The sequence below is a fragment of the Noviluteimonas lactosilytica genome (assembly GCF_020866925.1).
Classification (GTDB): domain Bacteria; phylum Pseudomonadota; class Gammaproteobacteria; order Xanthomonadales; family Xanthomonadaceae; genus Noviluteimonas; species Noviluteimonas lactosilytica.
The window spans coordinates 169585-226594 of record NZ_JAJGAK010000002.1 but is presented as its reverse complement, the minus strand read 5'-3'; the positions used below and the strand labels follow the sequence as shown (position 1 = coordinate 226594).

The 57010-nt window shown below is 67.7% G+C and carries 51 protein-coding genes and 1 pseudogene (2 of these 52 running past the window's edge); 23 read left to right on the top strand and 29 right to left on the bottom strand.

Annotated features, from left to right (window positions below; genetic code table 11):
- On the bottom strand, positions 1-105 hold the start of the coding sequence (locus LK996_RS10260; protein WP_230527084.1) for a 3-hydroxybutyrate dehydrogenase. The gene continues 660 nt to the left of window position 1, outside the view; the window shows 105 of its 765 coding nt (coding positions 1-105); the start codon lies at positions 103-105; its stop codon lies beyond the left edge, outside the window.
- Between the two features lie 109 nt (positions 106-214).
- Between LK996_RS10260 and LK996_RS10255 the strand changes: the two genes are divergently transcribed.
- The 8 genes from LK996_RS10255 (at position 215) to LK996_RS10220 (ending at position 8329) form a co-directional block, all read left to right on the top strand.
- Positions 215-1939 (top strand): D-(-)-3-hydroxybutyrate oligomer hydrolase, encoded by a 1725-nt coding sequence (locus LK996_RS10255; protein WP_230527083.1) that lies wholly within the window; start codon positions 215-217, stop codon positions 1937-1939.
- A gap of 100 nt (positions 1940-2039) precedes the next feature.
- Positions 2040-2660, top strand: a complete 621-nt coding sequence (locus LK996_RS10250; RefSeq protein ID WP_230527082.1) for a CDP-alcohol phosphatidyltransferase family protein — start codon at positions 2040-2042, stop codon at positions 2658-2660.
- A gap of 94 nt (positions 2661-2754) precedes the next feature.
- Complete coding sequence (phaE, locus tag LK996_RS10245; RefSeq protein ID WP_230527081.1) at positions 2755-3801, top strand: class III poly(R)-hydroxyalkanoic acid synthase subunit PhaE; 1047 nt, start codon at positions 2755-2757, stop codon at positions 3799-3801.
- Positions 3798-4874, top strand: a complete 1077-nt coding sequence (locus LK996_RS10240; RefSeq protein WP_230527080.1) for a class III poly(R)-hydroxyalkanoic acid synthase subunit PhaC — start codon at positions 3798-3800, stop codon at positions 4872-4874. Before phaE ends, LK996_RS10240 begins: the two co-directional genes overlap by 4 nt.
- A 3-nt stretch (positions 4875-4877) precedes the next feature.
- A complete protein-coding gene (locus LK996_RS10235) occupies positions 4878-5318 on the top strand; it encodes a hypothetical protein (protein WP_230527079.1) in 441 nt (146 codons plus the stop codon).
- Between the two features lie 249 nt (positions 5319-5567).
- The gene (locus LK996_RS10230; protein WP_230527078.1) at positions 5568-6002 is read left to right on the top strand and encodes a bleomycin resistance protein; all 435 of its coding nucleotides are present in this window, start codon (positions 5568-5570) and stop codon (positions 6000-6002) included.
- Positions 6003-6093: 91 nt separating this feature from the next.
- Entirely contained in the window at positions 6094-6270 is a 177-nt protein-coding gene (locus LK996_RS10225) for a hypothetical protein (RefSeq protein ID WP_230527077.1), read from the top strand.
- Between the two features lie 82 nt (positions 6271-6352).
- Entirely contained in the window at positions 6353-8329 is a 1977-nt protein-coding gene (locus tag LK996_RS10220; protein WP_230527076.1) for a tetratricopeptide repeat protein, read from the top strand.
- On the opposite strand, the gene LK996_RS10215 is transcribed toward LK996_RS10220, so the two are convergent.
- Both LK996_RS10215 and LK996_RS10210 read right to left on the bottom strand, forming a co-directional pair.
- Positions 8308-8628 (bottom strand): hypothetical protein, encoded by a 321-nt coding sequence (locus tag LK996_RS10215; protein ID WP_230527075.1) that lies wholly within the window; start codon positions 8626-8628, stop codon positions 8308-8310. The two genes, LK996_RS10220 and LK996_RS10215, sit on opposite strands and share 22 nt — an antisense overlap.
- Positions 8629-8634: 6 nt before the next feature.
- Positions 8635-9114, bottom strand: a complete 480-nt coding sequence (locus tag LK996_RS10210) for a peroxiredoxin (protein WP_230527074.1) — start codon at positions 9112-9114, stop codon at positions 8635-8637.
- A gap of 81 nt (positions 9115-9195) precedes the next feature.
- On the opposite strand from LK996_RS10210, the gene LK996_RS10205 reads away from it, so the two are divergent.
- Positions 9196-10098, top strand: coding sequence for a DnaJ C-terminal domain-containing protein (locus tag LK996_RS10205; RefSeq protein ID WP_230527073.1), 903 nt, complete (start codon positions 9196-9198; stop codon positions 10096-10098).
- A 21-nt stretch (positions 10099-10119) separates the two neighbouring features.
- Here the strand turns inward: LK996_RS10205 and LK996_RS10200 are convergent, their stop codons facing one another.
- The 13 genes from LK996_RS10200 to purB all read right to left on the bottom strand — a co-directional run bounded on the left by LK996_RS10200 (position 10120) and on the right by purB (position 23896).
- A complete protein-coding gene (locus tag LK996_RS10200) occupies positions 10120-10812 on the bottom strand; it encodes an ATPase (protein ID WP_230527072.1) in 693 nt (230 codons plus the stop codon).
- Positions 10812-11168 (bottom strand): type II toxin-antitoxin system Phd/YefM family antitoxin, encoded by a 357-nt coding sequence (locus LK996_RS10195; RefSeq protein WP_230527071.1) that lies wholly within the window; start codon positions 11166-11168, stop codon positions 10812-10814. The genes LK996_RS10200 and LK996_RS10195 overlap by 1 nt, the downstream gene beginning before the upstream one ends.
- A 135-nt stretch (positions 11169-11303) precedes the next feature.
- Entirely contained in the window at positions 11304-11702 is a 399-nt protein-coding gene (pilH, locus tag LK996_RS10190) for a twitching motility response regulator PilH (protein ID WP_230527070.1), read from the bottom strand.
- Positions 11703-11771: 69 nt separating this feature from the next.
- Positions 11772-12776 (bottom strand): YhdH/YhfP family quinone oxidoreductase, encoded by a 1005-nt coding sequence (locus tag LK996_RS10185; RefSeq protein ID WP_230527540.1) that lies wholly within the window; start codon positions 12774-12776, stop codon positions 11772-11774.
- Positions 12773-13366: an LOG family protein gene (locus LK996_RS10180; RefSeq protein WP_230527069.1), complete on the bottom strand. Its 594-nt coding sequence runs from the start codon at positions 13364-13366 to the stop codon at positions 12773-12775. Before LK996_RS10180 ends, LK996_RS10185 begins: the two co-directional genes overlap by 4 nt.
- Positions 13366-14223 carry a class I SAM-dependent methyltransferase gene (locus tag LK996_RS10175; protein WP_230527068.1) on the bottom strand — a complete coding sequence of 286 codons (858 nt, stop codon included), beginning with the start codon at positions 14221-14223 and terminating at the stop codon, positions 13366-13368. The genes LK996_RS10180 and LK996_RS10175 overlap by 1 nt, the downstream gene beginning before the upstream one ends.
- 71 nt (positions 14224-14294) lie before the next feature.
- The gene (gene lpdA, locus LK996_RS10170; protein WP_230527067.1) at positions 14295-15722 is read right to left on the bottom strand and encodes a dihydrolipoyl dehydrogenase; all 1428 of its coding nucleotides are present in this window, start codon (positions 15720-15722) and stop codon (positions 14295-14297) included.
- A 6-nt stretch (positions 15723-15728) separates the two neighbouring features.
- Positions 15729-16943, bottom strand: a complete 1215-nt coding sequence (gene sucB, locus LK996_RS10165; RefSeq protein WP_230527066.1) for a dihydrolipoyllysine-residue succinyltransferase — start codon at positions 16941-16943, stop codon at positions 15729-15731.
- 48 nt (positions 16944-16991) lie between these two features.
- Positions 16992-19844, bottom strand: coding sequence for a 2-oxoglutarate dehydrogenase E1 component (locus tag LK996_RS10160; protein WP_230527065.1), 2853 nt, complete (start codon positions 19842-19844; stop codon positions 16992-16994).
- Positions 19845-19970: 126 nt separating this feature from the next.
- Positions 19971-20900 carry a GNAT family N-acetyltransferase gene (locus tag LK996_RS10155; RefSeq protein ID WP_230527064.1) on the bottom strand — a complete coding sequence of 310 codons (930 nt, stop codon included), beginning with the start codon at positions 20898-20900 and terminating at the stop codon, positions 19971-19973.
- The gene (locus LK996_RS10150) at positions 20897-22114 is read right to left on the bottom strand and encodes a cupin domain-containing protein (protein ID WP_230527063.1); all 1218 of its coding nucleotides are present in this window, start codon (positions 22112-22114) and stop codon (positions 20897-20899) included. The genes LK996_RS10155 and LK996_RS10150 overlap by 4 nt, the downstream gene beginning before the upstream one ends.
- Positions 22111-22512, bottom strand: a complete 402-nt coding sequence (locus LK996_RS10145; RefSeq protein ID WP_230527062.1) for a VOC family protein — start codon at positions 22510-22512, stop codon at positions 22111-22113. Before LK996_RS10145 ends, LK996_RS10150 begins: the two co-directional genes overlap by 4 nt.
- 16 nt (positions 22513-22528) lie before the next feature.
- On the bottom strand, positions 22529-23896 hold the full coding sequence (purB, locus tag LK996_RS10140; RefSeq protein WP_230527061.1) for an adenylosuccinate lyase: 1368 nt from the start codon (positions 23894-23896) through the stop codon (positions 22529-22531).
- Between the two features lie 87 nt (positions 23897-23983).
- Between purB and LK996_RS10135 the strand changes: the two genes are divergently transcribed.
- The gene (locus LK996_RS10135) at positions 23984-25429 is read left to right on the top strand and encodes a class II fumarate hydratase (RefSeq protein ID WP_255656688.1); all 1446 of its coding nucleotides are present in this window, start codon (positions 23984-23986) and stop codon (positions 25427-25429) included.
- Positions 25430-25528: 99 nt separating this feature from the next.
- On the opposite strand, the gene LK996_RS10130 is transcribed toward LK996_RS10135, so the two are convergent.
- Genes LK996_RS10130 through LK996_RS10115 form a run of 4 tightly spaced genes read right to left on the bottom strand, consistent with a single transcriptional unit; the run spans position 25529 to position 28307 of the window.
- The gene (locus LK996_RS10130; protein WP_230527536.1) at positions 25529-26533 is read right to left on the bottom strand and encodes a hypothetical protein; all 1005 of its coding nucleotides are present in this window, start codon (positions 26531-26533) and stop codon (positions 25529-25531) included.
- A gap of 47 nt (positions 26534-26580) precedes the next feature.
- Positions 26581-27462: an ABC transporter ATP-binding protein gene (locus tag LK996_RS10125; protein WP_230527060.1), complete on the bottom strand. Its 882-nt coding sequence runs from the start codon at positions 27460-27462 to the stop codon at positions 26581-26583.
- Positions 27459-27839, bottom strand: a complete 381-nt coding sequence (locus LK996_RS10120; RefSeq protein WP_230527059.1) for a GntR family transcriptional regulator — start codon at positions 27837-27839, stop codon at positions 27459-27461. The genes LK996_RS10125 and LK996_RS10120 overlap by 4 nt, the downstream gene beginning before the upstream one ends.
- Before the next feature lie 3 nt (positions 27840-27842).
- Entirely contained in the window at positions 27843-28307 is a 465-nt protein-coding gene (locus LK996_RS10115) for a hypothetical protein (protein ID WP_230527058.1), read from the bottom strand.
- Positions 28308-28475: 168 nt separating this feature from the next.
- Between LK996_RS10115 and LK996_RS10110 the strand changes: the two genes are divergently transcribed.
- The 7 genes from LK996_RS10110 (at position 28476) to LK996_RS10080 (ending at position 35593) form a co-directional block, all read left to right on the top strand.
- Complete coding sequence (locus tag LK996_RS10110) at positions 28476-29045, top strand: glutathione peroxidase (protein ID WP_230527057.1); 570 nt, start codon at positions 28476-28478, stop codon at positions 29043-29045.
- A 122-nt stretch (positions 29046-29167) separates the two neighbouring features.
- Complete coding sequence (locus LK996_RS10105; RefSeq protein WP_230527056.1) at positions 29168-30088, top strand: FKBP-type peptidyl-prolyl cis-trans isomerase; 921 nt, start codon at positions 29168-29170, stop codon at positions 30086-30088.
- A gap of 52 nt (positions 30089-30140) precedes the next feature.
- Positions 30141-30920, top strand: coding sequence for an FKBP-type peptidyl-prolyl cis-trans isomerase (locus LK996_RS10100; RefSeq protein WP_230527055.1), 780 nt, complete (start codon positions 30141-30143; stop codon positions 30918-30920).
- Between the two features lie 120 nt (positions 30921-31040).
- The gene (locus tag LK996_RS10095; RefSeq protein ID WP_230527054.1) at positions 31041-32381 is read left to right on the top strand and encodes a UDP-glucose dehydrogenase family protein; all 1341 of its coding nucleotides are present in this window, start codon (positions 31041-31043) and stop codon (positions 32379-32381) included.
- A gap of 2 nt (positions 32382-32383) precedes the next feature.
- Positions 32384-32605, top strand: coding sequence for a SlyX family protein (locus LK996_RS10090; RefSeq protein ID WP_230527053.1), 222 nt, complete (start codon positions 32384-32386; stop codon positions 32603-32605).
- Positions 32606-32678: 73 nt separating this feature from the next.
- The gene (locus LK996_RS10085; RefSeq protein WP_230527052.1) at positions 32679-33308 is read left to right on the top strand and encodes a DUF2058 domain-containing protein; all 630 of its coding nucleotides are present in this window, start codon (positions 32679-32681) and stop codon (positions 33306-33308) included.
- A gap of 602 nt (positions 33309-33910) precedes the next feature.
- Positions 33911-35593: a hypothetical protein gene (locus tag LK996_RS10080; protein WP_230527051.1), complete on the top strand. Its 1683-nt coding sequence runs from the start codon at positions 33911-33913 to the stop codon at positions 35591-35593.
- A gap of 151 nt (positions 35594-35744) precedes the next feature.
- Here LK996_RS10080 and metH read toward each other — a convergent pair whose 3' ends face one another.
- The 3 genes and pseudogenes from metH to LK996_RS10065 all read right to left on the bottom strand — a co-directional run.
- On the bottom strand, positions 35745-38426 hold the full coding sequence (gene metH, locus LK996_RS10075; protein ID WP_230527050.1) for a methionine synthase: 2682 nt from the start codon (positions 38424-38426) through the stop codon (positions 35745-35747).
- Positions 38426-39535: a homocysteine S-methyltransferase family protein gene (locus LK996_RS10070; protein WP_230527049.1), complete on the bottom strand. Its 1110-nt coding sequence runs from the start codon at positions 39533-39535 to the stop codon at positions 38426-38428. The genes metH and LK996_RS10070 overlap by 1 nt, the downstream gene beginning before the upstream one ends.
- Positions 39535-40461, bottom strand: a pseudogene (locus LK996_RS10065) (ArsR/SmtB family transcription factor); the annotation flags it as partial. The pseudogene LK996_RS10065 and the gene LK996_RS10070, both read right to left, overlap by 1 nt.
- Positions 40462-40564: 103 nt before the next feature.
- Here LK996_RS10065 and LK996_RS10060 point away from each other — a divergent pair.
- The 5 genes from LK996_RS10060 (at position 40565) to LK996_RS10040 (ending at position 51006) form a co-directional block, all read left to right on the top strand.
- The gene (locus LK996_RS10060; protein WP_425493763.1) at positions 40565-41734 is read left to right on the top strand and encodes an acyl-CoA dehydrogenase family protein; all 1170 of its coding nucleotides are present in this window, start codon (positions 40565-40567) and stop codon (positions 41732-41734) included.
- A 30-nt stretch (positions 41735-41764) separates the two neighbouring features.
- On the top strand, positions 41765-46771 hold the full coding sequence (locus tag LK996_RS10055; RefSeq protein WP_230527047.1) for an NAD-glutamate dehydrogenase: 5007 nt from the start codon (positions 41765-41767) through the stop codon (positions 46769-46771).
- 99 nt (positions 46772-46870) lie between these two features.
- Entirely contained in the window at positions 46871-49129 is a 2259-nt protein-coding gene (locus tag LK996_RS10050; RefSeq protein ID WP_230527046.1) for an ATP-binding protein, read from the top strand.
- Positions 49130-49298: 169 nt separating this feature from the next.
- On the top strand, positions 49299-50084 hold the full coding sequence (locus LK996_RS10045; protein ID WP_230527535.1) for an NAD kinase: 786 nt from the start codon (positions 49299-49301) through the stop codon (positions 50082-50084).
- A gap of 1 nt (position 50085) precedes the next feature.
- Positions 50086-51006, top strand: coding sequence for a 5'-nucleotidase (locus tag LK996_RS10040; protein WP_230527045.1), 921 nt, complete (start codon positions 50086-50088; stop codon positions 51004-51006).
- A gap of 16 nt (positions 51007-51022) precedes the next feature.
- Here LK996_RS10040 and LK996_RS10035 read toward each other — a convergent pair whose 3' ends face one another.
- The 5 genes from LK996_RS10035 to LK996_RS10015 form a co-directional block, all read right to left on the bottom strand.
- Positions 51023-51529: a CHRD domain-containing protein gene (locus tag LK996_RS10035; protein ID WP_230527044.1), complete on the bottom strand. Its 507-nt coding sequence runs from the start codon at positions 51527-51529 to the stop codon at positions 51023-51025.
- Positions 51530-51629: 100 nt separating this feature from the next.
- Positions 51630-52211, bottom strand: a complete 582-nt coding sequence (locus tag LK996_RS10030; protein WP_230527043.1) for a DUF2939 domain-containing protein — start codon at positions 52209-52211, stop codon at positions 51630-51632.
- Positions 52212-52262: 51 nt separating this feature from the next.
- On the bottom strand, positions 52263-52949 hold the full coding sequence (locus tag LK996_RS10025) for a DUF2461 domain-containing protein (protein ID WP_230527042.1): 687 nt from the start codon (positions 52947-52949) through the stop codon (positions 52263-52265).
- Positions 52946-54388, bottom strand: coding sequence for an exodeoxyribonuclease I (gene sbcB / locus LK996_RS10020; protein WP_230527041.1), 1443 nt, complete (start codon positions 54386-54388; stop codon positions 52946-52948). Before sbcB ends, LK996_RS10025 begins: the two co-directional genes overlap by 4 nt.
- A gap of 6 nt (positions 54389-54394) precedes the next feature.
- Positions 54395-55771, bottom strand: coding sequence for an FAD-dependent oxidoreductase (locus LK996_RS10015; RefSeq protein ID WP_230527040.1), 1377 nt, complete (start codon positions 55769-55771; stop codon positions 54395-54397).
- 142 nt (positions 55772-55913) lie between these two features.
- On the opposite strand from LK996_RS10015, the gene LK996_RS10010 reads away from it, so the two are divergent.
- Positions 55914-56318, top strand: a complete 405-nt coding sequence (locus LK996_RS10010; protein ID WP_230527039.1) for a hypothetical protein — start codon at positions 55914-55916, stop codon at positions 56316-56318.
- Between the two features lie 8 nt (positions 56319-56326).
- On the opposite strand, the gene kynU is transcribed toward LK996_RS10010, so the two are convergent.
- Positions 56327-57010, bottom strand: partial view of a kynureninase gene (gene kynU / locus LK996_RS10005; protein ID WP_230527038.1) — the 3' portion only. The gene runs 612 nt beyond the window's last position; the window shows 684 of its 1296 coding nt (coding positions 613-1296); its start codon lies off the right edge, out of view; it ends in the stop codon at positions 56327-56329.

Here is a 57010-nt window from a genome sequence, read left to right as displayed (position 1 = left end):
GACATCGGTGACCACGACGTGGTGGCCCGCGGCCGCGAGTTCGGCGGCGACGCCGGCGCCGATGCCGCTGCCGGCGCCGGTGATCAGGATGCAGCGTGCGGTCATGCGTCGAGGCTCGGAAGGCGTGCTGCGGCCAGCCTAGCAGGCCCTCGCGCGCGCGCCTTCGGACGAAAGTACGATGCCGCGCGCGCGGCCGCTTGCTAGGGTGCGTCGCATGGAGATCATGCGCAGGCACGGGATGTGGGGCGCGGCGCTGTGCGTCGCGGTGGCGGGGCTGTCGGGGTGCGCGTCCGCGCCGCCTGCGGCGTCGGGCGCGAATGCGGAGGCGACGATGTTCAGTGCGACGCAGGCGACCGAGCATCGCGGCACCGACGATCTGCTCACCGCGGGCCTGGGCCTCAACGGCCTGCGCGCGATGGCCGCGCCCGCGTTCGCCGATCCCGCGCATCCGACCGATGCCGAGCGTCGTCGTCGCGCGCTCTGGAACAACTGGCGCGGCATCGCCGATCTCGGTCCGCTCGGAGGTTACGGCACGTTGTATGGCAGCACCGCGTCGGTGCCGGGTCGCGAATTCAGCGCGATGGCGCAGATCGCCGCCGCGAAGCAACCGCATCGCGTGCTCGTGCAGGTGCCCGATGCATTCGATGCGTCGAAGCGTTGCGTCGTGGTCACCGCGTCGTCCGGTTCGCGGGGCATCTACGGCTCGATCGCCGTCGCGGGCGCGTGGGGCCTGCCGAAGGGTTGCGCCGTCGCGTACACCGACAAGGGCGCGGGCACCGATTACGTCGACCACGGCGCCGACGGCGTCGAGGTGAAGCACGCGCACTCGCAGGACAACCCGGAAGCCGACTGGGGCCGCCACGTGAAGCAGGCGGCGGAGTTCGCGCTGCAGTCGCTGGCGACGGCGTTCCCGGACCAGGCGCCGTTCTCGTTCGACAACACGCGCGTCATCGTGGTCGGGATCTCCAACGGCGGCGGCGCGGTGTTGCGCGCGGCGGAACTCGACGGTGATTGGCTCGACGCGGTGGTCGCGGGTGAGCCGAATATCGATGTCGAAGGCGGGCGTGCGCCGTACGACTACATGACCGAAGCGGCGTTGCTGATGCCGTGTGCGTTGCTCGACTTCGAAGGCTTGCCGACGTCGCCGCTGTCGCCCGCGGGCCGCGCGCTCGGCACGTTGCGTTGCGCCTCGCTCGGCATCGATGCGAAGGCGGCGCGTGCGACGTTGCAGGCGGCCGGATGGACGGACGCCGCGATGCGCGCAGCCGCGTTGTCGGTCGACTTCGACCTGTACCGCGCAGTCGCGGTGACATATGCGTCGGCCTACGGGCGTTACGCGTTCGGCGCGCATCCGTGCGGCTTCCATTTCGCCGCGCAGAACAAGGATTTCACGCCGCGTGCAGCGACCGACGTCGAACAAGCCGCCTGGTGGTCCGATGCCAGCGGCATTCCGCCGGGTGCAGGTGTCGGCATCATCGATGCGAAGGTCGCGCCGCCGGACTTCATGCTCGCCGGGCTGCAATGCCTGCGCGCGTTGTGGGACGGGCAGGGCGCCGATGCCGATCGCGTGCGCAAGGGCATCGGCGAAGTGCGTGCATCGGCGCCGCGCGAAAGCTTGCCGATCGTCGTCGTGCACGGCCTCGACGACGGCCTGATCCCGCCCGCATTCTCGAGCGCGCCGTACGTTGCGATGGCGCAGGCCGCCGGCCGCGACGTGCGCTACTGGCAGGTGCGCAACGCGCAGCACTTCGATGGCTTCCTCGCGTTGCCGGATTACGGCGCGCGCTACGTGCCGTTGCTGCCGTACGTGTATGCGGCGCTCGATCGCGTGTCGGCGCACCTCGACGATGCATCGAACGCGCTGCCGGCCGATGCGGTGATCGAAACGACGCCGCGCGGCGCGCAGCCGCTGACCGCGGAGCACCTCGCGATCCCGTAGTCGCTTCGCGATCCCGTAGCCGGCTACGCGATCCGTAGCCCGGCAGTTGCGGCGTTCACACGCCCTTTGGCACCCTGCGTCCTTCACGCAGGAGAGCCCGATGCAGCGACCCCGCCACTTCTCGATGCTGCGCGACTTCCACCTGGCCGACTGGTTCACGCTGGCCAACGCGTTCTGCGGCACCGGCGCGATCTTCGCGGCGATGCGCTTCCTGCAGGAAGGCGTGGTGCGCGACCTGCTGGTCGGCATGGCGCTGATCCCGGCCGCCTTCATCTTCGACGCGCTCGACGGACGCGTCGCGCGCTGGCGTAAGTCCGCGTCCACGCTGGGGCGCGAACTGGATTCGCTGGCCGACGTCATTTCCTTCGGCGTGGCGCCCGCGGCCCTCGGTTATGCCTGCGGCCTGCAGGGCGGGTGGGATTGGGTGGTATTGTCCTACTTCGTCGGGTGCGGCGTGAGCCGCCTGGCGCGCTACAACGTCACCGCCGAGGCGTTGTCCGGGGAAGACGACAAGGTCAAGTACTTCGAAGGCACGCCGATTCCCACCAGCCTGCTGATCGTGGTGCTGCTGGCGGTGATGGCGATCCAGGGGCGCCTGGGCCCCGACATCTGGTTCGGCATGGTCCAGCTCGGCCCGTGGCAGTTGCATCCGCTGGTGCTGGTCTTCGCCCTCTCGGGCTCGCTGATGATCAGCAAGACGATCCGGATCCCGAAGCTCTGAGGGATCCGGAAAGCGCTGACACCGCCGGTCCGGGTCATGTCGCACTGCAACATTCCGGACGATAAGATGCCGGCCTGACGACGGGAGACGCCTGATGGACCCTTTGCACGGCACCGGTGATTTCGAATCGCTGGCGCGCCAGTACTGGAATGCGTGGGGCGACATGCTCCGCGGCGCGGTGCCTTCGCAGCAGCCGGCCGCGCCCGATGCGACGAAGGCCTGGCACGACGCGATCGACTGGTGGACCCAGCTCGCGCACGGCCAGCGCAGCGAGGTCAACGCGGCGGTGGATCGCTTCAACGGCCAGGCGCGCAGTTGGTATGGCCAGATGCAGCAGGTCGCCGCGCAGTTCGCCGGCCAGGACGCGGCCGCGAAGGACATCGCGAACGCGTGGAAGCAGGCGCTCGGCGCCGTCGGCGAAAACCCGTTCCCCGAGATGTTCCGCACGATGCGCGGCCAGGGCCAGCAGGGCCTGGATCAATGGATCGAGGACGCCTCGCCGTTCCTCGAAGCCTGGCGTCGCGAAGCGGGCTCGTGGCTCGGCATGCCCGCGTTCGGTTTCGCGCGCGAGCACCAGGAGCGCTGGCAGCAACTCGCGCAGGCGCAGCTCGACTACCAGCAGCAGAACAGCGCCTACAACGCGCTGATGCTCAAGTCCGGCCAGCGCGCGTACGAAGTCTTCGAGCGCAAGCTCGGCGAGCGCAGCGCACCCGACAAGCAGCTCAAGTCGGCGCGTGCGCTGTTCGACCTGTGGATCGACGCGGCCGAAGAGGCGTACGCGGAGATCGCGCTGTCCGACGAGTTCCGCAACGTGTACGGCCGCCTGGTCGATGCGCAGATGCGCGTGCGCGGCGGCGTGCAGCGCGAAGTCGAGAACGCGACCGGCCAGCTCGGCATGCCGACGCGCACCGAGATCGACGCGGCGCATCGCAAGATCACGCAGCTGGAACGCGAAGTGCGCAAGTTGCGCGATGCATTGCAGGCCTCGCAGGCGCCCGCCGCGGCGAAGGCTGCTGCGAAGCCGGCGCCCGCAAGCGCCCGCGCTGGCGAACCCTCGCTGAAAGTGCAGGGCGACAAGATCCTCGGTTCCAAACCCGCAGCGAAGAAGACCACGACGAAGTCGAAGGGGAAGCGCGCATGAGCCTCGGTACGCAGGGTCCGCTCAACGTGAGCCCGGAAGCGCTCGCGGATGAAGCGCTGAAGGTCCAGCAGAAACTCGGCGCCGGCCTGAACACGCTGCGCGAAGTCGACGATGTCGAATATGGCGCGACGACCAAGGAAGCGGTGTGGTCCGACGGCAAGGTCGTGCTCTATCGCTATCGCGGCGAGAACGCGCCGACCGCCAAGGTCCCGCTGCTGATCAGCTACGCGCTGGTCAATCGCCCCTACATGGTCGATCTGCAATCGGATCGCTCGATCGTGCGCGGCCTGCTCGCGCGCGGCGAAGACGTGTACATCATGGATTGGGGGTACCCCGATCGTTCGGATCGCTACCTCACGCTCGAGGATTACGTCGAACGTTTCCTCGGAGGCGCCGTCGACTATCTGCGTCGCGAACACGGCCTCGACGCGATCAACCTGCTCGGCATCTGCCAGGGCGGCGCGTTCTCGCTGTGCTACTCGTCGCTGCATCCCGAGAAGATCCGCAACCTCATCACCATGGTCACGCCGGTGGATTTCCACACGGAAGACAACATGCTGTCCAACTGGACGCGCAGCATGGACGTCGACCTCTTCGTCGATACGCTCGGCAACGTGCCGGCCGACCTGATGAACTGGTGCTACCTCACGCTCAAGCCGGCGCGCCTGTTCGTGCAGAAGTACGTGGGCCTGGTCGACATCCTCGACGACAAGAAGGCGGTCGAGGATTTCCTGCGCATGGAGAAGTGGATCTTCGACTCGCCGGACCAGGCGGGCGAAGCGTTCCGCCAGTTCGTGAAGCAGTTCTACCAGGCGAACGGCTTCATCAACGGCGGCATCACCATCGGCGATCGCGAAGTGCATCTCGGCATGGTCGAGATGCCGGTGCTCAACATCTACGCCGAACAGGATCACCTCGTGCCGCCGGCGGCGTCGCAGGCGCTGCGCGGGCTCGTCGGCACCGACGATTACACCGAGTTGTCGTTCAAGGGCGGGCACATCGGCATCTACGTGTCGGGGCGCGCGCAGAAAGAAGTGCCGCAGACGATCCACGACTGGCTCGACGCGCGCTGACCGATGGCGCGCGTGCCGCTCGCGGTCGCGCGCATCGCCGGCATGGCGTGGACCGTGCCGAACACGTTGCTGGGATTGATCGCGGGCGCCGTCGGCATGGCCTTCGGCGCGCACGCGCACGTGCGCGGGCGTGAATGCGCGATCGTGTTCCATCGGTTTCCGTGGGGGCCGGGCGGGGCGATCACGCTCGGCAACACGATCCTGCATACCGGCGATTCGCTCGATTCGCCATGCATGACCTATGCCCATCGCGCAGGGCATGCGCACGAAGCGCCGATCACCTACGCCGACCATGAACGCGCGCACGTGTTCCAGTACATGGCGCTCGGGCCGCTGTTCCTGCCGCTGTACCTCGCGTGCGGCGGCGTGAGCGTGCGCAATCGTTTCGAGCGCGCGGCCGATCGCTACGCGCTCACCGGACGCGGCTGGTGGCCGTGGGGATAACGAAAGCGGCCGTCAAGTTTGACAGTTTGTTGACGAGCGATTCGGTACCTTCGCAACCGTCGAGGAATTCCTGACAAACCTCCGTCCCAGGAACAACAAGTTCGAGGGAATGGAATTTCGAAGGAAAAGACAACTCCTCGACGAGCGGAAGGTCCGATCCCCTCCAAGCCTTGAAAAAGCTTGCGAGATCGGGCCTTCTTTTTTGCGTAGCAAAAAAGAAGCGTGCCGATGGGTGCATACTCGGCCGCCATGGCTACCAACTTCCTCCAGATCACGCCGTTCATGCATGTCGCCGATGTCGGGGCGACGGTCGACTTTTTCGTCGACGTCCTCGGGTTCGCGTTGCTGTATCGGCAGCCGGGGTATGCGTACATCGAGCGCGAGGGGTGCGGGATGCGCATCCTCGAAGCGGGCGAGGGGAACGAACTGATTCCCGGCAATCGGCGCTTCCGTTATTACTTCGACGTGCGCGATGTCGATGCGTTGTACGCGGAGCTCAAGCCGAAGCTCGATGCGTTGCCGAAGGGCGACGTACATGGGCCCGCCGACAAACCCTACGGTCAGCGCGAGTTGCTGGTGCTGGTGCCCGATGGCGATCTCGTTGCTTTCGGCCAGGGGATCTTTACGCCGAAGGACGCCGTGGTCACCCCGCGAGCGAAAGCGGAGCCCGGCTCCGAGGTGTGATGCTCCGAAGTGTGATGCCATCCGCAGGTTGAAGCGGTTGTTGCGCCGCAAGTCGGCGCGATACTCGGGCATCGGAGTCGGGAGCAGGGCCATGGACGATCGCACGCTGCAATTCGCGCTGTACCTGGTGATCGCGGCCGCCCTGTATCTGCTCGTCGTCGTCGGCATCGTGATCGCGCGGCGCGTGGTGAATCAGTGGCGCGCTGCGCGCCATGGGCGCCGGCCCGTCGTCGTGGGCCACGACGCGACGCGGCGTCCCAACGACTGATCGCACCGGGCCGGGCATCCCCGGCCGCCTTCGTGATGCGTCCCTATAATCGGGGCTCCGTCCACATGCCAGCCGATCCCGCATGCACGCACCTTCCGCCGGCCTCGCGGCCGCATTGGCTTCGATGCGGCAAGGTCAGCCGGCGCGCGCGGCGGAGGAATGCCGGCGCCTGCTCGAGTCGAGCCCGAACGATTTCGGCGCGCGCCACCTGCTCGGCGTCGCGCTGATGGCGTCCGGCGAGCACGAGGCGGCCGAGCGCGAGATCGCCCGCTCGATCGCGATCGATCCGGCGGTGCCTGGCGCGCATTACAACCGCGGCAATGCCTTGCAGGCGCTCGGGCGCTTCGACGACGCGGTCGCCAGTTACGACGAGGCGCTCCGCCGCAAGCCCGATTTCGCCGAGGCGCTGCGCAATCGCGGCGATGCGTTCGCGCGCAGCGGACAGGCGGCGCAGGCGATCGACAGCTACCGCGCCGCACTCGCGCTCCACCCCGAGTGGTCGGACACCTGGAACAACCTCGGCAGCCTGTTGTTCGCCGCGCAGCGCAACGAGGACGCGTTGGTCGCGTATCGCAGCGCGATCGCCGCCGCGCCGCACGTGGCGACGGCGTGGGACAACGCCGGGCTCGCGCTGCAGCAGCTCGGGCGACACGAGGAAGCGATCCAGGCGCACGGGCAGGCGCTCTTGCGTGCGCCCACGTTCGCGCCTGCATATGTGCGTCGTGCAATGGCGTTGCGTCACTTCAATCGCTTCGACGAGGCGCTGCGCGATACCACGCGCGCGCTGGAACTCGATGCCGGTTCGGCGTTGGCGCACAACGCGCATGGCATCGTGCTCAACGATCTCGGGCGCTACGACGAAGCGATCGCGGCGTACGAAGCGGCGTTGTCGCTCGCGCCGGAGTTCGCCGAGGCGCACAACAATCTCGGCAACGCGCTGCACGACGCGGGGCGTTTCGAGGACGCGCTGGTTGCGCTCGATCGCGCCATCGCGGCGCGCCCGCATTACGCCGAAGCGTTGGGCAATCGCGGGCTGACGTTGCATGAGTTGCAACGATTCGATGATGCGCTGGTCGCATTCGACGAGGCGATCGCCGCGCGCCCCAACTATGCGGAAGCATGGAAGCGTCGCGCGTCGCTCCGCCTGTTGCAGGGCGATTACGCGCAGGGCTGGGCCGACTACGACGAAAGCCTCGCGCGCATGCGGCGAGACGACGCGGAAACGCCGTGGTGGAAGGGCGAGTCGCTGCAGGGCAAGTCCATCCTGCTCGAAGAACCGAACGGATTCGGCGATGCGTTGCAGTTCTGGCGCTACGTGCCGGTGTTACAGGCGATGGGGGCGGACGTCGCGTTCCATGGACGCGCGTCGTTGTTCCGCCTGTTGCGCAGCAGCCCGTGGTCCGTGCGCATGCTGGCCGATGTGCCCGCGGATGCGCGCTTCGACTATCGCAGCCACCTGTGGAGCATGCCGCGCCTTTTGCGCACGACGCTCGACACGATTCCCGGCGGCGTTCCCTACATCGAAGCGGAATCCGAACGTGTCGCGCGCTGGGCGTCGTTGTTGCCGGCGAACACCTTCAACATCGGCATCGCGTGGCAGGGCAATCCCGCACGCAAGGTCGACGCGGGACGCTCGGTGCCGCTGCGCGCCTTCGCGCCGCTCGCGTCACTACCCGGCGTGCAACTGGTGAGCCTGCAACGCACGCATGGCCTCGAACAGTTACGCGATCTACCGGACGGCATGTCGGTGATCGAACCCGGCGACGACTTCGATGCGGGCGCCGATGCCTTCGTCGACACCGCCGCGCTGATGCAGTCGCTCGACCTGGTGATCGCGTCCGACAGCGCGGTCGCGCACCTGGCCGGCGCGATGGGCCGGCCGACGTGGATCGCGTTGAAGCACGTGCCCGAATGGCGCTGGCTGCTCGAACGCGACGACACGCCGTGGTATCCGACGATGCGCCTGTTCCGCCAACCGGCGCGCGGCGACTGGGACGGCGTGTTCGCGTCGATGCGCGACGCGATCGACGACGAGCGTCAGCGCCGCATCAAGGCGTAGGCGAGGAACACCAGCACCGGCCCCGCGAGCGACAGGAACGCGAGGCCGATCAACCCCTGCGTACGCGCAGTCGGTTCATCCGCGCCCGACTTCGCCTGCCGATACAGGCCGACGCACGCGCCGGCCTCCATCAGCAACACGATCGGATAGACGACGATCGCGATCGCGAACAGCAAGCCGCCGCCCTCGGTCTCCGGATGCGCGGTGAACAACACGCGCGCCGCGAACGCGGTCAGCGCCGCCATCACGAGCGCGGACCCGGCGAGCATCCATTGCGGCCAGCGCAGCGGCAACGACATCGCGCGTCAGCCCAGTTGTTCGAGCACGTAATCGGCGGACGACACGCGGAACTCGCCCGGCGCTTCGACATGCAACTGCTTCACCACGCCGTCCTCGGCGTACAGCGCGAAGCGCTTCGAACGCATGCCCATCCCGTAACCGCTCGCATCCATCTCCAGGCCGAGCGCACGCGTGAAGTCGCCATTGCCGTCGGCGAGCATCTCCAGCCCCTGCGGCACGTGCTGCGAGTCGCCCCAGGCCTTCATCACGAAGGGATCGTTGACCGACACGCACAACACTTCGATGCCGCGCGAATGGAAGTCGTCGTAGCGCTCGACGAAGCCGGGCAGGTGGCGTTCCGAACACGTCGGCGTGAACGCACCGGGCACCGCGAACAGCACGACGTTCTTGCCGTCGAACAGCGTGCGCGTGTCGACCGTCTCCACGCCCTCACGGATGCGCTTGAGCGTCACTTCGGGGATGCGGTCGCCGGGTTGGATGGGCATGGGAGGTGCTCCTGCGATGGGGGGAATCCCCGGAGTTTAGGCGATGATCCGCCCTCCACGGCGTTACGTTAGGCTAACGCAATGGAATTCAAGGACTACTACCAGATCCTCGGCGTCGAGCCCGGCGCCGGGGATTCGGAGATCAAGACCGCGTACCGGCGGCTGGCGCGCAAGTACCACCCGGACGTGAGCAAGGAGCCGGGCGCCGAGGACAAGTTCAAGGGCGTCAACGAGGCCTACGAAGCGCTGCGCGATCCGCAGAAGCGTGCGGCCTACGATCAGTTGCGCGCGCGCGGCTATCGACCGGGCGACGACGTGCAGCCGCCGCCGGGTGGCTTCCACGGTTCGCCGGGGGATTTCGATTTCGAGGAGATCTTCGCCGGTGGCGGCGCGGGCGGTGGGTTCTCCGATTTCTTCGAGTCGCTGTTCGGCCGCCAGCGCGGTGGCGGTGGTTTCGGTGGTGCGGGCCCTGGCGCTCGTCCGCAACCTCGCGGCGACACGCGCGCGAAACTCGCGGTGCCGCTGGAGTCGGTGTACTCCGGTGGTTCGGTGCGCATCGGCGTCAACGGCCGCACGCTCGACATCAAGATTCCGAAAGGCATCCATCCCGGCCAGTCGATCCGCCTGGCGAAGCAGGGCAACAACGGCGGCGACCTGTTCCTCGAAATCGAATACGCGGCGCATCCGCAGTTCGAAGTCGACGGCCGCAACATCCTGCACGTGTTGCCGGTCGCGCCGTGGGAAGCCGCGCTCGGTGCGACGGTGAGCGTGCCGACGCTCGGCGGCGCGGTCGAACTCAAGATTCCCGCGGATTCGGAATCGGGTCGCAAGCTTCGGTTGCGTGGTCGCGGGTTGCCGGGCACGCCGCCGGGCGACGAGATCGTCGAACTCGAAATCCTCGCGCCGCGCGCGCACGACGATGCGCAGCGCGAAGCGTACGAGCGGATGCGCGATGCGTTCGGCGATGACTGGCGTCGCGCGTAACGCCGCGCCAAGGTAGGGGGTTTACGCTTTTCGCGTCGCGCGTTTTGCAGGTTTCTGCTTCGCCGGCGCGGGCGTCGCACGCGACTCCGCGAGTTCCAACGCAGCTTCGACCAGCGGCTTTGCCCACTCGGGGGTGCGCGCGAGGTCGACAGCGCGCGCGGGATACATCACTTCGCCATCGATCATCTCGAGCACCAGCAACGGATCGGGCACCGGCTTTCCGCGCGCGACGTCGACACTGTTGTCGTGCACCTGCAGGTGCGCGATCGCCGGCATCAGCGCGACGAGATTGGCGAGCGCAGCGGGATAGCGTTCGCGGATCTTCGCTTCGGGAATCGGGTGGCCGCCGGCGCCCACGCGCAACGCGACGCGCGCGATGTGTTTCTCCGGCGAATCGAGCCCCGCGAACCAAACCAGCACATCGTGCGTCGCCGCCGCCGCATGGATGCGCTTCGGCACGGACACGCCACCGAGCGTGGTCTCGAATGCGAAGTCCGCACCGTCGCGCATCGCGGCGTCGAAGCGGCGCATGCCTTCCTTCCAGGCCTGCGCGTTGGCGTCTTGCTGCGGGCAGCCGGTGGCGTCGCGCAACTCGCGCGCGAAATCATCGGGGTTGAACCACGGCATGCCCTGCGCCTTGAACAGGTGGCCGCCGATCGAACTCTTGCCCGCGCCGTTGACGCCCGCGAGGACGTACAGGACGGGTCGCGGCATCAGTACGTGGCTCCGGCCTTGACCTTGCCGGAGAGCTTCGCGCCCTTGCGCATCGTCGTGCGCAGGCGATTGCCTGCATCGTGGGTGGAAAGCGCGGACAGGCGCGCATCGAAACGGCGGCGCAACGCATCGAGTGCGGCGTCGTCGTTCGCGCTGGCCTGGCGCAGCGCTTCGAGGATCGCGTCGTAGGTCTGCGTCGAAAGGATGACCGCCTGCGGTTCGTCGTGGTTGGTCACGACGACCTGGCCGGTGCGCGCGATCGCCTTCATCAGCGCACGCCAACCGAGTTTCTTGACGTCCGACGCGGGCGTGCGCGGCAGGTCGTCGATCGCATCCAGGTGCAGCGGAATCGCCATGGCTTCCACGTCCGTCCGGGGCTTGCCGCCGAATCTACCGCCTTTTGGCCAAAAAGGCCATTTTGGCCATCGGGCGCGCGGGCAACAAAAAGCCCGCTTTCGCGGGCTTCTTCGTGGACGCGCGATCGCTTGCGATCATTCGTCGGCAGGCGGCGTCGCAGCCGGGCCATCCCCACCCAGCATCTGCTGGATCATGTCGGCGAGCTCGGATTCGCTGAAGGGCTTGGTGATGTAGGCCTTCGCGCCCTGGCGCATGCCCCACACGCGGTCGGTGTCCTGGTCCTTCGTCGTCACCAGCACGATCGGGATGTGCTTGGTGGTCGGCTCGCGCGTGATCGAACGCGTGGCCTGGAAGCCGTTGAGGTTCGGCATGACCACGTCCATCAGGATCAGGTCGGGCAGCTCGCGCTTGGCCGCCTCGACGCCCGCGGCGCCGTCCTCGGCGGTCAGCGCCTCGTGGCCGAGTTTCTCGACGATGCGGCGGATGCCCATCAGCTGGGACGGCGAGTCGTCGACGATCAGGATGCGTGCCATTGGGGTCCCCGGAGATGCTCGGGCGATTGTAGCCGGGCAATTGCGTGCCGCAAGCGCGACGAGCGCTGTTTACGATGTCAAACGTACCAAAGTGCGACCGAACGACCCGCCCGCGAGCATCTTGTCGAACACATCGGGCAGGTCGGACAGGGTCGCCTCGCGCGTGCAGATGCGTTCCAGCGTCGCCGGTTTCCAGTCGGCGGCGAGGCGGCGCCAGACTTCGTCGCGGATATCGCGCGCGGTGCCGGCGGAGGCGACGCCCAGCAACGACACGCCGCGGATGATGAAGGGCATCACCGTCGCGTGGAGGTCCGGAGAGGCGGCGAGGCCCGCGGTGGCAACGTTGCCGTAGGGCGCGGTGTGCGCGAGCAGGGCGGCGAGCATCGGGCCGCCGACGTTGTCGAGGCCGCCGCCGAAACGCGCGGTGTCCATCGGGCGCGTAGTCGACAGCGCATCGCGGCCGAGCACTTCGTGCGCGCCGAGCTCGCGCAGGTAGGCGTCGGCTTCGGGCTTGCCGCTGATCGCGCTCACCTGGTAGCCGGCGCGCGCGAAGATCGCGACCGCGAGCGAACCGACACCCCCGGTCGCACCGGTGACCGCGAGCGGACCGAGCGCCGGCGCCTGGCGGTTCTCTTCCATGCGCAGCAACGCGAGCGCCGCGGTGAAGCCGGCGGTGCCGAGGATCATGCTTTCGCGCAGCGACAGGCCGTCGGGCAACGCGATGGTCCACTGCGCGGGCAGGCGCACGTATTCGGAATAGCCGCCGTCGCGCGTTTCGCTCAGGCCGCTACCGGTGGCGAGCACCGCGTCGCCTTCGCGATACAGCGGATCGGTCGAGGCGACGACACGCCCCGCGACATCGATGCCGCCCACGAGCGGCGCCTTGCGCAGGATCTTCCCTTTGCCAGTGCCCGCGAGCGCGTCCTTGAAATTGACCGACGAATACTCGGCGCGGATCACCACTTCGCCGGGCGCGAGATCGTCGAGCGCGATTTGTTCGATGCCGCTGCGATAGCCGGCGGCGTCGTCGTGGATGCGGAAGGCGTTGAAGCGGGCAGGGGTCGTGGTCATCAGCGCAGGTCCTTGCGGCGGCGTTCGTCGATCCATTTTGACGAATGCGCGGGTTCGTAGTCGCGCATCCATGCGATCAGTGCATCCATGTCGTCGCCGTGCCACAGGTCGCGGCGCTGGTCGGCGTGCAGGAAGCGCTCCTCCACCATGCGATCCATCATCGCGGCGAGCGGCTCGTAGAACCCGTCGACATCGAGGAATCCGCACGGCTTGTCGCCAAGGCCGAGCTGGCGCCACGTCAGCATCTCGAACATTTCGTCGAGCGTGCCGAAGCCGCCGGGCAGGGCGATGAAGCCGTCGCTGAGGTCGAACATGCGCGCCTTGCGTTCGTGCATGTTGGCGACGATGTCCAGGCGCGTGAGGCCCTGGTGCGCGACTTCCCAGCCGACGAGTTGCTGCGGGATCACGCCGATCACTTCGCCGCCGGCGGCGAGCGCGGCGTCGGCGACGATGCCCATCAGGCCGACGTTGCCGCCGCCGTAGACGACCGCGAGGCCTTCGCGCGCGAGGCGATCGCCGAGTTGCACCGCCTTGTCCGCATACGCCGGGCGCGCGCCCGCGTTGGAACCGCAATACACGCACACCGATCGCATCAGATCGCCTCCAGCAATGCGATGCCCGACTGGCGCAACTGCGCCTCGCGCGAATCGCGCGGCGAGATGGCGAGCAGGAAATTCCAGAACCCGGCGAAGCGCGGCGTGCGCTTCAGGCGCATAGCGTCGGTCCACGTCGAATGCCATTCCTGCTCGCGCCATCCGTGCGGCGCGAACCATTGCGTGCCTTCGGCGGGGCCGAAGCGGAACGGCGCGTTGCCGCCCTTCAGCGTCGGCGACCAGCGCTTCTCGAGCATCTTCAGCAGGCGCGGCGAGGCGAGGTCGAGCAACCACCAGCGCGCGCGTGCGACGTCGTGCAGGTCGCTTGCGAGCGCGGCGACGTCGTCGGCTTCCAGGTAGATGACGAGGCCTTCGGTGATCGCGAGCACCGGGCCTTCCTCGGCAGCCTTCGTGAACACGGCGCGTCGCGCGTCGGCATCGCGCAAATCGGCGGCGATGAACTCCACCCGGCACTTCGGCGTCTCGCCGGCCATGCCCTCGCGGAAGTAATCGATCATGTCGGGCATGTCGACGTGCAACCAGCGCAGGTCGGCGGGCAGAGGAAGTCGATAGGGACGCGCATCGAGGCCCGCGGCGAGGTTGAGCACGGTGCGCGCACCCTGCGCGATGCATTGCTGCACGATGTCGTCCATCACCGCCGTGCGCACGACCAGCGGCCACGCCGTCTGCGCGCCGTCGGGCAGGGCATCGACGATCGCCTGCCCGCGCGCGCCGCCAAGGCGACGCGCGAACGGATCGTGGAAGTGCGCATCGGCGCGCTCGGATTCCATCGCGCGATAGATCGCGACCCAGAGCGCGGTGTCGGAGACGTTGCGGATGGGATTGCTGTCGGCCATCGAATTGCGACTCCTGGAACGCAAACGGCGCACCGAGGTGCGCCGTTCACTTTACGCCATCGCGACGAACGTCAGTTCGCCTTGTGGATCGCCCGCTTGCTGACCGCCATCGCCGCGTCGTGCACCGCTTCCGACAGCGTCGGATGCGCATGGCAGATGCGGGCGAGATCGTCGGCCGAGCCGCTGAACTCCATCGCGAGCACGCCTTCATGCACGAGCTCGGAGACGTTCACGCCGACCAGGTGCATGCCGAGGATGCGGTCGGTTTCCGCGTGCGCGATCACCTTCACGAAGCCCGCCGGTTCGGCCATCGCCACCGCGCGGCCCAGCGCCGCGAACGGGAAGCTGCCGGCCTTGTACGGCGTGCCGTCGGCCTTGAGCTGCTCTTCGGTCTTGCCGACCCACGCGATCTCCGGTTCCGTGTAGATGACCCACGGAATCGTGTCCATGTTGACGTGGCCCGGCAGGCCGGCGATCAGCTCGGCGACCGCGATGCCTTCCTCGAAGCCCTTGTGCGCGAGCATCGGGCCACGCACGCAGTCGCCGATCGCCCACACGCCGTCGACGCCGGTGTGGCAGTGCTCGTCGACTTCGACCATGCCGCGCGCATCGAGCTTCACGCCCGTGCCTTCCGCGAGCAGGCCCTTGGTCGCCGCACGACGGCCGACCGACACGAGCAGCTTGTCGACGACGATCGTCTGTTCGCCCTTCGCGTCGGTGTAGGTGACGTGGACTTCGTTCTTCTTGATGTCGGCCTTCGACACCTTCGCGCCGAGGCGGATGTCGAGGCCCTGCTTCTTGAACTCGCGCGCGGCGGTCTTCGCCACTTCCGCGTCGGCGGCCGCGAGGAAATCGGGCAGCGCTTCGAGGATCGTGACTTCGGCGCCGAGGCGCTTCCACACCGAGCCGAGTTCCAGGCCAATCACGCCGGCGCCGATCACGCCGAGGCGCTTGGGCACTTCGGTCAGGTCGAGCGCACCGACGTTGTCGATGATCATCTTCTGGTCGAACTTCGCGAACGGCAGTTCGATCGAATCCGAACCCGCGGCGATGACGACGTTGGTGCCCTTGAGCTCCACCGTCGAACCGTCGTGCTGCTTGACGGTGACGACGTTGCCCGGCTGCAGCTGCCCGAAGCCGTAGTACGCCGTGACCTTGTTCGCCTTGAACAGCATCGCGATGCCGCCGGTGAACTGCTTCACGATCTTGTCCTTGCGACCGATCATCGCGCCGACGTCGATCTGCGGATCCTTGGCGCTGATGCCGTGTTCGCCGAACAGGTGCGTGAGGTTCCAGAACTGGCGCGAGCTGTCGAGCAGCGCCTTGGACGGAATGCAGCCCACGCGCAGGCACGTGCCGCCGAGGGCGGGCTTGCCGTCCTTGCCGAGCGCGGCGTCGATGCACGCGGTCTTGAGGCCGAGCTGCGCGGCGCGGATGGCGGCGTGGTAGCCCGCGGGGCCCGCGCCGATCACGATGACGTCGAAGTTTTCCGTGGCCATTTCGTCTTACATCCCCAGCAGCATGCGGTGCGGATTTTCGAGCTGGTTCTTGATGTCGACCAGGAACAGCACCGCGTCCTTGCCGTCGATGATGCGGTGGTCGTAGCTCAGCGCGATGTACATCATCGGCGCGGCGACGATGGCGCCGTTCTCGACGATCGGACGTTCCTTGATGGCGTGCATGCCGAGGATCGCGCTCTGCGGCGGATTGACGATCGGCGTGGACATCAGCGAACCGAACGTGCCGCCGTTGGTGATCGTGAACGTGCCGCCCTGCAGGTCTTCGAGCTTGAGCCCGCCTTCGCGCGCGGCCTTCGCGTACGCCGCGATGCCGGCTTCGATTTCGGCGAAGCCCATGCGTTCGACGTTGCGCAGGACCGGCGTGACCAGGCCCTTGTCGGTCGAGACCGCGATCGAGATGTCGGCGTAGCCGTGATAGATCACGTCGTTGCCGTCGACCGATGCGTTGACGGCCGGGTGGCGCGCGAGCGCGTTGGCGGCGGCCTTCGCGAAGAACGACATGAAGCCGAGCTTGATGCCGTTGGCCTTCTCGAACGATTCGCCGAGCTCCTTGCGCATCTTCATCACGTTCGCGAGGTTGACCTCGTTGAACGAGGTCAGCATCGCGATGGAGTTCTTCGACTGCATCAGGCGTTCGGCGATGCGCGCGCGCATGCGCGTCATCGGCACGCGCTGTTCCGGGCGCGCCGAAGCAGCGACGGCGCCGCCGGCCTTCGCGTAGTTGACGAGGTCTTCCTTCGTCACCGCGCCGCGGCGGCCGGTGCCGGCGACCTGCGACGGATCGATGCCTTCGGAGGCAGCGGTGAAGCGCGCGCCCGGCGGAAGTTCGCCCGACGCGGCAGCAGGCGCCGGCGACGCGGCCTTCGCGGGTGCAGCGGCGGCAGGCGCAGCGGCGGCCGGAGCGGCAGCCTTCGGTGCTTCAGCCTTCGGCGCTTCCGCCTTCGGCGCGGCAGCGGCAGCGGCGCCTTCCTCGATCACCGCGATGACCTGCTGCGACGTGACGGTGGCGCCTTCTTCGAACTTGATTTCCTTGAGCACGCCGTCGACCGGCGAGGGCACTTCGAGCACGACCTTGTCGGTCTCCAGGTCCAGCAGGTTTTCGTCGCGCTTGACCGCGTCGCCCGCCTTCTTGTGCCAGGTCGCGATGGTCGCGTCGGAAACGGATTCGGGGAGGACCGGAACTTTGACTTCGATGGCCATATCAGGCGTCCTGGGTGCGTAAAGGGTGTCGTTCGATCTGCTTGCCGATCATTCCGCGCAAGTGTCGCCATGCACCGGATTGACCAGTGCGTCGGCGACGAGCGCGGCCTGTTCGGCGACGTGTTCGGCGAGGTGGCCCGCGGCGGGCGAGGGCGAGCGCGTGCGGCCGGCGTAATGCAACGCCTGCTTCGGCTGCAGGCACGCACGCAGGTGGTGGTTGATCTGGTACCACGCGCCCTGGTTCTGCGGTTCTTCCTGGCACCACACGACTTCGGTGGCGGCGGGGAAGCGCCGCAGTTCGGCGATCAGTTCCGGACGCGGGAACGGATACAGCTGTTCGACGCGAACGATCGCGACGTCCTTGATCTCGCGCTTCGTCGCTTCCTCGAGCAGGTCGTAGTAGACCTTGCCGCCGCACACGACGACGCGCTTGACCTTCTTCAGGTCCGCGGCCTTCGTGCCGACGTTGGTTGCGGGAATCAGTGTCTGGAACGTTCCGTTGGCGAGTTCGTCGAGCGTGGACACCGCGAGCTTGTGGCGCAGCAGCGACTTCGGCGTCATCACCACCAGCGGCTTGCGCGTGTTCATGCGCTGCTGGCGGCGGATCATGTGGTACGCCTGCGCCGGCGTGGTCGGCGTGCACACGAGCATGTTGTCGAGCGCGCACAACTGCAGGAAGCGCTCCAGGCGCGCGGAGCTGTGCTCCGGGCCCTGGCCTTCGTAGCCGTGCGGCAGGAACAGCGCGAGTCCGCACAGGCGGCCCCACTTCGCTTCGCCCGACGACAGGAACTGGTCGATCACGACCTGCGCGCCATTGGCGAAGTCGCCGAACTGCGCTTCCCAGATGTCGAGCGTGCCGGGATCGGCGGTGGCGTAGCCGTATTCGAACGCCATGACCGCTTCTTCGCTGAGCAGCGAATCGATGATGGTGACGTCCTGCTTTTCCTTCACCAGCTCACGCAACGGCAGGTAGTACGCGTCGGTGTTCTGGTCGTGCAGGATCGCGTGGCGATGGAAGAACGTGCCGCGGCCGCAGTCCTGGCCGACGAGGCGCAGCTTTTCGCCTTCGGCCAGCAGCGTCGCGTACGCGAGGTTTTCGGCGAAGCCCCAGTCGCCGGGCTGTTCGCCCGCGGCCATCTTGCGGCGGTCTTCGTAGATCTTCGCCACGCGCGCGTGCAGCTTGACGCTGTCCGGGATGGTGTTGATCTGCCTGGCGAGCGCGTCGAGCGTCTTGCGCGGCACGGTCGTGTCGACCTTGTCCGACAGCTTGCCCTTGAGGAACTTCGACCAGTCGACGGTGAACTCGTCGCCGTTGACCTCGACCACTTCGGTCGTGACTTCGCCGGCGTCGAGCTTCGCGCGATACGCGTCGACGAGCGCCTGCGACTGGTCGGCCCTGATGTCGCCCGCGGCGTCCAGGCGCGCGGCGTACAGCTCGCGCGTGGTCTTCATCGCGCGGATCTTCTGGTACATCAGCGGCTGCGTGGCCGCCGGCTCGTCGGCTTCGTTGTGGCCGTGGCGGCGATAGCAGACGAGGTCGACGACGACGTCCTTCGCGAAGCGCTGGCGGAAGTCGAACGCGAGCTCGGCCACGAAGGCCACCGCTTCCGGGTCGTCGCCGTTCACGTGCAGCACCGGCGCGCCGACCATCTTCGCGACGTCCGTGCAGTAGAGCGTCGAACGCGCGTCTTCGGCGGCGCTGGTGGTGAAGCCGACCTGGTTGTTGATGACGATGTGGACGGTGCCGCCGACGGCGAAGCCGCGGGCCTGCGACATCTGGAACAGTTCCATCACCACGCCCTGGCCCGCGAACGCGGCATCGCCGTGCATCAGGATCGGCAGCACGCTCTTGCGCTCGGCGTCCTTGCGGCGCAACTGACGCGAACGCACCGAACCGACGACCACCGGGTCGACGATCTCGAGGTGCGAAGGATTGAAGGCCAGCGCAAGGTGCACCGGACCGCCGCCGGTGGCGACGTCGGCGGAGAAACCCATGTGGTACTTCACGTCGCCGGTGTGCGCCAGGCCGTCTTCGACGTGTTCGAAGCGACCTTCGAATTCGTCGAACAGCTTGCGCGGCGGCTTGCCGAGCGTGTTGACCAGCACGTTGAGGCGGCCGCGGTGGGCCATGCCCATCACGACTTCGCGCACGCCGTTCTCGCCGCCGCGACGGATCATCACGTCGAGCATCGGGATCAGCGTGTCGCCGCCTTCCAGCGAGAAGCGCTTCTGGCCGACGTACTTCGTGTGCAGGTACTTCTCGAGGCCTTCCGCGGCGGTGAGGCGCTCGAGGATGCGGGCCTTCTGCTCCGGCGTGCGGCCGTAGTTGCCGCCGGCGGCTTCCAGGCGTTCCTGCATCCAGCGACGCTGTTCGACGTCGGTGATGTGCATGTACTCGGCGCCGATCGAGCCGGTGTAGGTCGCCTTGAGCAGCGTGACGAGCTCGCGCAGCTTCATGTGCTGCTTGCCGGCGACGCCGCCGGTGGAGAACTCGGCGTCGAGGTCGCCTTCCGACAGGTGGTGGAAGCCGAGCGCGAGATCGGGCGCTTCCGGCTTCACGGCCATGCCGAGCGGGTCGAGGTTGGCCTGCAGGTGGCCGCGCGAGCGATAGGCGGTGATCAGGCGACCGACCGAGCGCTCGCGGGCATCGCCCGCGCCCGCGGCCGGTGCGGCGTCGAGCAGGCCGCGCGCGGCGCGGCGGCCCGCGTCGGCGACCTGTTCCATCACCACGCTGTGCGGGATGTCGCCGGCTTCACGGCCCTTGAAAGCGTCGAAATACGCCTTCCATTTCGGCCCCACGCTATCCGGGGCGACCAGGTACTGCTCGTACAGGTCCTCGAGGTAGGCGGCATTGGCGCCGAGTTGGGAGGACTGCGCAAACTGCTTCAGGAGACTGTCCACAATGGGGTCGGGAAGCTCTTCGATGGGGGCAAAAGGCGTCGCGCGCAATATCCAGCCGGGCTGGACGGCGCGAAAGGCCGGGAATTATAGACCCGCCATCCTGCGCGCTGCACCCCGAGCGTTGGCTCAAATCCCCAACGCGCGATATTCGCTGACCGGGCGCGCGCGTTCCCACACGGCCATGAAGGCCCCGCGCAGCTGGCGTGCGCGGCCCGGTGCGTGCAGGTCGGCCTCGCCGTCGAAGCGATGGCCGAGCGTGCGGAAGTAATAGCCGCCGAGGTCGTTGGCCAGGTAGGCCGACGGATAGGCGCGATCGACCGGGTCCTCGACTTCGCGGAACGCGAACACGCTCGGCAAGCGCTGCGCGAGTGCGAGGAACGGCGAATGCCCGCGTTGCGGCGTGCCCGCATCCTGCAGGAGCACGCGCAGTTCGTTGCCGCGGCCGGCGGTGCCGAAGCGGCGCAGCGCCTCGATCACGGGCGGTGCGTCGAACAGCCCCGGGTCGAGGTCGCGCGTGTAGAGCCAGGCGTGCCTGCGCGCGGCGCCGAGGATGTCGACGACGGTGCGGATCGCCGCGTCGCGATCGTCGATGGCGGTCGGGCCCGAGATCGTGCGGCGCATCGATTGATGCTCGATGCCGGCTTCTTCGAAACGTTCGCCGTAGGGCGCGAAGCCGTGGCGCAGGTAGAAGTCGATCGCCGAGGCCTGCGCATGCAGCGAGACCTCGCGCCAGCCGCGGCGGCGCGCCTGTTCGATCAGCGCGAGCAGCATCGCGTCGCCGACGCCCTTGCCGCGCCATTCGCGCAACACCGCCATGCGGCCGATCTTGTGTTCGGGCGTGAGGCGGCCGGTGCCGATCGGCGTGCCGTCGAGGGCGCGCGCGAGCACGTGCACGCAACGCGGGTCGAGCTCGTCCCATTCGAGTTCGAGCGGAACCTGCTGTTCTTCGACGAACACCGTTTCGCGCACCGCACGCAGCGCGTCGAGCGCCGGCTCGTAGTCGACAGCGTCGACGCGGAAGGGCTGGGTGGGGTCGCTCTCCATGGCAGCGTTCATTCGTCCTCGTCCGTCAGCATCTGGTAGTGGCCTGCTTCGAACAACGCGAAGACCGCATCGCGACCGGCCTGCGACAGCGCGGTGTATTCCCTGCCGTCGAGCATGGTGGCTGCGGCGATCGTTCGCGCGTCCTTCACGGGCAACGCGAAGCCCAGGCCGCTGACGAACAAGCGCGCGCCCTTGCCGGCGCGACGCCACACCGCGCGCGAGAACGGATGCCGCACCAGGCGCACGCCCTGGCCAAGGTCCCACTCGATTTCGATCCGCGAAGGCACCGAATCCGGCGGTGCGACTTCGCCGGCCGCGCGATACAGCGTGGTGAAGCGCGCGAACCAGTCGCCGAGCCGATCGGGGTCGTTCATGCGCAGCGCATTCAACGCGGCGATCGCGCGCGTCATCGCGGCGTCGTCGATTTCGTTGGGATCTTCGGGGACGGCGAGGTCGGGATCGTTGTAGCGCAGCGCTTCGTCCGCATCGGCGGCGAGCGTGTCGACGAAATCGCCGAGCAGCTCGGCGGTCGACGGCGCGCGCATGCCGACCGAGAAGGTGAGGCACGGATCCTCGGCGACGCCGTGGTGCGGCACGCCGGGCGGGAGATAGAGCATGTCGCCGGGTTCCAGCACCCACTCGTGGGTGGGATGGAATTCCTGCAGCAGCTTGAGTTCGACGTCGTTGCGGAACGCGATGTCGGGTTCGTCGCGCCCGAGCGCGAGCGACGCATCGATCTGCCAGCGCCGATGCCCGTGGGCCTGCAGCAGGAACACGTCGTACTGGTCGACGTGCGCGCCGACCGAGCCGCCGGTCGCGGCGAACGACACCATGATGTCGTCGATGCGCCAGCGCGGCAGGAACGAAAACGCGGGCAGCAGCGATGCGACATCGGCGTCCCACTTGTCGACGTCCTGCACGAGCAAGGTCCAGTCGTGGTCGCCGAGTTGCGGGAAGAGGTCTTCCTCGAACGGCCCGTGCCGCACCATCCACGAATCGCCGCTGCGATCGTGCGCGATCAGGCGCGACAGCGCCGCTTCTTCGCACGCCAGGCCCGCGAGGTCTTCCGGTGCGATCGGCGACACGAAGCCGGGGAACGCGTTGCGGATCAGCAATGGCCGCTTCTGCCAGAAATCGCGCAGGAACTTGTCGGGCGTCATGCCGAGCGGCGGTTGCAGCGCGGCGTCGACTTCGAAGGGAAGATTGGGATTGCGCGCGCGTTTCATTGGGTGGCGATCTCGTCGTAACCGCGGCCGAGGAACTGGACCAGGCACCAGCCGTGACCCCACGGATCGGACAACTGCACGATGCGGCCCCAGCCGGCGTCGCGCACGGCGCCTTCCTGCGTCGCGCCCGCGGCGACCGCGCGGATCAGCGCGGCGTCGAGATCGTCGACGACGACATCGACATGCACCGGCGTCCAGTGGCGCAGGTAGTCGCGCGCGGACGCGCCCGCAGCGATCGTTCCGGCTTCCTTGTGCAGCAAGTAGACCGGCGCGTCGCCGCCGAGCATTTCCAGTGCATCGCCGCCGAAACGGCGCCCGCGGCGCAGGCCGAAGGCGTCGGCGAAGAAGCGTTCGGCGGCGGCGAGGTCCGGGACGTCGATGTTGACCAGCATCTTCATCGCGCCCTCCGTTGCGTCAGATGTTCTTCGCGAGGCGCTCGGCCAGGCCGATGTAGGTCGCGGGCGTGAGCTTGCCGAGGCGATCGCGTGCGTCGGCCGGCAGGTCGAGTGTCGCGATGAACGCCTGCATCGACTCGGCGGTGATGCCGGTGCCGCGCGTCAGCGCCTTGAGTTGTTCGTACGGGTTGGGCAGGCCGTGGCGGCGCATCACCGTCTGCACGGCTTCGGCCAGCACTTCCCACGCCGCGTCGAGATCGGCGGCGAGGCGCTCGGGATTCGCGCTGAGCTTGTTCAGGCCGCGCATCAAGGCGTCGAAGCCGATGAGCGAATGGCCGAACGCAGTGCCGAGCGCGCGCAGCACCGTGGAGTCGGTGAGGTCGCGCTGCCAGCGGCTGATCGGCAGCTTCGCGGCGAAATGTTCGAACAACGCATTGGCGATGCCGAAGTTGCCTTCCGCGTTCTCGAAGTCGATCGGGTTGACCTTGTGCGGCATCGTCGAGCTGCCGACTTCGCCGGCCTTCACCGCCTGCTTGAAATAGCCGAGCGAGATGTAGCCCCACACGTCGCGGCACAGGTCGATCGCGATGGTGTCGATGCGCTTGCATGCATCGCACAGTTCGGCGACGCCGTCGTGCGGTTCGATCTGCGTGGTGTAGGGCTGCCACGTCAGGCCGAGCGAGGTCACGAACTTGTTCGACAGCGCTTCCCAATCGATGTCGGGATACGCGCTGACGTGCGCGTTGTAGTTGCCGACCGCGCCGTTGATCTTGCCCGGCATCGGCAGGCCCGCGAGCACGAGGCGCTGGCGATCCAGGCGCGCCACGACGTTCGCGATTTCCTTGCCGACCGTGGTGGGCGAGGCGGTCTGGCCATGCGTGCGCGAGAGCATCGGCAGCGCGGCGTGGTCGTGCGCCATCGCGCGCAGCTTCGCGATCATTTCGTCGAGCTTCGGCAGCAGCACGGTGTCGCGCGCTTCGCGCAGCATCAACGCGTACGAAAGGTTGTTGATGTCTTCGCTGGTGCAGGCGAAGTGGACGAACTCGAGCGCGGGGCCGAGCTCGGCGTCGTCCTTCAGGCGTTCCTTGATCAGGTACTCCACCGCCTTGACGTCGTGGTTGGTCGTGCGCTCGATCTCCTTCACGCGCGCGGCGTCGGCGACGGAGAGGTTCGCGGCCAGCGCCTTGAGGCGTTCGCGCGCGGTCGCGGAGAAGGGCGCGAGTTCGACGATGCCCGGCTCGTCGGCCAGCGCGAGCAGCCATTCGACTTCGACCGTCACGCGCGCCTTGATCAGCCCGTACTCGGAGAAGATCGGGCGCAGCGCGTCGACCTTGCCCGCGTAGCGGCCATCGAGCGGGGACAGGGCGAGCAGCGGGGCGTCGGTCATCGGGGCGGCTTGATCGGCAGGGGAGGCGCGGAAGTTTAAACGCTTGCGGGCGTATGCTCCCGGCCGGACGCCCATCAGGAGCCAGGCATGGCGAAGAAGCGCAGTTCTCCGGCCCGATCGAAGCCGGCCCGTTCGCACGGCGACCGTATCGAGCACGACAGCATGGGCGAACTGCGCGTTCCCGGGGACGCGCTCTGGGGCGCGCAGACCCAGCGCGCGGTGCAGAACTTCCCGATTTCCGGCCGGCCGATGCCGCGCGGCTTCATCCGCGCGCTCGGGCTCATCAAGGCCTCGGCGGCCGACGTGAACGCCGGGCTCGGGCTGCTTTCCAAGCGCAAGTCCGTCGCGATCCGCAACGCCGCGCTGGCGGTGGCGAACGGCGCGCACGACGCGCAGTTCCCGATCGACATCTACCAGACCGGCTCGGGCACCTCGAGCAACATGAACGCCAACGAGGTCATCGCCGCGCTCGCATCGCAGGCGGGCCCGTCGGTGCATCCCAACGACGACGTGAACCTCGGGCAGAGTTCCAACGACGTGATCCCGACGGCGATCCGCGTGTCGGCGCAACTCGCCGTGGTCGAAACGTTGCTGCCGACGCTCGACCACCTCTGGTACACGATCGATCGCAAGGGGAAGGCTTTCGCGAAGATCACCAAGACCGGCCGCACGCACCTGATGGATGCGATGCCGCTGACCTTCGGCCAGGAATTCGGCGCGTGGGCGTCGCAATTGGCATCCGCGAAGGCGCGCCTGGTCGATTGCAGCAAGCGCCTGCGCCGCTTGCCCATCGGCGGCACGGCCATCGGCACCGGCATCAACGCCGACCCGCGCTTCGGCAAGCGCATGGCGCAGGCGCTGACGAAGGTATCGGGCACGCGCTTCGATTCGGCGGCCGACAAGTTCGAAGGCATCGCATCGCAGGACGATGCGGTGGAACTGTCGGGCCAGCTCAATGCGCTCGCGGTCGCGCTGATGAAGATCGCCAACGACTTGCGCTGGATGAACGCCGGACCGCTCGCGGGCCTGGGCGAAATCGAACTGCCCGCGCTGCAACCCGGCAGTTCGATCATGCCGGGCAAGGTGAATCCGGTGATCCCCGAAGCGACGTGCATGGTGTGCGCGCAGGTGATGGGCCACCACGCGACCGTGTCGATCGCCGGCGCATCGGGCAACTTCCAGCTCAACGTGATGCTGCCGCTGATCGGGGCGAACCTGCTGGAGTCGATCGGGCTGTTGTCGAACGTCATGCGCCTGCTCGCCGACACGGCGATCGCGGGCATCAAGGTGCGCAAGGACAAGGTCGATGAAGCGCTCGGGCGCAATCCGATCCTGGTGACGGCGCTCAATCCGGTCATCGGTTACGAACGCGCGGCGGCGATCGCGAAGAAGGCGTACGCGGAGCAGCGCGCGGTGTTCGATGTCGCGCTGGAGATGAGCGGGTTGCCTGCGGCGAAGTTGAAGCAGCTGCTCGATCCGGCGTCTCTGACGAAGGGCGGGATTCGCGCGGGCGGTGGCGGCGGGGGCGGCTGACGCTTCACGCAATCGCACGCGCGCCATCACGCACACGAAAAAAAGCCCCGGCGTTTCCGCCGGGGCAAGTGTCCATCCATCCAGATTCGGTGTTGCGTATCAGTTGTCGTCGCGCCAGCGGCGCAGGCGGATCGCGCCGAAGATCATCGCGATGCCGGCCACCGCGCCGACCCAGATGTTCGGCGTCTTGAACACCGAGTACATCGTGGACAGGCTGAAGAGCTGGTCGAGTTCTTCCTTGCCGTTGATGTGGCTCAGGTCCATCTCGGTCATCCACATGCCGGGGAAGACCGAACCCAGCGAGCGGGCGACGATGTTCTTCCAGAACCAGAGCGTGTCGAGGTTGAACAGGTTCATGATGTCGAACCAGGCCACGAAGATGCCGGCGAACACCGGGATCATCACCGCCCACAGGAACGGCTTGCTGCGCGCCCACACCGAGCAGAGCATCAGCCAGCCGACGGTCGGCAGCGCCCACAGTGCGTAGACCGGAATGCTCATGAGGACGTTCAGCACCACCTTGAGCGGGCTGCCCGGACCCCACAGCAGCGTGTACGGGTTGCCGCCGTGCACCAGCACGATGACGCTCGCCAGCAGGAGCAGGCCGAACATCGTCGCGATGCCCGCGACCAGCGCGATGCCAGGCGCCACGAACAGCGCGCTCAGCGCCTTCGACACGACGGTGTCGCGATCGGAAACCGGCAGCGACTTCCAGAACAGCACGCTGCGATCCTTGCGCTCGTCGTACAACGCGCCGAGGCAGTAGAAGAACACGACGAAGCCCAGCACCATCAGGGGCCAGCTCATCGCGCCGACCAGCGACAGGTCGAGGCCCTGGCCCCAGACCTGGAAGTCTTCGGGCTTCATGCGGCCGGTCAGCACGCCGAGGTCGAGTCCGTTGATCTTGAACTCGTCGTCGATGTTGATCTGCCCGTCGGCCATCGCCTTGCGCATGATCACTTCGCCGACGATCCACGCCATCGTCATGAACACCAGGAAGATGCCGCCGGCGATCAACGGCGCCCAGAAGAAGCCGCCCTTGTGTTCCCAGAACTCGCGGCGCAGCAGCAGCTTGAGCTTGTGCGTCGGGTGCGGCGCGGCCATCGGCGTCGGGTTGCGCGGGGTTTCGCCGTCGTACGGGATGGAAGCGTTCATGCGTAGGTTCCCTTCATGGTGGCGACGAACAGGTCGGCGAGACCGGGCGTGCGGGTTTCACCCAGGCCGGCCAGGCGTCCGTGTTCGACGCCGTCGAACAGCATCACGGTCTTGCCGAACGGCAGCGTGCGTTCGTCGATCGGGCGCAGGCCGCGCGCTTCCTCGGCGCGGTCGGCGTTGACGAGGACTTCGACGTAGCGCTGGCCCACGTCTTCCATCGGCGCGGACAACACGATCTTGCCGTCGCGGATGAACATCACGTCGGTGAGGATGTGTTCGATCTCCTCGACCTGGTGCGTGGTGATCACGATCGTCTTGTCTTCGTCGAAGTAGTCCTCCAGCAGGCGCTGGTAGAACTGCTTGCGATACAGGATGTCGAGGCCGAGCGTGGGTTCGTCGAGGACGAGCAGCTTCGCGTCGATCGCCATCACGAGGGCGAGGTGCAACTGCACGATCATGCCCTTGGACAACTCGCGCACCTTGAGGTTGGGCGTGAGCTTGGTGTTGGCGAGGAAGCGTTCGCAACGCGCGCGGTCGAAGCGCGGATGCACGCCGGACACGAACTCGATCGCTTCGCGCACGCGCATCCAGCGCGGCAGCACGGCGACGTCGGCGATGAAGCACACGTCGTTCATCAGCGCGTCGCGCTCGGTGCGCGGATCGCGGCCGAGCACGTGCAGCTCGCCGTCGAACGGGATCAGGCCGAGCATCGCCTTGAGCGCGGTGGTCTTGCCGGCGCCGTTCGGGCCGATCAGGCCCACGATGCGGCCCGACGGGATTTCGAATGCGGTGCCGTCGAGGGCGAGCTTGTTCTTGTACGCCTTGCGCAGGTTGCGCGCGCTGACGACGGTGCGGGTGTCGGTGGCGGTCGCGTTCATGCCTGGTCTCCGGCCGGCGAGGGCGCAGCGTTGCGCAACAGGCGGTCGATCGACAGCCCGAGGCGCTGGATCCGTTCCAGCACGAGCGGCCACTCTTCGTGCAGGAAGCGCTCGCGCTCGCTGCTCAGCAGTTTTTCCGATGCACCTTCCGTGACGTACATGCCGAGTCCCCTGCGTTTTTCGACGATGGCTTCGTCCGCGAGCTCCTGGTAGGCGCGCGAGACGGTGATGGGATTGAGTTGGTATTCGGCGGCCACCTGGCGCACCGAGGGCAGCGCGTCCCCCGGCTTCAGGATCCCGTCGAGCAACATCGCTACGACACGATCCTTCAGCTGGCGATAGATGGGAGCGCCGTCGCTCCATTCGATTGCAGTCATGGCTCAGCCTCGCGGCGCAAAGGAGAAGAAGGGCATCGCGACCGACTGGCGGCCGTGGGCGCGCTTGCGCGCCGGGGTGTTGGTGGAGCGTTCGGTGTCGGCGTCGACGATCGCGGCGTCGCCGGTTTCCACGCCGTCCATCGCGGCGGCGATGGAGGCGAGGGTGGCGGCCTCGGCGGCGAAACCGACGATTTCGCCGATCGCTTCGTTCGTGTTCTTCGTCTGGGCCAGGCGCGCTTGGAGGTCGGCGGCGCGCGCTTCGATGCGCTTCGCGGCTTCGACGGCGTGGCGGGCTTCGGTCGCGACGTTCGCGGCCGGCGCCGGCGCGGCCGGAACCTGCTGCACCACCGGGGCGATGTCCGCGCCCGGGAGGTGGGAACGGATCGGGTTCGCCGCCATCAGGCTCAACACGAGCAGCCCGGAAGTCGCGACCAGCGCGGTGACCGAGTTGTGGAGCTTGCGGTTCATGGTGAACGTCCTGCTCTGGGTGATCGGTGTTGTAGGCAACTATAACACCAAGATTCCCCCGGTCAACAACCAACTGACCCAACTAAAGGCATAGAGCCCATCGACCGCCGGGGAGCCGACGCACGGTCGTGGCATGCTTCGGCCCTTCCCACGCCGAAGGCTGCCGACATGCGCCGTTCCCTACTCGCCGCCAGCGCGGCCCTGCTGCTCGGCCTGGCCACCGTCGCGGCCGCTTCGCAGGGCGGGCTGCTGGATCGCAGCTACCGGCCGCTGGCCGGCAAGACCCCGGTCGAACTCGACAAGACTTACGGGGGCGACGTCGTCCTCGTGGTCAATACCGCGAGCAAGTGCGGCTTCACCCCGCAGTTCGAAGCGCTCGAAGCGCTGCACAAGAAGTATTCGGACAAGGGTTTCGCCGTGCTCGGCTTTCCGTCGGGCGATTTCAAGGCGCAGGAGTTCGACGACGAGAAGCAGATCCAGGAGTTCTGCAAGCTCACTTATGGCGTGAAGTTCCCGATGTTCGAGAAGGTGCACGTGGTCGGTGCGGATGCGACGCCGCTCTACAAGGATCTCGCGCAGGTCTCCAGCGATCCGCCGAAGTGGAACTTCCACAAGTACCTCATCGGTCGCGACGGCCGCCTGATCGCCAGCTGGGGATCGAAGACCACGCCCGACGACAAGGCGATCGTCGACGCCATCGAGAAGGCGCTCCAGGCCCCGAGGCCCAAGGGCGCCTGAACTACTCCCCATGGGGAGGTTTGCCGCGAGCCCCCGCGCGCGCCGACAATGAGCGGCCGCGCGGCCAGGCGCCGCGCGTGCCACCTACGCTGCCTCACGTTCCAGAAACAGGAGTTCACCGGATGAAGGGTTTCGTGCGCGGCCTTGCCGCGTTGCTCGCGGTCGTTGCGCTTTCGGCGCACGCCCAGGACAAGACCGCGCTGACCACCGAGCGCGAGAAGGCGAGCTACATGATCGGCATGGATGTCGCGAACTCGCTCGCCCCGGCGGCGCAGGAAATCGACATGGCCGCGTTCGAACGCGCCGTGCGCAACGCCTTCGAAGGCAAGAAGCCCTTGATCGACGAGGCGACCGCGCGCGAGACCAACCAGCAACTGATGCAGCGCCTGACCTCGCGCAACGGGCAGCAGCCCGGCGCGACCGCGCCGTTGCCCGCCGTGTCGAAGGAGAACGTCGGCCTGCTGATCGGCGCCGACGTCGGCCGTTCGCTCGCGCCGGTGAAGGAGGAGATCGACGTGCCGGTGATGCTGCAGGCCATCCGCACGTCGTTCGCGAAGGGCAAGCTCCTGCTCGGCGATGAGGAAGCGCGCGCGATCGGCGCCGCCTTCAGCCAGAAGCAGCAGGCGCGCCTGGAAGCCGCCGCGCAGGCCAGTTCGAAGGACAACTCGGAGAAGGGCGCCGCTTTCCTCGCCGACAACGCGAAGCAGAAAGGCGTTTTCACCACCAAGTCCGGCTTGCAATACATGATCCTGCGCCAGGGGTCGGGCATCCGCCCGAAGCCCGGCCAGTCGGTGAAGGTCGAATACCGCGGCACGCTGCTCGACGGCACCGAATTCGACAGCACCACGGGCGGCCAGCCGCGCACGTTCTCGCTCTCGCAGGTCATCGCCGGTTGGGGCGAAGGCCTGGCGATGATGCCGGTCGGCGGCAAGTACCGCTTCTGGATCCCGGGCAACCTCGCTTACGGCGAACGCGGCATGCCGCCGGACATCGGTCCGAACGCAACGCTCGTGTTCGATGTCGAACTGCTCGGCGTCGAATGACCGACACCGCAAACACTTTTCACTACTTACCCCGATTTCCAGGAGCGCCACGATGAAGCAGACCCTGCGCCACGCCCTCGTTCTCACCTGCGCCACCGCCGCGCTGTTCGCCGCCGGCTGCAACAAGGCCGCCGACAAGGCCGCCGACGCGAACGCACCCGCCGCGGCTTCGACCGCCGCCGGCGCCGCGATCGCGGGCCTGCCCACCGAGAAGGACAAGGTGAGCTACATGGTGGGCATGGCGCTGGGCAAGCAGCTCGAGCCGATCAAGGAAGAAGTCGACGTCGACACCATCGCCAAGGCCGTGCGCGCGACGCTCGCCGGCGAGAAGCTGCTGATGACCGAAGACCAGGCGCGCGAGATCGGCGAGTCGTTCGGCCAGAAGATGCAGCAGAAGGCGGTCGCGAAGGCCGAAGCCGATGCGAAGACCAACCTCGAGGACGGCAAGAAGTTCCTCGCCGACAACGCGAAGAAGCCGGGCGTCCAGACCACCGCGTCGGGCCTGCAGTACCAGGTCGTCACCGAAGGCAAGGGTCCGAAGCCGAAGGCCGGCGAAGTCGTGCGCGTGCACTACAAGGGCGCGACGCTCGACGGCAAGACCTTCGACAGCTCCTACGATCGCGGCCAGCCGGTCGTCTTCCCGCTCGACCAGGTCGTGCCGGGTTGGCAGGAAGGCCTGCAGCTGATGCCGGTCGGCAGCAAGTACAAGCTGTGGATCCCGGGCAACCTCGGCTACGGCGACAAGGGCACGCCGGGTGGCCCGATCGGCCCGAACGCGACGCTCGTGTTCGACGTCGAACTGCTCGACATCGTGCAGCCGCCGAAGCAGTAAGCGATGCGCGCATCGCGCGAAGCAAGACACGCGTAAGCCTGCTGTCACGCCGCGGTTTCACCGCGGCGTGACGATGGCGGCTGCCACCATGCCGCCTTTCCAAGCTCATCAGGACTCCCCATGCGCGTCACCATCTTCGGCACCGGATATGTCGGACTCGTCACCGGCACGTGCCTTGCGGAAGTCGGCCACGACGTCGTCTGCGTCGACATCGACGAGGCGAAGGTCGAGGGCCTCAACCGCGGCGTGATCCCGATCTACGAGCCCGGCCTGTCGCCGATGGTGAAAGCCAACCACGCCGCGGGCCGCCTCGAGTTCACCACCAACGCCGCGCAGGCGATCGAACACGGCGACGTCGTCTTCATCGCCGTCGGCACGCCGCCGGACGAAGACGGCAGCGCGGACCTCAAGTACGTCCTCGCCGTCGCGCGCACGATCGGCCAGCACATGCAGCGCACGACGATCGTGGTGAACAAGTCGACCGTGCCGGTCGGCACCGCCGACAAGGTGCGCGCCGCGATCGCGCACGAACTCGCCGAGCGCCGCACGAACCTCGTGTTCGACGTCGTCAGCAATCCCGAATTCCTCAAGGAAGGCGATGCGGTCAACGACTGCATGCGCCCGGACCGCATCGTCGTCGGCACCGATAGCCCGCAGGCGCTGGAGAAACTCAAGCGCCTGTACGCGCCGTTCAACCGCAGCCACGAGCGCATCGTCGCGATGGACGTGCGTTCGGCGGAGCTGACCAAGTACGCGGCGAACGCGATGCTCGCCACGAAGATTTCCTTCATGAACGAGATGGCGTGCATCGCCGAGCAGGTCGGCGCCGACATCGAACACGTGCGCCAGGGCATCGGCTCCGATCCGCGCATCGGCTGGCACTTCATCTACCCGGGCGCCGGTTACGGCGGTTCGTGCTTCCCGAAGGACGTGCAGGCGCTCGCCTGGACCGCGCAACAGTACGGCTGCAATCCGCGCCTGCTCGATGCAGTGGAAGCGGTGAACGCCGCGCAGAAGCAGCACCTGTTCGAACTCATGACGCGCCACTACGGCGACGTGCGCGGCAAGACCGTCGCGGTGTGGGGCCTGGCGTTCAAGCCGAACACCGACGACATGCGCGCCGCGTCGAGCCGCACGCTGCTGCAGCAGTTGTGGGACGCAGGTGCGCGCGTGCAGGCGTTCGATCCGGAAGCCACGCAGGAAGCGCGCCGCATCTTCGGCAACCGCGAGGACCTGCACCTGTGCGCGACCGCGGGCGAAGCGCTGCAGGGCGCCGACGCGCTCGTCGTGGTCACCGAGTGGAAGCAGTTCCGCAGCCCCGATTTCGCCAGGCTCGCCAACGTCGTCAAGGACAAGGTCGTCTTCGACGGGCGCAATCTGTACGACCCGGCGGAAGTCGAAGCCGCGGGGCTGTCGTACTACGGCATCGGCCGCGGCCGTTCGCTGCGCAAGCCGGAGTGACGATGCACGCAGGCGAAGACACCGACGCGCGGCTGGTCGAACTGGAAACGCGCCTGGCGTTCCTGGAAGCCTCGCTCGCCGAAATGAGCGACGCGCTCGGTGCCGCCCGCATGGAGGCCGAGCGCAACGCCGACCTGTTCCGCCGCGCGATGGAAGAACTGAAATCGCAGCGGGGCATGGAGATGGCGGATCCGGCGGACGAACCGCCGCCTCCGCATTACTGAATCGCTGGTGCTGCATCGCAACGCGCGATGCGGCATGCTTGGCACGCGATACCGCACGACCGCAGTTCCGGACATGAGCGATACCCTGCGCGACCAACTCCTCGGCCTCGGCTTCAAGCCGATCCCCAAGGCCGAACGCAAGCCCGACGTTCGTCCCGGCGGCAAGCCGGGCGCAAGACCGGGCGCATCGAACAAGCCCGTGCACAAGCATGGCGGCAAGCCCGCGCATGCGAAGCCGTCGCACGGCAAGCCCGCGCACGCCAAGCCGAAGTCGCGCGAAGAGATCGACCTCGCCAAGGCCTATGCGATCCGTGCGCAGAAGGAAAAGGACGAGCGCATCGAAGCCGAGCGCCTGAAGCAGGAAGAAGCGCGCAAGCGTCGCGAGGCGAAGGCCGCGCTGTCGGCGTTCCTGCAGGGCAAGGGCCTCAATGTCGCCGACGCGGAGATCGCGCGCCACTTCGAATACGGCGGCAAGATCAAGCGCATCTACGTCACCGAAGACCAGCTCAAGCGACTCAACGCCGGCGAACTCGGCGTCGTGCAGGAGAACGGGCGCTACATGCTCGTCGACGCGGCGACGCTGGTGGAGGCCGAAACGATCTTCGCGCCTGCCGTCGCTTTGAAGGTCGATCCGAACGCGCCCGCGCAGGACGATCCCTACGCCGACCCCCAGTACCAGGTCCCCGACGACCTCGTCTGGTAGCGTCGCGGAGCGCGCGGCTGCGCACCTTGAGGGTCGGGTTGGAGGAGTAGACGCAGCGCGGGCTTCGGATGGGCGGCCCGTCACGTGTATGCGTACGTACCCCCGCCGGTTCTGGCAAGCGCCATCCATGGCCAGCCAAGAACCGTGCGCAAAACCCTCCATGGTTTTGCTCGGGGGTACATACGCCTACACGCGCCGAGCCGCACCTCGATTCGCTGCCTCCACCCCTCCGACCCTTCGCGCGAAGGGCAAGAGCACAACGGCGCAACGCAAGTGCGCAGCAGCACAACGCAGGTGCGCTTACGCCTTGCGTCGTGCGCTGTTGCCGTTGCTCATGCCGTTGCTTTGCTTGTAAGTCGAAGAAGTGGGGACAACGAATTGTTTGTGCGGAGGGATATGCATACGCATGTTCCCCTCCGAGCACGGCCATGGATGGCCGTGCGCACGGGCGTGGGTCGCCATGGATGGCGCCACCCCCGACCGGCGGAGGGGAACATGCGTGTGCGTGGCCCTCCGCCCGACCGAAGCGACGTATCCGCTTCTCCGCTTTGCGGGCGTCCCCGCGTGGCCGGTAACGGTCGTCGCGGGCGTTGGCACGGGGCGTGGATGCCGCCTCGAAACTGCGCACGGAACTGATCGTCGGGGTCACCAGCCACCGCGATCTCGACCCGGTGCAATTGCCCCAGCTGCGCACGCAGGTGCGCGAAGCGCTGGCGATGTTGCGCGAACGCTACCCGGAACTCGCGCTGGTCGTGGTGTCCGCGCTTGCCGAAGGCGGCGACCGCCTCGTCGCCGAAGCCGCGCTCGATGCGGGCGCGCGCCTGGTGGTGCCGCTGCCGTTGCCGTTGGCGCTGTATCGCCAGGACTTCGCGACCGCCGAATCGCAGCACGCGTTCGCGCGCCTGATGGATGGCGCGGAAGTCGTGCAACTCTCGCTCGCCGAATCCAGCCTCGACGTGCTCGCCACGCCCGGTCCCGCGCGCGATCGCCAGTACCTGCACGCGGGCCTGTTCGTCGCCAACCATTGCCACGTGTTGTTCGCCTTGTGGGACGGCCGCGACGAAAGCGGCACCGGCGGCACCGCGCAGATCGTGCGCTATTACCTCGGCGGCCCCGTGCCCGGCGCGCGCCGGGCGACCGACAACCTGCGCCAGATGCTCGCCGGCGACGACGACAGCCTCGTGCTGCACATCCATGCGCGACGTGCGGGCGGACCGGCATCGCCCGACGACGCACGCGCGCCGACGTGGTGCACGACCGGCGGCATGCGTCCGTTCACCGCGGGGCCGCCGCCGGAATACGACCGCATCTTTCGCCGCATGCAGGTCTTCGAGTTCGATCGGCGCACGCTCGATCCGCATCATCTGCCCGCCGCGAGCGACGATCCCGCCGAACGCTCATGGCGCGAAGCCGACGCGCTCGCCGTGCGCTTCCAGCGCCGCACGCAATGGGCGATGCGCGCGATCCACGGGCTCGCCGTCGCGATGGGCATCGCGCTGTTGTTGTACGCCGACCTCGGCGCGCCCGACTGGATGCTGTGGGTGTTCCTCGGCCTGTTCGCGTTGGGCCTGGCGATCGCCGCGGCCGCGCACCGCGAGGACTGGCACCGCAAGTACATCGACTATCGCGCGCTCGCCGAAGGCTTGCGCGTGCAGACGTTCTGGCGCCGCGCCGGGCTCACGATCACCGGCGACCCGGAATTCGCGCACGACAACTTCATGCAGAAGCAGGACGTGGAACTCGGATGGATCCGCAACGTCATGCGCCAGGTCGGCCTCGCACGCGCCGCGCCGCCGCGCGATCCGGACGACGCCGCGCGCGCGGTCGACGAGGTGATCGATGCGTGGGTGGGGCGCCCCGGGCAATCGGGGCAACTGGCCTACTACGAACGCAAGGCCGTGCTGCGCGAACGCCACCACCTGCGTACGCGTGCGGTCGGTGCAGCCTGCCTGTGGGCGGGCATCGCGATCAGCCTCGTGCTCGCGCTGTTCCACCGCGGCTTCGACGCCGACACGCGCAGCCTGCTGGTGACGACGATGGGTGCACTCTCGCTGATCGCCGCCGTGCGCGAGGCGTACGCGTATCGCAAGGCCGACAAGGAACTGGTGAAGCAGTACCGCTTCATGCACCGCATCTATCGCAATGCGCGCATTGCGTTGGACGCCGCGCCGGGGACGCACGAGAAGCGCGAGATTTTGCGGGCGTTAGGGGAAGCGGCGTTGGCGGAGCACGCGGAGTGGGCGTTGATGCATCGGGATCGGCCGATTGAGCATGGGAGGCCGTGAGGCGAGGGGAAACGGGAAACTCGGGAAAGGAAGCTCGGGAAACGGGAAACTCGGGAAACGGGAGACAAGCGTTCGCTTCGGCTCGCAGACCCGTCAGCCGAAGCGAGGGTCAACCTCCCGTTTCCCGAGTTTCCCGTTTCCCGTTCTATTGCTACTCCGGATCGTAATCCAGGTTCGACGCGAGCCACCGCTCCGCCTGCCCCAACGACACCCCCTTGCGCTTCGCGTAATCCGCGACCTGTTCGCGCGAGACGCGGCCGACGACGAAGTACTGCGACTTCGGGTGGCTGAAGTAGTAGCCGGAGACCGACGCGGCCGGATACATCGCGAAGCTTTCGGTCAGCTGGACGCCGGCGTTGGCTTCCGCGTCGAGCAGCTTGAACAGCGTCGCCTTCTCGCTGTGCTCCGGGCACGCGGGATAGCCGGGGGCAGGGCGGATGCCGACGTACTGTTCGTCGATCAACGCATCGTTGTCGAGCGTTTCGTCGGCGACATAGCCCCACGTGTCGCGACGCACCAGCGAATGCATGCGTTCGGCCAGCGCTTCGGCCAGTCGATCGGCGAGCGCCTTGAGCAGGATCGCGTTGTAGTCGTCGTGGTCGGCCTCGAAGCGCGCGACGTGCGCTTCGATCCCGAGGCCCGCGGTCACCACGAAGCCGCCGACCCAATCCTCGCGTCCGCTGCCTTCCGGCGCGACGAAATCCGCGAGGCAGAAGTCGGGACGGTCCGCGGGCTTGTCCGCCTGCTGGCGGAGGAAGTGCAGGGTGGTGCCGTTGTCGAGTCGCACGTCGTCGCCGGTGGCACGCGCCGGCCACAAACCGACCACGGCCTTCGCACGCAACCATTTTTCGCTGACGATCCGCTTCAGCATCGCCTGCGCGTCATTGAACAACTCGCGCGCCTGCTTGCCGACGATCTCGTCGTCGAGGATCGCCGGATACTTGCCCGCCAGTTCCCACGTGTTGAAGAACGGCGTCCAGTCGATGTAGTCGACCAGCGTCGCCAGGTCGATGTCGTCGTGCACCGTCACGCCCGGTTGGCGCGGAGCGGGAGGCACATACGCGTCCCAGCCGCCGTCGAACTTCTGTCCGCGCGCCTTTTCGAGCGACACGAGTCGCTTGGCGTCGCCGCGCTGGCGATGACGCTCGCGGATCTCCGCGTAGTCGGCGTCGTTGGCCGCGACGAAGGCCGCGCGCAAGTCGCCGGACACGAGCGATTGCGCGACGCCCACCGCGCGCGAGGCGTCCTTCACCCACACGGTCGGCGACTTGTACTGCGGATCGATCTTCAGCGCGGTATGCGCGCGCGAGGTGGTCGCGCCGCCGATCAGCAGCGGCAGCGTGAAGCCTTGTTGTTGCATCTCGGCGGCGACGTGGCGCATCTCCTCGAGCGACGGCGTGATCAGGCCCGACAGGCCGATCAGGTCCGCGTGTTCGGCCTTCGCGCGATCCAGGATCACCTGCGCCGGCACCATCACGCCGAGGTCGATCACCTCGAAGTTGTTGCACGCGAGCACGACGCCGACGATGTTCTTGCCGATGTCGTGCACGTCGCCCTTGACCGTGGCCATGACGATCTTGCCGTTCGACCGGCCGGCGTCGCCGCTGCGCAGCTTCGCGGCTTCGATGTACGGCAGCAGGTACGCGACGGCTTTCTTCATCACGCGCGCGGACTTCACCACCTGCGGCAGGAACATCTTGCCCGCGCCGAACAGGTCGCCGACCACGTTCATGCCCGCCATCAGCGGGCCTTCGATCACGTCGAGCGGGCGCGTGGAGGCGGCGCGCGCCTGCTCCGTGTCGTCTTCGATGTACGCGTCGATGCCGTGCACCAGCGCATGCGCGAGGCGATCGGCGACCGGCCTGTCGCGCCACGCGAGGTCTTCGACTTTCTTCTCGCCCTTCTTGCCCTTGAAGCGATCGGCGATCTCGAGCAGGCGTTCGGTCGCATCCTTGCGGCGATTGAGGACGACATCCTCCACGCGTTCGCGCAGGTCCGCATCGATGTCGTCGTACAGCGGCAGTGCGCCGGCGTTGACGATGCCCATGTCCATGCCAGCGCGGATCGCGTGGTACAGGAACACGACGTGGATCGCCTGGCGTACCGCTTCGTTGCCGCGGAAAGAGAACGACACGTTCGACACGCCGCCGGAGATGTGCGAAAGCGGAAAGCGCTTGCGCAGCTCGCGCGCGGCCTCGATGAACGCGACCGCGTAGTCGTCGTGTTCCTCGATGCCGGTGGCGATGGCGAAACAGTTGGGGTCGAAGATGATGTCTTCCGGCGGGAAGCCCACCTTCGTCGTCAGCAATTCGTAGGCGCGCGCGCTGATGTCGACCTTGCGCCGCACCGTGTCGGCCTGGCCCGCTTCGTCGAACGCCATCACCACGACCGCCGCGCCGTAGCGGCGCACGAGGCGCGCCTGGCGCAGGAATTCGTCTTCGCCTTCCTTCATCGAGATCGAGTTGACGATGCCCTTGCCCTGCAGGCACTTCAGGCCGGCCTCGATCACGGACCACTTCGAGCTGTCGACCATCACCGGCACGCGCGCGATGTCCGGCTCGGCGGCGATGAGGTTGAGGAAGGTCGTCATCGCCTCTTCGGCGTCGAGCATCCCTTCGTCCATGTTGACGTCGAGCACCTGCGCGCCGTTCTCGACCTGCTGGCGCGCGACGACGACCGCTTCGTCGTAACGGCCTTCGAGGATCAGTTTCTTGAACTGCGCCGACCCGGTGACGTTGGTGCGTTCACCGATGTTGACGAAGTTGCTCTCCGGCGTGATCTGCAGCGGCTCCAGGCCGCTCAGGCGGGTGTGGCGTGCAAGCACCGTGCGCATCAGGCGGCATCCTGCAGCGTGGGGATCGCGCGCGGCGGCAGGCCCGCCACCGCGGCGCCGATCGCGCGAATGTGTTCGGGCGTCGTGCCGCAACAGCCGCCGACGATGTTGAGCATGCCGCTCGCGGCGAACTCGCCGAGCGTCGCGGCCATGTCTTCCGGCGTTTCGTCGTAACCGCCGAACGCGTTCGGCAGGCCCGCGTTCGGATGCGTGCTGACGTTCGTGTCGGCGACCTGCGCCATCACGTCGATGTGCGCCCGCAGGTCCTTCGCGCCGAGCGCGCAGTTCAGGCCGATCGAGATCGGGCGTGCGTGGCGCAGCGAGTACCAGAACGCTTCCGCCGTCTGCCCCGACAGCGTGCGGCCCGAGGCGTCGGTGATCGTGCCGGAGATCATCACCGGCCAGCGCGCGCCGAGTTCCTCGAACACGTCCTCGATCGCGAACAACGCGGCCTTCGCGTTGAGCGTGTCGAAGATTGTCTCGACCATCAGCACATCGGCGCCGCCTTCGCACAGGCCGCGCACCGCGTCGCGATACGCCTGCGCCAATTCGTCGAAGCTGATCGCGCGGAAGCCGGGGCGATTCACGTCGGGGCTGAGCGAGGCGGTGCGGCTGGTCGGCCCGAGCACGCCGACGACGAAGCGCGGCTTCGACGGATCGCGCGCTTCCGCGTCGTCGCACGCCGCGCGCGCCAGCTTCGCCGACTCGCGGTTGAGTTCGCGCACGAGGTGCTGCAGGCGGTAATCGGCGAGCGAGACGGACGTGGAGTTGAACGTGTTGGTCTCGATCATGTCCGCGCCCGCGTCGAGATAGGCCGCGTGGATGTCGCGGATGATCCCTGGGTGCGTCAGGGTGAGCAGGTCGTTGTTGCCCTTCTGGTCGTGCGATTCGCAACCGCAGCCCGCGCCGTGCGCGTGGCCTTCGGCGGAGAACAGCGCGTCGTAGCCTTCCGCGAAACGGTCGCCGCGGTAATCGGCTTCCTGCAGGTCGTGGCGCTGGATCATCGTGCCCATCGCGCCATCGAGCAGCAGGATGCGCTGCGACAGCGCCGCTTCCAGCGACGCGACGCGCGCCGGGTTGGACCAGGGCAGGGTCTGCGGATCGATCAAGGCTTGACTCCCAGCAACGACAACACTTCGAAATGCGGCGGGCGGCGTTCGCGGGTGACGGTGCCGCTGCCGACGATGGAAAGGCCCGCCTTCTCGGCGAACTTGCGCAACTCTTTCTCGGTGAACCCGAGGTTCGCGTGGCCGTAGGCTTCGACGACCGCGCGATGTTCGTGGCGCGCCAGGCTCGACAGCAGCAGGCGGCCGCCGCGGCGCAGCACGCGCGCGGCTTCGGCGACGGCCTGCGCCGGCTTGGCGGCGTAGGTCAGCGCGTGCATCAGCACGACGAGGTCGAAACTCGCGTCCGGCACGGGCAGGGCATGCATGTCGCCTTCGCGGACTTCGACGTTCGGGAAGACCTTCAGGCGCTCGCTCGCGGCCGCGACCACGCGCGGGCTCGCATCGATGCACACGTATCGGCGCGAATGCGGGGCGAGCAGTTCGGCGAGAACGCCGTCGCCGGAGGCGATGTCGATCACGTCCCCGGGGCTCAGCAGCGGCAGGGCGGTGCGCGCGAGCGCTTCCCAGGTGCGGCCCGGCGAATAGTGGCGCTCCATGTCGCCGGCCACCGAGTCGGCCCAGTTCTGGTCGGCCGCGCGGTTGGCGAGCACCGAGGGCACGCGTTCGGCGTCCTGGCGCAGCAGCGGGTCGTCGCTGCCGCTGCGCAACGCCTGCCAGAGGGCCCGCTGCGCAGGATCGAGCGCGTCTTCGTCGAAGCGGTAATAGGCCGACACGCCGGCGCGGCGGTCGCGCACGAGGCCCGCTTCCTTGAGCTTGGCCAGGTGGGTCGACACGCGCGGCTGGGCGAGGCGCGTGATGGCCGAGAGCTCCGCCACCGTGAGTTCCTCGCCCTCGAGCAGGGCCAGCAGGCGCACGCGGGTCGCGTCGGCGAGCACCTTCAGGCGGGCGGACCAGCCTTCGAGATCCATGCGTGACCTTTCATCTGCTTATCGAGATACAGCGATGAATGATGGTCCGCAGCCTCGCGGGGGTCAAGCTTTCGTGCGCACGCGGCTACAATTCCGCTTCTTCATCCCGCCGGGAGTGCGCCAAGTGGATTTCCGCTTCACCGAAGAGCAGTTGTTGATCCAGGACGTCGCGCGGCGCATCGCGCGCGAGAAGATCGCCCCCAGCGCGGAGCACTTCGATCGCAGCGGCGAGTTCCCCCTCGAGAACATCCGCACCCTCGGCGAGAACGGCCTGATGGGCATCGAAGTGCCGGCCGAATACGGCGGCGCCGGGATGGACCCGGTCAGCTACGTGCTGGCGATGGTCGAAATCGCCGCGGCCGACGCCGCGCATTCGACGATCATGTCGGTCAACAATTCGCTGTTCTGCAACGGCATCCTCACCCACGGCACCGAAGCGCAGAAGCAGAAGTACGTGCGCGCGATCGCCGAAGGCAAGGAAATCGGCGCGTTCGCGCTGACCGAACCGCAGTCGGGTTCCGACGCCACTGCGATGCGCTGCCGCGCGGTGAAGCAGGCCGACGGCCGCTTCGTCATCAACGGCAAGAAGAGCTGGATCACCTCCGGCCCGGTCGCCAAGTACATCGTGCTGTTCGCGATGAGCGAACCGGACAAGGGCGCGCGCGGCATCACCGCGTTCGTCGTGGACACCGACAAGGCCGGCTTCAGCCGCGGCAAGACCGAGCCCAAGCTCGGCATCCGCGCATCGGCCACGTGCGAAATCGAGTTCGTCGACTACGTCGCCGAAGCCGATGAAGTGCTCGGCGAAGAAGGCCACGGCTTCAAGATCGCGATGGGCGTGCTCGACGCCGGCCGCATCGGCATCGCGTCGCAGGCCATCGGCATCGCGCGCGCCGCGTACGAAGCGACGCTCGCCTACGTCAAGGAACGCAAGGCCTTCGGCCAGCCGATCGGCACGTTCCAGATGACCCAGGCCAAGATCGCCGACATGAAGTGCAAGCTCGACGCGTCCTTGCTGCTCACGCTGCGCGCGGCGTGGCTGAAGGGCCAGGGCCAGCGCTTCACCACCGAGGCCGCGGTCGCCAAGCTCACCGCGTCGGAAGCGGCGATGTGGATCGCCCACCAGGCCGTGCAGATCCACGCCGGCATGGGCTACTCGAAGGAAATGCCGATCGAGCGTTACTTCCGCGACGCGAAGATCACCGAGATCTACGAGGGCACCAGCGAGATCCAGCGCCTGGTGATCGCCCGCCACGAAACCGGCCTGCGCTGAGCGCGCGCCGCAAGGACCCATGCACACGACATGAGCACCCGTCCGAAATCGATCAAGGCCGCCCCGAAAAAAGCGGCTCCCGCCAAATCGTCGAACACGCCGTCCGTCGCGCGTCCCCGCGCAGGCGCGACGTTCGATCTCTCGCCGATCTTCGACGCGCTGCGCAAGCGCCTGCCGAAGGCGCGCGCCGCCGAAGCCGAAGCGTTCGCGCGCAGCTTCTACCTGCGCATGACGCGCGACGAGTACATCGAGCACGGCGCCGAGGGCTGGGCCGCGCTCGCCACCGGCATGCTCGACCTGTCCGCCACACGCAAGCCGCGCAAGGCGAACGTGCGCCTGTTCAATACGTCGATGAAGGCCGACGGCTGGGATTCGCCGCATACCGTGTTGCAGATCGTCAACGACGACATGCCGTTCCTCGTCGACTCGGTGACGATGGCGCTGGCCGACATGGGCATCAACGTGCACGTGCTCGGCCATCCGGTCGTCGCGATGACGCGCGACAAGGCCGGCAAGCTGATCGCCGTGGGCGAGGGCACCAACGAATCGTTCCTGCACATCGAGATCGACCGCCAGGCGCCAGAAGCGCTGCCGGCGATCGAGAAGCGCGTGCGCGCGGTGCTCGACGACGTGCGTTCGATCGTCATCGACTGGTCGGAGATGCGCGAGCGCATGCTCGCCGTCGCCGACGAACTGCCGTCGCACAACATCCCGGTGTCCGACGCCGGTCGCGCGGAAGCGCAGGAGTTCCTGCGCTGGGCCGCGGACAATCACTTCACCTTCCTCGGCTATCGCGAATACACCGTCGAAAAGCAGGGCAAGGACGAGATGCTCATCGCGCATCCGGACTCGGGCCTGGGCCTGCTGCGCGGCAAGGACGGCGGCAAGCCGCGTCCGCTGACCTCGCTCGCGGCGCACTTCATGCCGCAGTCGGGTTCGGTCGACGCGCTGATCCTGACCAAGACCAACGCGCGCGCGACGGTGCATCGTCCGGGCTACATGGACTACATCGGCGTGCTCGCGTTCGACGCGAAGGGCAAGCCGGTGCGCGAACAGCGCTTCCTCGGCCTGTACACCTCGAGCGCGTACAACCGCCGCCCGTGGGACATCCCGTTGGTGCGCGAGCGCTACGAACACGTGATGCGCGAATCGGGCCTGCGTCCCCACAGCCACAGCGGCAAGGCGCTGCGCCACATCATGGAGACGCTGCCGCGCGACGAGCTGTTCCAGTCGAGCGAAGCCGAACTCCACGCCACCGCGATGGGCATCCTCGCGCTGCAGGAACGCGTGCGCAGCCGCCTGTTCCTGCGTCGCGACCGCTACGGCCGCTTCTTCTCCGTGCTCGTGTACGTGCCGCGCGACCGCCACGACACGCAGATGCGCCATCGCATCGAAGCGATGCTGATGGACGCGCTGCAGGGCGAGCACATCGACACCACCGTGCACATCGGCGAATCCCCGCTGGCGCAGCTGCACATGATCGTGCGCCCACGCGCGGGCGCGAAGGTCGACATCGATGAAGAGGCGCTCGAAACGCGCCTGGCGTCGATCGTGCGCAACTGGCAGGACGAACTCGCCGAGGAACTCGGCAAGCGCCACGGCGAGGAAGTCGCGCTGAAGTTCGCCGGTCGCTACGGCCGCGCGCTGCCGGCCGGCTACATCGAAGCGGTGAGCCCGCAGGTCGCCGCGACCGACGTGGAGCATCTTGCCGCGCTGAGCGGCGCCGACGACCTGCGCCTGTCGCTGTACCGCTCGCGCCGCGACAGCACGCTGCGCTTCAAGTTCTATCGCCTCAACGACGACATCCCGCTGTCCGATGCGCTCCCGATGATGGAGAACATGGGGCTGCGCGTGATCTCCGAGCACCCGTACCGCATCGAGTTCGAAGGCCGCGTCGCCTACATCCAGGACTTCGAAGTCCAGACGACGACGGGCGAGATCGACGTCGATCGCCTCGACGAGAACTTCGAGGAAGCGTTCGCGCGCATCTGGCGCGGCGAAGCGGAGAACGACGGTTTCAACCGGCTCGTGCTGCAGGCCGGCCTCTCGTGGCGCCAGGTCGCGATGTTGCGCGGCTACTGCAAGTACCTGCTGCAGACCGGCGTGCCGTTCTCGCAGAGCTACGTCGAAGCGACGTTCTCGCGCTATCCGCTGCTGGCGCGCCTGCTGGTCGAACTGTTCGAAGCGCGCTTCGATCCTTGCACGGGCATCGAATCCAAGGCCGCGATCAAGCAGGGCATGGAGCGCTTCGGCGCATCGCTGCAGTCGCTGCTGGCCAACGACGCCGCCGCGCAGGCCGCGGTGCAACCGGCGATCGACGCCCGCGCCGGCACGCGCGAGCAGCAGATCGTTGCGACGCGCAACGCGCTGCGCAGCATGCTCGATCGCGTCACCTCGCTCGACGACGACCGCATCCTGCGCAGCTTCATCGGCGTCATCGACGCCACGCTGCGCACGAGCTATTACATCGCGTACAAGGACGGCAAGCGCCGCGACGGCGGCCCGGCCGACTACGTGAGCTTCAAGTTCGATCCGGCGAAGGTCCCCGACCTGCCGAAGCCGCGCCCGTATCGCGAGATCTTCGTGTACGGCCCGCGCGTGGAAGGCGTGCACCTGCGCTTCGGCCCGGTCGCGCGCGGCGGCCTGCGCTGGTCCGATCGCCGCGAAGACTTCCGCACCGAAGTCCTCGGCCTCGTGAAGGCGCAGATGGTGAAGAACACCGTCATCGTGCCGGTCGGTTCGAAGGGCGGCTTCTACTGCAAGCAGTTGCCCGATCCGTCCGTGAACCGCGATGCGTGGTTCGCCGAAGGCGTGGCGTGCTACCAGCGCTTCATCAACGGCCTGCTCGACATCACCGACAACCTCTCGCCCGACGGCAAGGTCATCAATCCGGCCAACGTCGTGCGCCACGACGCGGACGATCCGTACCTGGTCGTCGCCGCGGACAAGGGCACGGCGACGTTCTCCGACATCGCGAACGCGATCGCGCGCGCGCATGGCTTCTGGCTGGACGACGCCTTCGCCTCCGGTGGTTCGGTGGGTTACGACCACAAGGGCATGGGCATCACCGCGCGCGGCGCGTGGGAGTCGGTCAAGCGCCACTTCCGCGCGATGGGCCGCGATTCGCAGACGCAGGACTTCACCTGCGTCGGCGTCGGCGACATGAGCGGCGACGTGTTCGGCAACGGCATGCTGCTGTCGAAGAAGATCCGCCTGGTGGCCGCGTTCGACCACCGCCACATCTTCCTCGACCCCAATCCCGATGCCGCGCGCACGTTCAAGGAACGCGAGCGCATGTTCAAGCTGCCGCGCTCGAGCTGGGACGACTACGACAAGTCGCTCATCAGCAAGGGCGGCGGCGTGTTCCCGCGCAGCGCGAAGTCGATCCCGGTGTCGGCCGAAGCGCGCGCCGCGCTCGGCATCGAAGGCGACGCGACGGCGATGAGCCCGGCGGAACTGCTGTCGGCGATCCTGAAGTCGCCGGTCGACCTGTTGTGGAACGGCGGCATCGGCACCTACGTGAAGTCGTCGCGCGAGACGCACGCGGACGTCGGCGACCGCGCCAACAACGCGCTGCGCGTCAACGGCGCGGACCTGCGCTGCAAGGTGGTCGGCGAGGGCGGCAACCTGGGCTTCACCCAACTGGGCCGCGTCGAAGCGGCGCAGCACGGCGTGCTGCTCAACACCGACTTCATCGACAACTCCGCGGGCGTGGACACCTCCGACCACGAGGTGAACATCAAGATCCTGCTCAACGCGCAGGTGCAGAAGAAGAAGCTCACGCTCGATGCGCGCAACACGCTGCTCGCGTCGATGACCGACGAAGTCGCGCAGCTCGTGCTCAACGACAACTATCGCCAGAACCAGGCGATCAGCGTCATGGAGCGCATGAGCCTGTCGCGCATGGGGTCGAAGGTGCACTTCATGCGCACGCTCGAATCGCAGGGCCTGCTCGATCGCCAGATCGAGTTCCTGCCGTCAGACAAGGAAATCGCCGAGCGCAAGTCGCGCGGCGAAGGCCTGACGCGCCCGGAACTGTCGGTGCTGCTGTCGTACTCGAAGATCGTGCTGTTCCAGCAGCTGCTCAGCTCCGACGTGCCGGAAGATCCGTACCTGTCGAAGGAACTGGTGCGCTACTTCCCGCAGCCGCTGCAGGCCAAGTACGCGAAGGCGATGGAAGACCACCGCCTGAAGCGCGAGATCATCGCCACGGTGGTGACCAACTCGATGGTCAACCGCATGGGCGCGACGTTCACCCTGCGCATGCAGGAAGACAGCGGCCGCGCGCCGTCTGAAGTCGCCAAGGCGTTCACGATCACGCGCGAGACGCTCGACATCCGCGAGCTGTGGGCGCAGATCGACGCGCTCGACGGCAAGGTCGCCGAGCCCGTGCAGGTCGATGCGTTGCAGGTGATCTGGACGTTGCAGCGCCAGTTCACGCGCTGGCTGTTGTCGCGTCCGGGCACCATCCCCGACATCGCGACGGCGGTGGAGCGTTACCACGATGGCTTCCGCGACATCCGCGCGGGCGAGCGCATCCTTCCGGATTCGCAGCGCCCCGCGTACGAAGCGAGCATTCGCGACTGGAACGCGAAGGGCCTGCCGCCGGCGCTCGCCGACCAGCTCGCCGCGCTGCCGTACCTGGAACCGTGCCCCGACATCATCGAGCTGGCGAAGGAACGCAAGCTGCGTCCGGTCGATGTCGCAAAGGTCCACTTCCGCCTTGGCGATGCGCTGCGCGTGCCGTGGCTGCAGAAGCAAATCGATGCGCTCGCGGTCGAAGGTCGCTGGCATGCGGTCGCACGTGGTGCGTTGCGCGAGGAACTCGGCGCGCAGCAGCGCGCGCTCGTGAGCCAGGCGTTGTCGATGCCGGGCAATGACGCGGACGCCAAGGTCCGCGCATGGCTCAGCCGCGACGACAGCTCGCTGCGCTTCACGCTCGCGATGCTCGACGAACTCGCGCAGCAGAAGACGCTGGATTACCCGACCGCCTCGGTCGCGGTGCAGCGTTTGTCGCAGCTCGCTTCGCGCGGCTGATCCCTCGACTGATCGCGCGACCCAGCCCCTCTCCCGCGGGAGAGGGGCAACGGGAGTAAAGTCGGGCCTGTGAAACGCAGGCCCCGTCGGATTCCGCGCGTGGTCGCCCCGCATGCCCCGGCTGGGGTGTTGCGCGCGCAACTGGATCGCGTGCGCCTCGAACTCGCGTTGCGGGCGGCGCGCCTGATCGTCTGGGTCTGGGACATGGCGACCGACCTGTTCGAGATGTCGGACGAGGACCGCGCGTACGTCGGCCTCGCACCGGATCACGTGCGCACCGCGCAGACCTTCGCGCTCATGCATCCCGACGACATCGCGCCGTCGATGGGGTACATCGCACGCACGAAGGCGGGCGAACCCAACGTGCCCATCGAGTTCCGCCTGCCCGACGGCAAGGGCGGCTGGCGCTGGTGGGTTGGTCGCGCGTCGCGCTTCGGCGATGGCGAACTGCCGCTGATCGTCGGCGTGTGTTACGACGACACCGATCGCCGTCATCACGAAGCCGCGCTCGAAGCTTCCGAACACGCGGCACGCCATCTGGAGGAAGAAAAGGCGCGCTTCCTCGCCACCATCAGCCACGAGATCCGCACGCCGCTCAATGGCGTCGTCGGCATGATCGAGTTGCTTTCGCACACCGCGCTCGACGGCGAGCAACGACGGATGGTCGACACGTCGCGGGATTCCGCGCTCGTATTGCTGTCGCTGCTCAACGACGTGCTCGATTACTCGAAACTCGAAGCAGGGCGCCTCGACCTCGAAGCCGCGCGCCTGTCGCCGCGGCGCCTGGTCGAGCAAGTAGGCGCGGCGCTCGGCGCGCAGGCCGCGCCGCGCGGTATCGATGTCGACATCGTGGTCGACGCGGACGTGCCGCATCGCGTCGTCGGCGATCGCGTGCGCCTGCGGCAGATCCTCGCCAACCTCGGCGGAAACGCGGTGAAGTTCACCGAGCGCGGCCGCGTCGAGTTGCGCATCGGCGTGGAGTCGCGCGATGCCTCGCACGCGCGCTTGCGCTTCGATGTCGTCGACACCGGCATCGGGATTCCCGAAGCGATCGTGCCGACGCTGTTCCAGCCGTTCCGCCAGGCCGATGCGTCGACGACGCGTCGATTCGGCGGCACGGGGCTCGGACTCAGCATCGTCGGCCATCTCGCATCGCTGATGGAAGGCCGCGTCGAATGCGAGAGCCGCGAAGGCGAGGGCTCGCGCTTCAGCTTCGTCGCGCCGATGCAGATCGCGAAGGACCCCGACACGCAGCGCGGCAGGCCGACGCACGTCATCGCGTACGCCGACGACGCGCGCCGGCGCATCCTGTTGCGCGACATGCTGCTCGAACTCGGCGCCGACGTCGCGACCGCCGCCGACCGGGACGAACTCGTCGAAGCCCTCTCCGACGCACCGCGCGATACACCGTGCACGCTCGTCGTCGACAAGCGCACCACGCTCGCGGGACAGCTGCTCGCGGGCCTGCCGTCGTCGTTGCCGCTCGGCGACATGCCGGTCGTGGTCGTGCGCGGTATCGATGCCTCGATGGAAGCGGGCCCGCGCATCGTGCAGGTCGACGGCAATCCGCTCACGCGCGCGAACCTGCTGCAGGCGATCGACCAGGCGCTCGGTCGCAGCACGCCGGAACCGCGCACGCCTGTCCAGCCCACGGCGCCCGAACTGCCGATGGAAGCGGCCGCGCGACTCGGTCGCCTCGTGCTGCTGGCCGACGATCATCCGGTGAATCGCGAAGTGATCGTGCAGCAACTCCGGCAACTCGGTTACGCGTGCGATGCCGTCGCCGATGGCGAACAAGCGTGGGCGCGCCTGCAACACGGTGGTCGCGCGCGTTATGCGTTGCTGCTCACCGATTGCCAGATGCCGGGGCTCGACGGCTTCGCGCTGACCGCGCGCATTCGCGAGGCCGAACGCAACGGCGCGTGGCCCGCGTTGCCGATCGCCGCGATCACCGCGAGCGCGACGCAGGACGAGGGCGATAAGTGCCTGCAGGCGGGCATGGACGCCTTCCTCGCCAAGCCCGTGCAACTCGACGACCTGCGCCGCATGCTCGCGCGCACGCTGCCGCCGATCGACGGCTACGACGCACTCTCGCGCCTGGTGCAGGGCGACCGCGATCGCCTGCGCCGCATCCTCGGCGCCTACGTGCTCGACACGCGCGGCGACCTCGAACGTTGGGACACCGCGTCCGCCCTCGGCGATCGCGATGCGTTGCGCCGCCTGGCGCACAAGCTCAAGTCGGGCTGCGTGCAGGTCGGCGCACTCGACGCGGCGACCGCGATGGAATCGGTCGAGCAGCACCCACGCGCCGGGCATCTGCAGGAACTTGCGCCACGCGGCGGTACTGGCCGTTGCTGAAGAATTGCAGGCTCGCCGCTTCGCCGCAGGAGTCCGCGACCGACCCGCGTGTCGCGGCCGGGCCATTCAACGAAAGCGCCGGCCGCGCGCGCGCACGCATGGCCGGGGGCGTGGCAGACATCGAACGAGCGCTCGGCGGGTTATCCTCGGCCGCATGAGCCTGAACAACCTGCCCGCCACGCCGCGCCTGTCGTTCCTCGCCAGTCCCGCCAGCGAAGCCCAGAGCGCGCTCGCGCAACTGGTCGACTTCCACGGGCAATGCGAGCCCGCCGACGCCGACGTGCTCGTCGCGCTCGGCGGCGACGGCTTCATGCTGCAGACGCTGCATCGCCACGGCGGCCTGGGCAAACCGGTGTTCGGCATGAAGCTCGGCACGGTGGGCTTCCTGATGAACCACCATCGCGAAGACCCGTCGATGGGCCCGGCGCTGATCCAGCGCATCGCCGGCGCGGAACCCGCGGTGCTGCGCCCGCTCGAAATGGTCGCGCAGACCGAATCCGGCGCGAGCGTCGGCTCGCTCGCCTACAACGAAGTCTCGTTGCTGCGTCAGACCCGCCAGGCCGCGCACGTGGCGATCGACCTCAACGGCAAGCCGCGCCTGGAAGAACTGATCTGCGACGGCGTGATGGTCGCGACCGCCGCCGGCAGCACCGCGTACAATTATTCCGCGCACGGTCCGATCCTGCCGCTGGGCTCGCGCATCATCGCGCTGACGCCGCTCGCGCCGTTCCGTCCGCGTCGCTGGCGCGGCGCGTTGCTGAAGGCCGACACCGAAGTGCGCTTCCGCGTGCTCGATCCGTACAAGCGCCCGGTCAGCGTTACCGCCGATTCGCACGAAGTGCGCGACGTCGTCGAAGTCACCATCCGCGAATCCGGCGAACGCACCGTCACGCTGCTGTTCGACCCCGAGCACAACCTCGAGGAACGCATCCTCAGCGAGCAATTCGTGGTGTGAGATGGCCGACACGCACGCGCCCACGCTGACCGTCGCGATCACCTCGCGCGCCTTGTTCGACCTCGAACACAGCCATCGCCTGTACGAGCGCGAGGGCATCGGCGCGTACCAGGAACACCAGCGCGAGAACGAAGACGCGCCGCTCGCGCCGGGCATCGCATTCCCGCTGGTGCGCAAGTTGCTCGCGCTCAACGAAGGCCTGCCGCGCGATGCGCCGCGCGTGGAAGTGATCCTGTTGTCGCGCAATTCGTCCGACACGGGGCTGCGCATCTTCAACTCGATCCGCCACCACGGGCTTGCGATCTCGCGCGCGACGTTCACTTCCGGTGCGCCGACGTGGCCGTACATCCGGCCGTTCGGTGCGCACCTGTTCCTCTCCGCGAATCCGGAAAGCGTGCGGCGCGCGCTCGAACACGGCGTCGCCGCCGCGACGATCCTGCCGGCGAAGGCCGCCGCGCAACGCCACGACCAACTGCGCATCGCCTTCGACGGCGACGCGGTGATCTTCGGCGACGAATCCGAACGCGTCTCGCAGGAGCAGGGCCTGCAGGCCTTTCACGATCACGAAACCACGCGCGCGCACGAACCGCTCTCCGGCGGCCCGTTCCGCGGTTTCCTCGATGCGTTGCATCGCCTGCAGGCCGCGTATCCGGCGGGCGAAGCGGCGCCGATCCGCACGGCGCTCGTCACCGCGCGCAGCGCGCCTGCGCACGAACGCGTGATCCGCACGCTGCGCGAGTGGGACGTGCGCCTGGATGAAGCGCTGTTCCTCGGCGGGCGGCCGAAGGGCCCGTTCCTGGAAACCTTCGGCGCCGACATCTTCTTCGACGACTCGCAGCACAACATCGAATCGGCGAAGCTGCACGTCGCCGCGGGGCACGTGCCCCACGGCGTATCGAACGAATCGCTCCCGTCGGAGTGACGGTAGGGCCGGCCTGTTACGGCGGATTGACCTTGCCGCGCGCTTCGCCGCCCGGGAACAGGTCGCTGTGCACGTTCGCGTAGGTGATGCCCTTGAGCATCGAACGAATGAGTTCGTTGAACTCCCCCGGCGCCAGGCCCTGCGCGGCGGGACCGACCACCATGTTCGGCGTGATGATGCCGGTGATCGTCGCGGGCGCGGGTGGGCATGGCATGACCCCCGGCGGCGTCGGCGGACTCGCGAGGTTGGAGCACAGCCACACGGCAATGCCGCCGTTCACGGCCGGCTGGCCGAGATGGATGTGCGCCTGCGTGACCGAGCCTTCGAGCCTGGCGTAGCTGAGCTTGAAGCGCAGCGTGTCGTTGTAGACGTAGGAACGGAACTCGCCCTTCGCGGTCGTCGACAACGCGGGCACTTCGTTGGCGCCGCGCAGGTTGCCGATGAATTCGTTGTTGGGTGTCTGGGCCCATGCACCGGCGATCGGTGCGCAACCCAGCAAGGCAAACAGGATCAGTCGTTTCATCACGTGCTCCATGCGGTGCGCCTTCGCGGCGCACGTCATGGATCGATGCCCGGGGTTCGCATGCCGGTTCAACTGAACAAGCGTGCGTTCCGACCCGTGGTCATTGCGACGGTCGGGTCGCTTCGTTGCCGAGCGGCAAACGAATGTCCGCGAGGCGCCAGCGCATGCCGCTGCGCTTGAGCACGAACACGATCGGCTGGCCGTGGTCGTCGCGGACCGTCGCGGTGAAGCGCGACGTCGATTCGTAACGCATCTTCGCGTTTTCGAGCGGCACGGGCTCGCGCGCCTGAGGCAATGGCTCGCCCTGCGCATCGAGCGGCGGACGCTCGAAACTTTCCTTCGAGTTCTTCCACATCCGGCGACCCTGCATCATCGCGGACAAGCCGGCGGGATTGACCATGCCGTCGACGAAACCGTTGACGACACCGGTCGCCATCGTCAGTGCGATCGCACCGAATGCGTTGGACTGCACGTCGGCGCCGGCTTCGCGCACCATCGCATCGACCATCTGCGCCTTCAGGCTCGCGCGCAAGGCGGGAAAGTCGACTTGCTCGGCGAGTTCGCCGGCGTCGTTCGCCTGCACGGCGTGCTGGATCGCGCGCACCGTCATGTACGGGCCGGCTGCGACCCACGCGAACACGAGCAGGAGGACGGCGAGGGCAGCGGCGATCCACTTCTTCATGCGGCGTTACCTCAAAGTGATGGCTTCACGGCCTCGAGCGGCGCATTGCCACTAGAACTCAAGGTCGAGGCTGGCGCAAAGATAATCGACGAACGGGGCGAGGCCGGCGAGATCCTTCGCGAGTTCCTGCTTCAGGCGCGGTCCGAGCATGGTCGCGTCGTCGATCGCGCGTTCGGCGACGAAGTTGCGGCGGCGCAGGTCGTCGCGGAACGGGAAGTCGTCCGGATAGCCCTTCGGCACGCGCACGAGCATTTCGCTGTCGTCGAGATCGAAGCGTTTGCGGAACGCGGTCCCGTGCGCAGCGGCCTTCCACCCGGACGGGTTGTCGACGATGAACTGCCGCACCTGCCGCTGCACGGGCGAGGGCGAGTGCCACAAGCCCGCGCCGACGAAGCACTTGCCCGGCTGCAGGTGCAGGTAGAACAACGGCGCTTCGACTTGCTTCCCGCGTGCGTGCGACAGGCGCGCGCCCTGCCACGTCTTGTACGGCGTCTTGTCGTTGGCGAAGCGCGTGTCGCGCTGGATGCGGAACATCGACCCGCCGACCGGCTTCGGATCGGCGCGATAGTGCTCGCTCACTTCCGCGAGCGCAGGCTGCAGGTCGGTGAGCAGGCGCTGGAACGGCGCGCGCACGTGGGTCTCGTAATCGGCCTTGTGCGCGAGGAACCATTCGCGCTCGTTGTGGCGCGCGAGCCCGCGCAGGAACTTGAAGCTCGCTTCGGTGAAGTAGGTGCTCATGCGAGTTCGGCGGCGCGTTGCCGCCCCCAGTCTTCCAGTGCGTCGAGGAGCGCGAGCTTGCCACCGTGTTCCGCATGGACGGCGCGAAGCGCGGCGATCTCGGCGAAGTAGGCGTCGAACGTGTACTCCGACAGGCCCGCATCGCGCGACAGGCGTCCGCGGCGGTAGTCGTTCCAGCGTTCGCGTTCGGCTGCGTCCAGCGTCTCCGGCCAGTTGCGCGCGCGATAACGGAACAGCAAATCGGGCATGCGCGGATCGGTGAAGGCGAAGTCGTGCGTGCCGAGCGTCGATGGCGGCAACGATCGCACGGTCGAGAACCTGCGCTTGTCGCCGTCGCCGAGGAAGCCGTCGTAGATCGAAGCGTCGACGTCGTTCGCCGTGCGCTCGCGCGTGACTGCATAGACCTGACGCACCTTCTCGGCCAACGCGGGACCGGCGTCGCGCAACAGTTGCGCGCGTTGTTCGCTCTGCTCGCGATGGATGGCCAGGCGTTCGAAGTCGGGCGCGCGCAGGTGTTCCCACGGCACGACGACCGGACACTTGTTGACGTGGATTTCCTTGAGCGCGACGCGCACCGCGCCTTCGGGCAGGTCGGCCGTCGGCGTGTACAGGTGGTCGGCGATGTCCTCGGGCGAGAGCGTCAGCAGCGCATGCGGATCCTGTTCGAGGTCGAACACGATGATGCGGCTGTCGATCTTCGGGTGTCGCGCGACCGGCACGACCGGCGCGCTGCACATGCGCGCGGCCGGGAAGCGCTGCGAAACGTGCAGCACCGGGAGCATGCGCACCGGGTCGAGCAACTGCGCGACGTGGCGCTTGTCGCGCAGGCGCAACGCGTAGTCCCACAACTTCGGTTGCGCCTGGCGCAGCTTGCGCGCCAGGCCGATGAGCGCGAGCACGTCGGACAGCGCTTCGTGCGCATCGCCTTCGCGCACGCCGTTCGCGTTCGCCAGGTGCTCGAGGCGGAACGACACCGCGCCGTCTTCGCGCAGCGGCCACTCGATGCCTTCGGGTCGCAACGCATACGCCATGCGCAGCACGTCGAGCAGGTCCCAGCGCGAGTTGCCGTTGCGCCACTCGCGTTCGTACGGATCGTGGAAGTTACGGAAGAACCCGTTGCGCACGAACTCGTCGTCGAAGCGCAGCGAGTTGTAGCCGAGCGTGCAGGTGTCCGGCCGCGCCATCTCCTCGTAGATGCGCGCGAACGCGGCGGCTTCGTTCATCCCGTCGCGCAAGGCGGCCTGCGGCGTGATGCCGGTGATCATGGTCGCGGCGGGCGAGGGCAGCAGGTCGTCGGCCGGCTTGACGAACAGGCTGATCGGCGCGTCGATCGCGTTGAGCTCGGCGTCGGTGCGCACCGCGGCGAACTGCGCGATGCGCGTCGTGCGCGGATCCGCGCCGAAGGTTTCCAGGTCGTAGAACAGGAAGCTCGCCGCCACGCGCCCTCAGCCTTCGACCGGCAGGAGCGGGAGGCGACGCTGCACTTCCGCATCGAGCCAGGCGCGGTCGATGCCGTCGAGCGACGTCTTGCCCTGCGTGGCTTCGACCAGCAGCTCGCGCTGGATGCGGCCGCGTTCGAAGGCCGTCGCGTACGGGAGGCGGCGGAAGGTCACCATGCCGTAGCGCGGGACGAAGCGATCGGGATGGCGCTGCGCGAGTTCGCGTTCGAGGTCGCGCTGCAGCAGGAAGTCGGCGTCGTCGACGCGCGCGCGCATCTCGAGGTAGTTCTCCAGCGCCATCGCCTGGATCGCGCGCGCGTTGGGCAGGCGTTCGCGTTCGAAGGCTTCGAAGGCCTGCGCGAGGTCGGGCGTGCCGCCGTCATGCGACGCGTCGAGATGATCGGCGAGCGCGACGCAATCCTCGAACGCGCAGTTCATGCCTTGCCCGTGGAACGGCACCATCGCATGCGCGGCATCGCCGAGCAGGACCGCGCGGCCATCGAGATGCCAACGGTCGAGGTAGAGCGTGGAGAGCGTGCCGACCGGGTTGGATTCGAAATCGGCGTCGAGGTCCGGGATCATCGGCACCGCATCGGCGAAGTCGCGTTGAAACAACGCGCGCGCATCGGCGCCGGTGCGCACGTTCGCGAAGCTGGGCTCGCCTTCGAGCGGCAGGAACAGGGTGACGGTGAAGGTGCGCTCATCGTTGGGCAACGCGATGCACATGTAGTGACCGCGCGGCCAGATGTGCAATGCGTTGGCCTCGATGCGGAAGTCGCCATCGGCGGTCGGCGGGATCTCGAGTTCCTTGTAACCGTGGCCGAGCGATTCGATGCGCTCGTCGAAGCCCGCCCGCGATTTCATCGCCGCGCGCAGGGCCGAGCCCGCGCCGTCGGCGCCGAGCAGCGCGGTGAACGCATGCTCGGTGCGCTTGCCGTCGGTGTCGTCGACGAACATCGCGCGCTTCGCATCGAAGTCGACGCTTTCCAGTCGCTGGTCGAAGTGCAGCTTCGCACCCGCGCGTTCGGCGGCATGCAGCAGCGTGATGTTGAGCTCGCCGCGGCTGACCGACCAGATCACCTCCGAGTCGTCCTTGCCGTAACGCAGCAACTGTTCGCCGACGTCGAGCGAATGCACCATGCGGCCGCGCATCATCACGGCCTTGTCGAGCACCGCGCCGTCCGCGCCCGCGGCGCGCAGCGCGTGCAGGCCGCGTTCGGCGAGCGCGAGGTTGATCGAACGTCCGCCCGCGTAACCCTTCACGCGCGGATCGCCGCGGCGTTCGAATACGTCGACTTGCCAGCCGCGTTGCGCGAGCAACGTCGCGAGCAGGCCACCGGCAAGCCCGGCGCCGACGATGGTGAGGTGACCCTTGCCCGACACAGCCGCTCCTTCAAATCACCGAATGCCCAATGGTGCCAGTCCGTGCGAATGGCCGCCATCGGCGTCCGCGTGCGGACCTTCCGCATCCATGTTGCCCGCAGGGCGGGAGCAGACTCCGGTCGTCGAATCAGTGGAGACGGTCATGCGTGAATCCCTTGCCCAATGCGAAGAAGTCATTCGCGCCTTGATCTACTTCACCCGGATCAAGATCGAGCGCCGGGATTTCACCCCGTTCGGGATCTGCCTCCTGGCCGATGGTTCGTTGTCGAGCATCGGCACGGACGAGCGGACCTACAGCGCCCAGGCGCTGGTCGACATGTTCAAGTCCATCTCCGACCAGGCCCTGGCTTTCGGCCTTGCGGCCATGCAACCGCTCGGAGGAGCGGGCGGTGAATGCCTGCATGTGCTCTCGTTCGAGCATCGCAGCGGGGAGTGCGGCGAGTCGTGGTGCATCGTGCGCGAAGACGGCACCGGACAGGACCTGGACTACGAGAACGAAGTGCACCTGCCCGGTTTGCCGCGGTTCTTCGTCCGCAACGACCACTAAGGGCGAGTTCAACCCGCGCGCCAGCGATCGACTTCGTTCGCAAACCGCAGGATGTCCTCGCGCGTGTTGTAGAGCGGGGCGGGGGAGATGCGGATGACGTTGGGTTCGCGCCAGTCGCCGAGCACCCCGCGCGTTGCGAGGAACTCGAAGAGATCGCGACCGGCGGCGCGGCCCGACAAGCCGCGGCCCTGCAGCACGCGGATCGACAGCTGCGCGCCGCGACGCCCGGCTTCGCGCGGCGTGACGATCTGCAGCGTGTCGGAGAGCTTCGCGCGGATCAGCGCTTCGAGATACGCGGTGAGTTCGAGCGAACGCGCACGCAGGCGATCCATGCCCGCGCGATGGAACACGTCGAGCGATGCGCGCAGCGGCGCGAGGCCGAGGATCGGCGGGTTGCTCAGCTGCCAGCCGTCGGCGCCCGGCGTCGGATGGAAATGGCCGCCCATCTTGAAGCGCGTCGATTGATCGTGGCCCCACCAACCCGCGAAACGCGGACGCGCGGTGTTCGCGTGGCGTTCGTGCACGAAGCAACCGGCGACGGCGCCCGGGCCCGAGTTCATGTACTTGTAGTGGCACCAGACCGCGAAGTCTGCGTCGGCATCGTGCAGCTGCACGGGCAGGTTGCCCACCGCGTGCGCGAGATCGAAGCCGACGATCGCGCCGGCGGCGTGGCCGAGGCGCGCGATTTCCTC

What these genes read in the sequence shown, in the direction of transcription:
- LK996_RS10255 (WP_230527083.1), top strand. Translation starts at nt 215, where the DNA reads ATGGAGATCATGCGCAGGCACGGGATGTGGGGCGCGGCGCTGTGCGTC.
- LK996_RS10250 (WP_230527082.1), top strand. Translation starts at nt 2,040, where the DNA reads ATGCAGCGACCCCGCCACTTCTCGATGCTGCGCGACTTCCACCTGGCC.
- phaE (WP_230527081.1), top strand. Translation starts at nt 2,755, where the DNA reads ATGGACCCTTTGCACGGCACCGGTGATTTCGAATCGCTGGCGCGCCAG.
- LK996_RS10240 (WP_230527080.1), top strand. Translation starts at nt 3,798, where the DNA reads ATGAGCCTCGGTACGCAGGGTCCGCTCAACGTGAGCCCGGAAGCGCTC.
- LK996_RS10235 (WP_230527079.1), top strand. Translation starts at nt 4,878, where the DNA reads ATGGCGCGCGTGCCGCTCGCGGTCGCGCGCATCGCCGGCATGGCGTGG.
- LK996_RS10230 (WP_230527078.1), top strand. Translation starts at nt 5,568, where the DNA reads ATGGCTACCAACTTCCTCCAGATCACGCCGTTCATGCATGTCGCCGAT.
- LK996_RS10225 (WP_230527077.1), top strand. Translation starts at nt 6,094, where the DNA reads ATGGACGATCGCACGCTGCAATTCGCGCTGTACCTGGTGATCGCGGCC.
- LK996_RS10220 (WP_230527076.1), top strand. Translation starts at nt 6,353, where the DNA reads ATGCACGCACCTTCCGCCGGCCTCGCGGCCGCATTGGCTTCGATGCGG.
- LK996_RS10215 (WP_230527075.1), bottom strand. Translation starts at nt 8,628, where the DNA reads ATGTCGTTGCCGCTGCGCTGGCCGCAATGGATGCTCGCCGGGTCCGCG.
- LK996_RS10210 (WP_230527074.1), bottom strand. Translation starts at nt 9,114, where the DNA reads ATGCCCATCCAACCCGGCGACCGCATCCCCGAAGTGACGCTCAAGCGC.
- LK996_RS10205 (WP_230527073.1), top strand. Translation starts at nt 9,196, where the DNA reads ATGGAATTCAAGGACTACTACCAGATCCTCGGCGTCGAGCCCGGCGCC.
- LK996_RS10200 (WP_230527072.1), bottom strand. Translation starts at nt 10,812, where the DNA reads ATGCCGCGACCCGTCCTGTACGTCCTCGCGGGCGTCAACGGCGCGGGC.
- LK996_RS10195 (WP_230527071.1), bottom strand. Translation starts at nt 11,168, where the DNA reads ATGGCGATTCCGCTGCACCTGGATGCGATCGACGACCTGCCGCGCACG.
- pilH (WP_230527070.1), bottom strand. Translation starts at nt 11,702, where the DNA reads ATGGCACGCATCCTGATCGTCGACGACTCGCCGTCCCAGCTGATGGGC.
- LK996_RS10180 (WP_230527069.1), bottom strand. Translation starts at nt 13,366, where the DNA reads ATGCGATCGGTGTGCGTGTATTGCGGTTCCAACGCGGGCGCGCGCCCG.
- LK996_RS10175 (WP_230527068.1), bottom strand. Translation starts at nt 14,223, where the DNA reads ATGGCCGACAGCAATCCCATCCGCAACGTCTCCGACACCGCGCTCTGG.
- lpdA (WP_230527067.1), bottom strand. Translation starts at nt 15,722, where the DNA reads ATGGCCACGGAAAACTTCGACGTCATCGTGATCGGCGCGGGCCCCGCG.
- sucB (WP_230527066.1), bottom strand. Translation starts at nt 16,943, where the DNA reads ATGGCCATCGAAGTCAAAGTTCCGGTCCTCCCCGAATCCGTTTCCGAC.
- LK996_RS10155 (WP_230527064.1), bottom strand. Translation starts at nt 20,900, where the DNA reads ATGAACGCTGCCATGGAGAGCGACCCCACCCAGCCCTTCCGCGTCGAC.
- LK996_RS10150 (WP_230527063.1), bottom strand. Translation starts at nt 22,114, where the DNA reads ATGAAACGCGCGCGCAATCCCAATCTTCCCTTCGAAGTCGACGCCGCG.
- LK996_RS10145 (WP_230527062.1), bottom strand. Translation starts at nt 22,512, where the DNA reads ATGAAGATGCTGGTCAACATCGACGTCCCGGACCTCGCCGCCGCCGAA.
- purB (WP_230527061.1), bottom strand. Translation starts at nt 23,896, where the DNA reads ATGACCGACGCCCCGCTGCTCGCCCTGTCCCCGCTCGATGGCCGCTAC.
- LK996_RS10135 (WP_255656688.1), top strand. Translation starts at nt 23,984, where the DNA reads ATGGCGAAGAAGCGCAGTTCTCCGGCCCGATCGAAGCCGGCCCGTTCG.
- LK996_RS10130 (WP_230527536.1), bottom strand. Translation starts at nt 26,533, where the DNA reads ATGGCCGCGCCGCACCCGACGCACAAGCTCAAGCTGCTGCTGCGCCGC.
- LK996_RS10125 (WP_230527060.1), bottom strand. Translation starts at nt 27,462, where the DNA reads ATGAACGCGACCGCCACCGACACCCGCACCGTCGTCAGCGCGCGCAAC.
- LK996_RS10120 (WP_230527059.1), bottom strand. Translation starts at nt 27,839, where the DNA reads ATGACTGCAATCGAATGGAGCGACGGCGCTCCCATCTATCGCCAGCTG.
- LK996_RS10115 (WP_230527058.1), bottom strand. Translation starts at nt 28,307, where the DNA reads ATGAACCGCAAGCTCCACAACTCGGTCACCGCGCTGGTCGCGACTTCC.
- LK996_RS10110 (WP_230527057.1), top strand. Translation starts at nt 28,476, where the DNA reads ATGCGCCGTTCCCTACTCGCCGCCAGCGCGGCCCTGCTGCTCGGCCTG.
- LK996_RS10105 (WP_230527056.1), top strand. Translation starts at nt 29,168, where the DNA reads ATGAAGGGTTTCGTGCGCGGCCTTGCCGCGTTGCTCGCGGTCGTTGCG.
- LK996_RS10100 (WP_230527055.1), top strand. Translation starts at nt 30,141, where the DNA reads ATGAAGCAGACCCTGCGCCACGCCCTCGTTCTCACCTGCGCCACCGCC.
- LK996_RS10095 (WP_230527054.1), top strand. Translation starts at nt 31,041, where the DNA reads ATGCGCGTCACCATCTTCGGCACCGGATATGTCGGACTCGTCACCGGC.
- LK996_RS10090 (WP_230527053.1), top strand. Translation starts at nt 32,384, where the DNA reads ATGCACGCAGGCGAAGACACCGACGCGCGGCTGGTCGAACTGGAAACG.
- LK996_RS10085 (WP_230527052.1), top strand. Translation starts at nt 32,679, where the DNA reads ATGAGCGATACCCTGCGCGACCAACTCCTCGGCCTCGGCTTCAAGCCG.
- metH (WP_230527050.1), bottom strand. Translation starts at nt 38,426, where the DNA reads ATGCGCACGGTGCTTGCACGCCACACCCGCCTGAGCGGCCTGGAGCCG.
- LK996_RS10055 (WP_230527047.1), top strand. Translation starts at nt 41,765, where the DNA reads ATGAGCACCCGTCCGAAATCGATCAAGGCCGCCCCGAAAAAAGCGGCT.
- LK996_RS10040 (WP_230527045.1), top strand. Translation starts at nt 50,086, where the DNA reads ATGGCCGACACGCACGCGCCCACGCTGACCGTCGCGATCACCTCGCGC.
- LK996_RS10035 (WP_230527044.1), bottom strand. Translation starts at nt 51,529, where the DNA reads ATGAAACGACTGATCCTGTTTGCCTTGCTGGGTTGCGCACCGATCGCC.
- LK996_RS10030 (WP_230527043.1), bottom strand. Translation starts at nt 52,211, where the DNA reads ATGAAGAAGTGGATCGCCGCTGCCCTCGCCGTCCTCCTGCTCGTGTTC.
- LK996_RS10025 (WP_230527042.1), bottom strand. Translation starts at nt 52,949, where the DNA reads ATGAGCACCTACTTCACCGAAGCGAGCTTCAAGTTCCTGCGCGGGCTC.
- LK996_RS10010 (WP_230527039.1), top strand. Translation starts at nt 55,914, where the DNA reads ATGCGTGAATCCCTTGCCCAATGCGAAGAAGTCATTCGCGCCTTGATC.